General features: G+C 70.1%; 49 protein-coding genes, 4 tRNA genes and 1 pseudogene (2 of these 54 running past the window's edge). 26 read left to right on the plus strand and 28 right to left on the minus strand.

The genetic code is table 11. The features are described from left to right. On the minus strand, positions 1-15 hold the 5' portion of the coding sequence (locus tag ALI22I_RS30760) for a response regulator transcription factor (protein ID WP_077009017.1). 669 nt of this gene lie to the left of the window's left edge; only the first 15 of its 684 coding nucleotides appear in the window; its start codon is at positions 13-15; its stop codon lies off the left edge, out of view. Between the two features lie 93 nt (positions 16-108). Beyond that, on the minus strand, positions 109-1,023 hold the full coding sequence (gene mmuM / locus ALI22I_RS30765; protein WP_238598663.1) for a homocysteine S-methyltransferase: 915 nt from the start codon (positions 1,021-1,023) through the stop codon (positions 109-111). A 146-nt stretch (positions 1,024-1,169) separates the two neighbouring features. Here mmuM and ALI22I_RS55170 point away from each other — a divergent pair, with 146 nt between their 5' ends. The 7 genes and pseudogenes from ALI22I_RS55170 (at position 1,170) to ALI22I_RS30800 (ending at position 6,764) form a co-directional block, all read left to right on the plus strand. Continuing rightward, entirely contained in the window at positions 1,170-1,385 is a 216-nt protein-coding gene (locus ALI22I_RS55170; protein WP_338013518.1) for a nitroreductase/quinone reductase family protein, read from the plus strand. Then, a pseudogene (locus tag ALI22I_RS30775) lies at positions 1,297-2,631 on the plus strand (CocE/NonD family hydrolase); the annotation flags it as partial. The gene ALI22I_RS55170 and the pseudogene ALI22I_RS30775, both read left to right, overlap by 89 nt. A gap of 151 nt (positions 2,632-2,782) precedes the next feature. Next, on the plus strand, positions 2,783-3,031 hold the full coding sequence (locus tag ALI22I_RS30780) for a hypothetical protein (protein ID WP_077009018.1): 249 nt from the start codon (positions 2,783-2,785) through the stop codon (positions 3,029-3,031). Continuing rightward, entirely contained in the window at positions 3,028-3,327 is a 300-nt protein-coding gene (locus ALI22I_RS30785) for a SelT/SelW/SelH family protein (protein WP_077009019.1), read from the plus strand. The genes ALI22I_RS30780 and ALI22I_RS30785 overlap by 4 nt, the downstream gene beginning before the upstream one ends. A gap of 105 nt (positions 3,328-3,432) precedes the next feature. Beyond that, complete coding sequence (locus ALI22I_RS30790; protein ID WP_077009020.1) at positions 3,433-3,888, plus strand: GntR family transcriptional regulator; 456 nt, start codon at positions 3,433-3,435, stop codon at positions 3,886-3,888. Positions 3,889-4,253: 365 nt separating this feature from the next. Next, positions 4,254-6,470: a hypothetical protein gene (locus tag ALI22I_RS30795; RefSeq protein WP_077009021.1), complete on the plus strand. Its 2,217-nt coding sequence runs from the start codon at positions 4,254-4,256 to the stop codon at positions 6,468-6,470. A gap of 9 nt (positions 6,471-6,479) precedes the next feature. Next, positions 6,480-6,764: a hypothetical protein gene (locus tag ALI22I_RS30800; protein ID WP_077009022.1), complete on the plus strand. Its 285-nt coding sequence runs from the start codon at positions 6,480-6,482 to the stop codon at positions 6,762-6,764. 115 nt (positions 6,765-6,879) lie between these two features. Here ALI22I_RS30800 and ALI22I_RS30805 read toward each other — a convergent pair whose 3' ends face one another. Continuing rightward, positions 6,880-8,265 (minus strand): endo-1,4-beta-xylanase, encoded by a 1,386-nt coding sequence (locus ALI22I_RS30805; RefSeq protein WP_077009023.1) that lies wholly within the window; start codon positions 8,263-8,265, stop codon positions 6,880-6,882. 420 nt (positions 8,266-8,685) lie between these two features. On the opposite strand from ALI22I_RS30805, the gene ALI22I_RS30810 reads away from it, so the two are divergent. Together ALI22I_RS30810 and ALI22I_RS30815 are read left to right on the plus strand one after the other, a co-directional pair. Beyond that, on the plus strand, positions 8,686-9,540 hold the full coding sequence (locus tag ALI22I_RS30810; RefSeq protein ID WP_077009024.1) for a helix-turn-helix transcriptional regulator: 855 nt from the start codon (positions 8,686-8,688) through the stop codon (positions 9,538-9,540). 81 nt (positions 9,541-9,621) lie between these two features. After that, entirely contained in the window at positions 9,622-10,392 is a 771-nt protein-coding gene (locus ALI22I_RS30815) for an SDR family NAD(P)-dependent oxidoreductase (RefSeq protein WP_077009025.1), read from the plus strand. Between the two features lie 37 nt (positions 10,393-10,429). On the opposite strand, the gene ALI22I_RS30820 is transcribed toward ALI22I_RS30815, so the two are convergent. Continuing rightward, positions 10,430-11,605: a thiolase family protein gene (locus ALI22I_RS30820; RefSeq protein ID WP_077009026.1), complete on the minus strand. Its 1,176-nt coding sequence runs from the start codon at positions 11,603-11,605 to the stop codon at positions 10,430-10,432. Positions 11,606-11,631: 26 nt separating this feature from the next. Next, a complete protein-coding gene (locus ALI22I_RS30825) occupies positions 11,632-12,807 on the minus strand; it encodes a 4-hydroxybenzoate 3-monooxygenase (protein ID WP_077009027.1) in 1,176 nt (391 codons plus the stop codon). Positions 12,808-12,947: 140 nt separating this feature from the next. Between ALI22I_RS30825 and ALI22I_RS30830 the strand changes: the two genes are divergently transcribed. After that, positions 12,948-13,733, plus strand: coding sequence for an IclR family transcriptional regulator (locus ALI22I_RS30830; protein ID WP_077009028.1), 786 nt, complete (start codon positions 12,948-12,950; stop codon positions 13,731-13,733). 67 nt (positions 13,734-13,800) lie between these two features. On the opposite strand, the gene ALI22I_RS30835 is transcribed toward ALI22I_RS30830, so the two are convergent. The 5 genes from ALI22I_RS30835 to ALI22I_RS30855 are packed head-to-tail and all read right to left on the minus strand — an operon-like array spanning position 13,801 to position 19,010. Continuing rightward, a complete protein-coding gene (locus tag ALI22I_RS30835) occupies positions 13,801-15,411 on the minus strand; it encodes an acyl-CoA synthetase (protein WP_077009029.1) in 1,611 nt (536 codons plus the stop codon). A gap of 13 nt (positions 15,412-15,424) precedes the next feature. Further along, positions 15,425-16,729, minus strand: a complete 1,305-nt coding sequence (locus tag ALI22I_RS30840; RefSeq protein WP_077009030.1) for an MFS transporter — start codon at positions 16,727-16,729, stop codon at positions 15,425-15,427. 13 nt (positions 16,730-16,742) lie between these two features. Then, positions 16,743-17,201, minus strand: a complete 459-nt coding sequence (locus ALI22I_RS30845) for a MaoC family dehydratase (RefSeq protein WP_077009031.1) — start codon at positions 17,199-17,201, stop codon at positions 16,743-16,745. Further along, positions 17,198-18,085, minus strand: coding sequence for an amidohydrolase family protein (locus tag ALI22I_RS30850; protein WP_443216980.1), 888 nt, complete (start codon positions 18,083-18,085; stop codon positions 17,198-17,200). Before ALI22I_RS30850 ends, ALI22I_RS30845 begins: the two co-directional genes overlap by 4 nt. 13 nt (positions 18,086-18,098) lie before the next feature. Next, the gene (locus ALI22I_RS30855) at positions 18,099-19,010 is read right to left on the minus strand and encodes an SDR family NAD(P)-dependent oxidoreductase (protein WP_077009033.1); all 912 of its coding nucleotides are present in this window, start codon (positions 19,008-19,010) and stop codon (positions 18,099-18,101) included. 120 nt (positions 19,011-19,130) lie between these two features. On the opposite strand from ALI22I_RS30855, the gene ALI22I_RS49750 reads away from it, so the two are divergent. Then, positions 19,131-20,003, plus strand: coding sequence for a nitroreductase/quinone reductase family protein (locus ALI22I_RS49750; protein WP_143532516.1), 873 nt, complete (start codon positions 19,131-19,133; stop codon positions 20,001-20,003). Positions 20,004-20,278: 275 nt separating this feature from the next. Here ALI22I_RS49750 and ALI22I_RS30865 read toward each other — a convergent pair whose 3' ends face one another. Next, positions 20,279-21,265, minus strand: coding sequence for a LacI family DNA-binding transcriptional regulator (locus tag ALI22I_RS30865; protein ID WP_083752145.1), 987 nt, complete (start codon positions 21,263-21,265; stop codon positions 20,279-20,281). Positions 21,266-21,535: 270 nt separating this feature from the next. Between ALI22I_RS30865 and ALI22I_RS30870 the strand changes: the two genes are divergently transcribed. From ALI22I_RS30870 to ALI22I_RS30890, 5 genes are all read left to right on the plus strand, one after another. Further along, positions 21,536-22,507: a carbohydrate ABC transporter permease gene (locus tag ALI22I_RS30870; protein ID WP_238598665.1), complete on the plus strand. Its 972-nt coding sequence runs from the start codon at positions 21,536-21,538 to the stop codon at positions 22,505-22,507. Positions 22,508-22,509: 2 nt separating this feature from the next. Continuing rightward, on the plus strand, positions 22,510-23,454 hold the full coding sequence (locus ALI22I_RS30875) for a carbohydrate ABC transporter permease (protein ID WP_077009036.1): 945 nt from the start codon (positions 22,510-22,512) through the stop codon (positions 23,452-23,454). Between the two features lie 58 nt (positions 23,455-23,512). Next, entirely contained in the window at positions 23,513-24,847 is a 1,335-nt protein-coding gene (locus ALI22I_RS30880; protein WP_077009037.1) for an ABC transporter substrate-binding protein, read from the plus strand. 47 nt (positions 24,848-24,894) lie between these two features. Next, a complete protein-coding gene (locus tag ALI22I_RS30885; RefSeq protein ID WP_077009038.1) occupies positions 24,895-26,643 on the plus strand; it encodes a beta-galactosidase in 1,749 nt (582 codons plus the stop codon). 66 nt (positions 26,644-26,709) lie between these two features. Further along, positions 26,710-27,753, plus strand: a complete 1,044-nt coding sequence (locus ALI22I_RS30890; RefSeq protein WP_077009039.1) for a glycoside hydrolase family 5 protein — start codon at positions 26,710-26,712, stop codon at positions 27,751-27,753. A gap of 122 nt (positions 27,754-27,875) precedes the next feature. Here the strand turns inward: ALI22I_RS30890 and ALI22I_RS30895 are convergent, their stop codons facing one another. From ALI22I_RS30895 to htpG, 4 genes are all read right to left on the minus strand, one after another. Further along, positions 27,876-28,151, minus strand: a complete 276-nt coding sequence (locus ALI22I_RS30895) for a YggT family protein (RefSeq protein ID WP_077009336.1) — start codon at positions 28,149-28,151, stop codon at positions 27,876-27,878. A 92-nt stretch (positions 28,152-28,243) separates the two neighbouring features. Continuing rightward, positions 28,244-28,390 (minus strand): hypothetical protein, encoded by a 147-nt coding sequence (locus ALI22I_RS51370; RefSeq protein WP_179118423.1) that lies wholly within the window; start codon positions 28,388-28,390, stop codon positions 28,244-28,246. Between the two features lie 92 nt (positions 28,391-28,482). After that, on the minus strand, positions 28,483-29,103 hold the full coding sequence (locus ALI22I_RS30900; RefSeq protein WP_077009040.1) for an isocitrate lyase/PEP mutase family protein: 621 nt from the start codon (positions 29,101-29,103) through the stop codon (positions 28,483-28,485). A 191-nt stretch (positions 29,104-29,294) separates the two neighbouring features. Beyond that, a complete protein-coding gene (gene htpG, locus ALI22I_RS30905; RefSeq protein ID WP_238598693.1) occupies positions 29,295-31,115 on the minus strand; it encodes a molecular chaperone HtpG in 1,821 nt (606 codons plus the stop codon). Positions 31,116-31,477: 362 nt separating this feature from the next. Here htpG and ALI22I_RS30910 point away from each other — a divergent pair, with 362 nt between their 5' ends. After that, positions 31,478-31,819, plus strand: coding sequence for an RNA ligase family protein (locus tag ALI22I_RS30910; protein ID WP_238598694.1), 342 nt, complete (start codon positions 31,478-31,480; stop codon positions 31,817-31,819). A 40-nt stretch (positions 31,820-31,859) separates the two neighbouring features. Beyond that, complete coding sequence (locus ALI22I_RS30915) at positions 31,860-32,837, plus strand: endonuclease/exonuclease/phosphatase family protein (protein WP_238598666.1); 978 nt, start codon at positions 31,860-31,862, stop codon at positions 32,835-32,837. A gap of 257 nt (positions 32,838-33,094) precedes the next feature. Here ALI22I_RS30915 and rfbB read toward each other — a convergent pair whose 3' ends face one another. The 8 genes from rfbB to ALI22I_RS30955 all read right to left on the minus strand — a co-directional run bounded on the left by rfbB (position 33,095) and on the right by ALI22I_RS30955 (position 38,879). Then, on the minus strand, positions 33,095-34,093 hold the full coding sequence (gene rfbB / locus ALI22I_RS30920; RefSeq protein WP_077009043.1) for a dTDP-glucose 4,6-dehydratase: 999 nt from the start codon (positions 34,091-34,093) through the stop codon (positions 33,095-33,097). A 1-nt stretch (position 34,094) separates the two neighbouring features. Next, a complete protein-coding gene (locus tag ALI22I_RS30925; RefSeq protein ID WP_077009044.1) occupies positions 34,095-34,877 on the minus strand; it encodes a GntR family transcriptional regulator in 783 nt (260 codons plus the stop codon). An 89-nt stretch (positions 34,878-34,966) separates the two neighbouring features. Continuing rightward, positions 34,967-35,039 (minus strand) — tRNA-Gln (locus ALI22I_RS30930). 18 nt (positions 35,040-35,057) lie between these two features. After that, positions 35,058-35,130: transfer RNA gene (locus tag ALI22I_RS30935), tRNA-Gln, on the minus strand. Between the two features lie 6 nt (positions 35,131-35,136). Then, positions 35,137-35,209, minus strand: a tRNA-Leu gene (locus tag ALI22I_RS30940). A 24-nt stretch (positions 35,210-35,233) separates the two neighbouring features. Beyond that, a tRNA-Leu gene (locus tag ALI22I_RS30945) sits at positions 35,234-35,307 on the minus strand. Between the two features lie 267 nt (positions 35,308-35,574). Then, on the minus strand, positions 35,575-37,386 hold the full coding sequence (locus ALI22I_RS30950; protein WP_238598667.1) for an ABC transporter permease subunit: 1,812 nt from the start codon (positions 37,384-37,386) through the stop codon (positions 35,575-35,577). Then, a complete protein-coding gene (locus ALI22I_RS30955) occupies positions 37,383-38,879 on the minus strand; it encodes an ABC transporter substrate-binding protein (RefSeq protein WP_077009045.1) in 1,497 nt (498 codons plus the stop codon). The genes ALI22I_RS30950 and ALI22I_RS30955 overlap by 4 nt, the downstream gene beginning before the upstream one ends. Positions 38,880-39,681: 802 nt before the next feature. On the opposite strand from ALI22I_RS30955, the gene ALI22I_RS30965 reads away from it, so the two are divergent. Beyond that, a complete protein-coding gene (locus ALI22I_RS30965; protein WP_077009047.1) occupies positions 39,682-40,338 on the plus strand; it encodes a pentapeptide repeat-containing protein in 657 nt (218 codons plus the stop codon). A gap of 1 nt (position 40,339) precedes the next feature. Here the strand turns inward: ALI22I_RS30965 and ALI22I_RS30970 are convergent, their stop codons facing one another. Then, positions 40,340-42,076, minus strand: a complete 1,737-nt coding sequence (locus tag ALI22I_RS30970) for a sensor histidine kinase (RefSeq protein ID WP_077009048.1) — start codon at positions 42,074-42,076, stop codon at positions 40,340-40,342. Then, complete coding sequence (locus tag ALI22I_RS30975) at positions 42,073-42,738, minus strand: response regulator transcription factor (RefSeq protein WP_077009338.1); 666 nt, start codon at positions 42,736-42,738, stop codon at positions 42,073-42,075. Before ALI22I_RS30975 ends, ALI22I_RS30970 begins: the two co-directional genes overlap by 4 nt. A 79-nt stretch (positions 42,739-42,817) precedes the next feature. Here ALI22I_RS30975 and ALI22I_RS30980 point away from each other — a divergent pair, with 79 nt between their 5' ends. Further along, positions 42,818-43,630 carry a DUF3152 domain-containing protein gene (locus ALI22I_RS30980; RefSeq protein WP_077009049.1) on the plus strand — a complete coding sequence of 271 codons (813 nt, stop codon included), beginning with the start codon at positions 42,818-42,820 and terminating at the stop codon, positions 43,628-43,630. A 6-nt stretch (positions 43,631-43,636) separates the two neighbouring features. On the opposite strand, the gene ALI22I_RS30985 is transcribed toward ALI22I_RS30980, so the two are convergent. Next, positions 43,637-44,995 (minus strand): serine hydrolase domain-containing protein, encoded by a 1,359-nt coding sequence (locus ALI22I_RS30985; RefSeq protein WP_077009339.1) that lies wholly within the window; start codon positions 44,993-44,995, stop codon positions 43,637-43,639. A gap of 239 nt (positions 44,996-45,234) precedes the next feature. Here ALI22I_RS30985 and ALI22I_RS30990 point away from each other — a divergent pair, with 239 nt between their 5' ends. Then, positions 45,235-45,849 carry a class I SAM-dependent methyltransferase gene (locus ALI22I_RS30990; protein WP_077009050.1) on the plus strand — a complete coding sequence of 205 codons (615 nt, stop codon included), beginning with the start codon at positions 45,235-45,237 and terminating at the stop codon, positions 45,847-45,849. Positions 45,850-45,996: 147 nt separating this feature from the next. Here ALI22I_RS30990 and ALI22I_RS30995 read toward each other — a convergent pair whose 3' ends face one another. After that, a complete protein-coding gene (locus tag ALI22I_RS30995; RefSeq protein WP_077009051.1) occupies positions 45,997-46,716 on the minus strand; it encodes an SDR family NAD(P)-dependent oxidoreductase in 720 nt (239 codons plus the stop codon). Positions 46,717-47,170: 454 nt separating this feature from the next. On the opposite strand from ALI22I_RS30995, the gene ALI22I_RS31000 reads away from it, so the two are divergent. The 4 genes from ALI22I_RS31000 to ALI22I_RS31015 all read left to right on the plus strand — a co-directional run bounded on the left by ALI22I_RS31000 (position 47,171) and on the right by ALI22I_RS31015 (position 56,232). Continuing rightward, entirely contained in the window at positions 47,171-49,258 is a 2,088-nt protein-coding gene (locus tag ALI22I_RS31000; RefSeq protein WP_238598668.1) for a cellulase family glycosylhydrolase, read from the plus strand. Positions 49,259-49,588: 330 nt separating this feature from the next. Beyond that, a complete protein-coding gene (locus tag ALI22I_RS31005) occupies positions 49,589-52,780 on the plus strand; it encodes a hypothetical protein (protein ID WP_077009053.1) in 3,192 nt (1,063 codons plus the stop codon). After that, positions 52,770-55,388, plus strand: a complete 2,619-nt coding sequence (locus ALI22I_RS31010) for a CHAT domain-containing protein (protein ID WP_077009054.1) — start codon at positions 52,770-52,772, stop codon at positions 55,386-55,388. Before ALI22I_RS31005 ends, ALI22I_RS31010 begins: the two co-directional genes overlap by 11 nt. After that, entirely contained in the window at positions 55,372-56,232 is an 861-nt protein-coding gene (locus ALI22I_RS31015; protein ID WP_077009055.1) for a TIR domain-containing protein, read from the plus strand. The genes ALI22I_RS31010 and ALI22I_RS31015 overlap by 17 nt, the downstream gene beginning before the upstream one ends. Here ALI22I_RS31015 and ALI22I_RS31020 read toward each other — a convergent pair. Continuing rightward, a complete protein-coding gene (locus ALI22I_RS31020; protein ID WP_077009056.1) occupies positions 56,207-57,160 on the minus strand; it encodes a hypothetical protein in 954 nt (317 codons plus the stop codon). The genes ALI22I_RS31015 and ALI22I_RS31020 overlap by 26 nt on opposite strands. 284 nt (positions 57,161-57,444) lie before the next feature. Between ALI22I_RS31020 and ALI22I_RS31025 the strand changes: the two genes are divergently transcribed. Next, positions 57,445-57,671, plus strand: partial view of an ATP-binding protein gene (locus tag ALI22I_RS31025; RefSeq protein ID WP_077009057.1) — the 5' portion only. The gene runs 2,011 nt beyond the window's last position; only the first 227 of its 2,238 coding nucleotides appear in the window; the start codon lies at positions 57,445-57,447; its stop codon lies beyond the right edge, outside the window.

The raw sequence follows: 57,671 nt of genomic DNA on the forward strand, positions 1-57,671 counted from the left end.
GAGCAAGACGTTCACACCCGCGATTCCAACACGCCCCCCACCACGCCGGGCATCATCGAATCCCGGAAGTCCCTCCGCACATCGCGAACCGCCCACAGCCGCCGGGGGTCACCCCGACAACGCAGCCGCCAATTCCGCGATCATCCCCGGCCCCACCTGACAACAACCACCCACGAGCCGCGCGCCGCCTTCGACCCAGCCCGCCACCCGCACCGGTTCGAAGGCCGGGACACCGGTCCAACCACGCGCCGTGGCGTCCCAGACCTCACCACTGTTCGGGTACACCACGACCGGTTTGCCGGTGACGCGCCGGGCGATCGCCACCGCCTCCTCGACGTCGGCCGGGTCGCAGCAGTTGACGCCGACGGCCAACACCTCGTCCACTCCCCGCACGACCTCGAAGGCCTCGGCCAGCGGCTGACCGGCACACGTCCGCGTGCCGCGCGCGCTGTAGGACAGCCAGACCGGCACTCCCGACCCGGCGACCACACCGAGGACCGCCTCCGCCTCCTCGACGTCGGGAATCGTCTCGATCGCGAGCAGGTCGGCGCCCGCCTCCGCGAGCACTTCGATCCTCGGCCGGTGGAACGACTCCAACGCCTGCCGGCTCAGCCCGTACCGGCCGCGGTACTCCGAACCGTCGGCCAGCATCGCGCCGTACGGGCCGACCGACGCCGCCACCCACCGCGGTCCGTCCACTTCGGACGCGGCACTCCGGGCGAGGGTCACGCTGTCGCGCAGCAGGCCGACCGTCTCCTCCGCGCTGAGCCCACGGTCGGCGAAGCCCTCGAACGTCGCCTGGTAACTGGACGTGATCACGACCTCCGCCCCGGCGCGGTAGTAGGCGAGGTGGGCGGCCCTGATCGCGTCCGGGTCGGTCAACAGCAGCCGGGCCGACCACAGCGAGTCCGACAGGTCGTGCCCCGCGTCCGTGAGCGCGGTCGACAGACCGCCGTCCAGCACGACGACCCGCCGGGCCAGCACGTCGGCCAGGCGCAAGTTCGGAGTTCCCAGGTCTGCCACCACATCCCGACCGTACCCGTGCCCGGCCGCCCCTCTCAGCGCACCCCAAAGAACGTTGAACTCTCAACCACATACGCGTAGCGTCGATCTCCGGAGCGCGTTCGAACGACTACGACACGTCACGCATCCCGGAAGGACGCGACCACATGACGGATCAGATCTTGGACTTCAACCAGAAGATCATCGCGGAGTTCCGCGCCAACGGAGGCGTGGTCGGCGGCATGTTCGAGGGCCGCAACATCCTCCTGCTCACCACCGTCGGTGCCAAGAGCGGCGGGCGGCCCGTTCGACCCGTTCCGGCACGAGCGCGAGGACGGCCTGGCGACCCTGGAGCGGGTGGTGAAGCAGCCGTGGTTCGGTGACTCCATCGTGCTGGCCGGGCCCAGCTACCTCGGGTACGTGCAGTGGGCCGTGGCCGATCAGCTGCCGCCCGAGGTCAAGGCGATGATCCCCCAGATCACCACCTCGGCGCTGACGCTGGAATTCCTGCGCGAGGACGGGTTCTCCCTGGAGACGCCCTTCGGGTGGGGCACCATGGTCGCGGACCAGGAACGCCCCTTCCCGCTGGTGCGGCGGGTGCTCCAGGGCCGGAAGGACCAACGGGCGTTGACCACGCTCCCGCTCAACCGCGCCGACACGGCCGCCATCGGGCGCTCCTACGACTACGTCCAGGACATCCTGGTCCACCACGGCCCGGACGCCGAGCGCTGGGCCGGGATCGACCACCGACACCGGGTGGCGCAGGTCAACGTGCCGGTCAGCTCGATCGCCGGCTGGTACGACATCTTCCTGCCCGGCCAGCTCGACGACTTCCGCAGCCTCCAGGAAGCGGGCCGGACCGCCCGGCTGACGGTCGGACCGTGGACGCACCTCAAGGGCGACAACACCGCGATGAACGAGGCGCTGGAGTTCGGGCTCGCCCACGCGCGCGGCGAGGAGCCACCGCACCGCGCGCCGGTGCGCCTGTTCGTGATGGGGGAGGAAGCCTGGCGCGACTTCGACTCCTGGCCGCCGGTCGGCTACGCGCCCCGGCGCTTCCACCTCCAGCCCGGCGGCGCGCTGGCCGAGGAGCCGCCCGCCGAGTCGGCGCCCGACACCTACCACTACGACCCCATGAACCCGACGCCCGCGGTCGGCGGGGTGCGCATGGTGAGCGACAGTGGTCGCGTCGACAACGCCAAGCTGGAAGCACGGCCGGACGTCCTGACCTACACCACGCCGACGCTCGACCAGGACGTCGAGGTGATCGGCGAGGTGTCCGCCGAGATCTTCTTCCGCTCCAGCCTGCCCTACGCCGACGTGTTCGTGCGGCTCTGCGACGTGGACCCGAAGGGCCGGTCGGTCAACGTGTGCGACGGCCTGGTCAGCCTGACCGGCGCGAACGAGACGACCCGCGCCACCGTCACGCTGTGGGCGACCGCGCACCGCTTCAAGCGCGGCCACCACATCCGGGTCCAGGTGTCCAGCGGCGCGTTCCCGAGGTACGCCCGCAATCCCGGCACCGGAGAACCCCACGCCACCGCGACCACCCTCGTGGCCGCCGACCAGACCGTCCTCCACGATCCGGAGCACCCGTCGGCGATCATCCTGCCTGTACGCCGGGCGTAACCTCCTCCGACGACCGGACCATCCACTGTGGACGGGCCGGCCATCACGGAGCCGGGTGCCGTCCTTCGTGCCGCACGGTCCACCGGCCGGCCGGAGAACCAGGGCACGGCGGCACGCCCTGCTGCCACAAGGGCGACGGCGGCGGACGTGGGTGAGCACGTTGGTGCGCAACGTCCTGCTCGCCGAACCGCTGGTCGGTGACTTCGGCCGCTGTTTCACCGGGGGTGGTCCCGACGAGGCCGAGGCACTGGCCGTCGATTTCGCTTCACCGCGTGCATGCCGCGGGTGGCGCTGGCCGACGTCCTCCGCGAGCGCCCCGGACACCGGGGAGCGCCCTGACCGGACCGCATTGGTCCCGACTCGCCGTCGCGCGGTCCAGGTCGTGATACTGGACCCGTGACGACGAAAAAGCCCCGCCTGGAGATCGAGTACTGCACGCAGTGCCGGTGGTTGCTGCGCGCCGGCTGGACCGCGCAGGAGTTGCTGACGACGTTCACCACCGAGCTGGGCGAGGTCGCCCTGATCCCGGGCACGGGTGGTGTGTTCGACATCCGCCTCGACGGCGAAACCCTGTGGTCCCGCAAAGCACAGGAGGGCTTCCCCGATCTGGCCGCCCTGAAGCAACTGGTCCGCGACCGAATCGCCCCCGACCGCGACCTCGGCCACACGGACCGGAAGAAAGCACCGCAGCAGTGAACCGGCGGTTCCGGTAGACGACCGCAGTCCGATCAGGGCCGTGGTAAGTAGGCCGGCGAGGGTCTGGTCGAGCGCATCCCCAATCGCGGCGCGCGGGTCCGGGCGGTGTCCCTCGAAGAGGCCATCGAGATCACCGAGGTTCGGATGGCGCTCGAAGGCCTGTGCGCGGCGAAGGCGGCCGAACGCGCCACCGACGACGACCGGCGTGAACTGAGCGAGATCGGTGTGCGGATGCGGGCGGCGGTGGCCGGTGGTGACATGTTCGGTTACTCCGAACTCAACAAGCGGCTGCACGACCTGGTCCTGACGATCAGCGGTCAGGCCACCGCGCGGGCCGTGCTCGCGCGTCTGCGTGGGCAGAACGTCCGCCGTCAGTTCAGGCTCGCCATGCACCCCGGTCGCCCCAACACCTCCCTGCCTCAGCACCTGGAGATCATCGAGGCCGTAGGTGCCGGTGGCCCCGAGGCCGCCGAGGCTGCCATGCGGAAGCACCTGCGCAGCGTCGTCGAGGCACTGCCCGAGGTGGAGAAGTCCCGACCTCGCCGTTTCGACGCACTCTGAACCGGCGGAGGCACCCCGCCTGATCGAAGGTGTGGGGCGAGCTCCGGGAGGCGGCGGTGAAGCCCGACGTGGCGGTGCCCCGACCGGGTGCCGCCGCCGTGCCGTGAGGCCGGCTCTCGACTGACAAATGCTGTTGTTCGACGATTACGGAAATTGAATCCCCTAAAACTCACTCTTTCGAGTGACAAAAGGGAATCCATCGGCCGCAAATGGAGTCGAAAGTCCCTATTCCGGCCCTGGGCCTGCGAGAACACTAGCGGGCGTCATAACTCGTTCGGCGGGAACACCTCCCCCTGCTAGCGCGACGACCCTGCCCCAACGCCGCCCCCGCTGCGAGCCCGGAGCTCGATGAGGAGTGGGCACGCATGACTGCAATCGAACCGAATGCAGCCCTACAAGGAAGCACATCACTCGATCTCGAACCACGCACGTCCCCGGCCGACGCGGAAAGTTCCCTCGGCACCCAGACCGGTCGCGAGGCCGACCCCAGCGGGCCTTCGTTCGGCTCGGCGACGGTCGCCGACCGGTACGCCTCCGACCTGACCACCGCGGACCTCCTCGGCCAGACCGACGGCACCGCGCAACGGGAGGCGTTGGCGCCGGGTGCACCGGCGGCGGCGCCGATCCCCCTGCCGTTCCGCACGACCAGCGGCCGGTACCGGTCGCAGGCGGTCGGGTTCCAGCTGGAACTGCGCATCGACGTCGACGGCCGCCGCCCGCTGCGCAGGCTCAGCGGCGACTACTTCAACATCAGCGGCGGCACGGTGTCCTACTTCGGCTCGTGGACCGTCGACGCGGTGACGGTGACCACGAACGCCACGCACGTCAAGATCGTCGGCACCGCGCGCACCACGTGGACCACGACGTTCACCGTCGCCACCGTGACCGTGCCGCGCACCCCCATCTTCCAGCCCGCGGGACCCGCGACCATCCGGTGGTCGACGCCCAGCGGCGCCATCGGCGCGACCTACGTGTGCGGCTGGGAGGCCGGCGCGTTCCGCACGGTGGAGCTGGAGCAGGACTGCGAGTCCTCGGTCACCCCGTTCGCCCAGTACAACACCGGCGCGCTGCCCAGCGGCGGCCCGGCGCGCACCCTCAGCATCGGCACCGCCTACGCCGAGGCGGGCGTCCAGATGGTCGACACGGGCGGCGCGAACATCATCTCCACGCCGTCCAACCACGTCTGGAACAACGCCAGCCTGCACCACGCGATGGAGGCGCACTTCTCCCGCCGGCAGGAACGGCCGCAGTTCAAGGTGTGGCTGCTGCACGCGCAGCGGCACGAGTTCACCACGGCCACCTCGACGCTGCTCGGCATCATGTTCGACCAGCAGGGCCTGCAACGGCAGGGCTGCGCGACGTTCTACGAGCGCATCGCCGGCAACTCACCCGTCAACCAGCGCAGGCAGCTGTACACGAACGTGCACGAACTGGGCCACTGCCTCAACCTGTTCCACTCGTTCCACAAGAACCGGATGGACCCGCCGATGCCCAACCGGCCCGGCAGCCTGTCCTGGATGAACTACCCCTCGATGTACGACCCCGGGGGCGGCGCGCCCGCCGGTGACGGTCCGTTCTGGGCGGCGTTCCCGTTCCAGTTCGACGACCTGGAACTGGCGCACCTCAGGCACGGCTTCCGCAACAACGTGATCATGGGCGGCAACCCGTTCGGCAAGGGGGCCGCGTCGCAGGAGGGCGAGGAGTTCGCCGCGCTGCTCAGCGACACCACCGGCCTGAAGCTGCGCATCAGCCAGGCGGCGGGCGACATGCCGGTGCTCGGCACGCCCGTGGTGCTGGAGATCGACCTGACCGTCGAGCGGCCGCAGCAGGTCCACACCCGCGAACAGCTGCACCCCAAGTTCGGCTTCGTCCAGGTCGCGATCAACCGGCCGAGGGGCGACGTGGTCGTGCACGAGCCGACGGTGCGGCACTGCGCGGAACCGGACCTGCTGGCGTGCGACAGTGGCACGCGGCTGCCGATCAGCGCCTACATCGGTTACGACGCCACCGTCGGGCAGGTGTTCGAAGACCCGGGCACCTACCGGATCCGGGCGGTGTACGCGGCGCCCAACGGCAGCCTGGTGGTGTCGAACACCGCCACGATCCGCGTCGCCGCGCCGCGTTCGACCCAGGACGACAGGGCCGCCGACCTGCTGCTGAACAACCAGACCGGGATGGCGTTCGCCCTGCAGGGCACGGACTCGCCGTACCTGGTGCAGGGGACCGACGCGCTGCGGACGGTCGCGGACGAATACCGGGAGCACCCCGGCGCCGTCTACGCGCGGTTCGCCCTCGGCATGAATGCCGCCCGGTCGTTCAGCACGGTCGAGCCGGACGGCTCCGTGCACGTCCGCGAACCCGACCTCGGGCGCGCCGACAGCCTGTTGTGGGATGCGATCAACATGTCCCGCGAGGACGGCGGCCTCGACGACCTGACCGTCTACCAGGCCGGGGCGTACCTGGCCGAAGCGCACGCGAAGGCCGGGGACACCGACGGCGCGCACGGCGTGCGCGCCGAGATCCGACAGCTCGCGCAGTCGAAGAACGCGCCCGAGTCCGTGGTTCACTCGCTGGACGAGTGAGGAGGCGCGATGGAGCTGGCCGTCGAACTCGGCGAGGGTTTCGCCGATGACGAAGTGACCGTTCTCGTCGATGGTCAGGAGGAGTGGCACCGCACCGGTGTCACGACCAACTACTCGGTCGGCATCGCCGATGTCGCCAGGATCTCGGGTGAGCCCGGGGCGCTGGTGGAGGTCCGGGTGCGCGACCTGGCCGGCCGCCGTGAGGTGGGCGAGGACGCCCGGCTGCGGGCCGATATCGACGTCTCGGGCAAGAAGCTCGCCCTGGGCGCCGCCTCGCAAGGGGACATCTTCTAGCGGCTCCAACGGTTCAGCGGCTCTGGCGGTTCTGGCCGCCGTTCGCGGCGGGTTCACGGCCGGTGCCTGGTGCGGGGACGACGCGGTGCCCCCCGCACCAGGCGGGTCGGTCCGATCAGCTCGCGGAGCAGGTCGGCGTCATACCGGCGCCGGTGCCGTTGCCCTGGAAGCCGAACTCGGTCGATTGGCCGGCCGCGACGCGGCCGTTGTAGCTCACGTTCTTCCACTGGATGGTTCCGCTGTTACCGCTGCGGTCGGCGTTCCACGCGTTGGTGACCGTCGCGCCGGACGGCAGGGTGAGCGTCACCGTCCAGCCGTTGATGGCCGCCGACCCGGCGGTGACGTTCACCGTGGCGGTGAACCCGCCGGTCCACGAGTTCAGCGTCACCGACGCGGTGCAACCACCCGGACCGGGAACCGAGGTCGTGGTCGTGGTGGTGGGCCCGGTCGTGGTCGTGGTGGTCGACGTGGGCACGGTCGGGCCGGCGCTGTTGAGGGCGTTGAGGGTGGAGGTGTAGGCGGGCTTCTTGTTGCCCGAGCCGTCGAACAGCAGCGGGGTGCCCGAGGCACGCCACGAGTCGGTGTCGCGGATGCCCCACACGGTGATGCCGGTGCAGCGCGCCACCGCGAGGCAGGCCTTGACCACGCGTTCGTAGTTGGCCGCCTGCGCGGAGCCGGAGCCCTCGATGTCGAGTTCGGTGATCTGGACGTCGACGCCGAGGTTGGCGAAGTTCTGCAGGGTGGTCTGGTAGTTGCCCGGCACCGGGGACTGGGGGTTGAAGTGGGACTGGAGGCCGACGCAGTCGATGGGCACGCCGCGCTGCTTGAAGTCCTGGACCAGCCGGTAGACGGCCTGGGTCTTGGCGTGGGTCCAGTCGTCGGTGTTGTAGTCGTTGTAGCAGAGTTTGGCGTTCGGGTCGGCGGCGCGTGCGGCGCGGAACGCGGCCTCGATCCAGTCGTTGCCGGTGCGCTGGAGGTTGGAGTCGCGGCGTGCGCCGGAGCTGCCGTCCTGGAACGCCTCGTTCACCACGTCCCAGGCGTAGATCTTGCCGGCGTAGTAGCCGGCCACCCGCGTGACGTGGTTGAGCATCGCCGAGCGCAGCGCGGAGCCGGACATGTTCTGCATCCAGCCGGGCTGCTGGGAGTGCCAGGCCAGGGTGTGGCCGCGGACCCGCTTGCCCTGGGAGCGGGCCAGGTTGACGATGCGGTCGGCGTTGCCGAAGGTGAACTGGTTCTGGTTCGGCTCGGTCGCGTCGATCTTCATCTCGTTCTCGGCCGTGACCATGTTGAACTCGCGCTGGAGGAGTCCGGCGTAGGTCGAGTCGCCGAGCCTGCCCGCGGCTACGGCCGTGCCGAAGTAGCGACCCGACTCGGCCGCCGCGGTGCCGAGGGTGGTCCCGGCGTTGGCGGACGTCGCCAGGAGCACCGCGGCACCCGTGGTGGCGGTCACCAACGTCGACACGAGCACCGCTCGTAACACTGACCTCGATGTCAGCTTCATGTTTCGCACCTTCTGGGGAGCACCTGCGGGTGTGAAGCAGGTGGGTGGGTTGGTTGGCGGCCCGGACCACCAGGGCGGGGTGGTCCGAATCCCTGCACGCGGTGCGGGAGGGACCGGTGCCGCGGTCCCTCCCCCACCGACCACGGTGGGAAACCGTCGAGGCGTACCGACCGTGTTCAGGCCTGAAACTTTTAGCAGTATCGACCGAAACAGATAGGTCTGGCAAGCGCCGAACCAAACTGATTTTATGGACTCACGTAGACTCGTACGGCTTCACACCCTTACCTACCACGACACACGCGCGCCACAAGTTTCGAAATACTTCGAAAAAAGATTCGCAACTTTCCGATAAATCCAGGGGCGCAAGACATACCGGCACCGGATCCGGCCAGTGCGCGACGGCGGTTGTTACCGTGGCGTGTGACCAGCGAATCTCCTGCGGCGACACGGCGTCGTCGCGAGCAACTCCGCGACTTCCTGCGCACCTGCCGGGCTCGGCTCACACCCTCTGACGTCGGTATGGTGGCGACGGGCAGGCGCCGGACACCGGGGCTGCGGCGTGAGGAGGTCGCAGCGCTGGCCGGGGTCGGTGTGTCCTGGTACACCTGGCTCGAACAGGGCCGCGACATCAAGGTCTCGGGCGAGGTGCTCGACGCGATCAGCGGGGCGCTGCGGCTGACCGGCCCCGAGCGCACGCACCTGTACCTGCTGGCCGGTCTCAACCCGCCGCGAGTCGGCGGGGTGCACGGTGGCGCGGTGACCCCGGAGCTGCGGCACCTGCTCGACGCGTGGAGTCCGCGGCCCGCGATCCTGCGGGACCGGTACCGGAACCTGCTCGCGATCAACGACGCGACGCGGGCGGTGTTCGGCTACGACGACACCGACTACAACTGCATGATCTCGTTCTTCACCAACGCCCGGTACCGCGGCACGTACGCCCACTGGGCATCTGTCGCACCGACCGTCGTCGCCGCCTTCCGCGCCGACGCGGCACACTCTCCCGACGACCCGCGGTTCCGCCGCCTGGTCGACGACCTCAGCGCCGTGAGCCCCGAGTTCGCCGAGCTGTGGGCGCGCCACGAGGTGAGCCCTCCTGTCCAGGCGGTGAAAGCGGTGCGCCACCCCGAGGCAGGCGACCTGTTCTTCGACATGACGACCCTGACCGTGGCCGACCGCCCGGACTGGTACCTGGAGCTGTACAACCCGCGGCCCGACACCGGAACCGGGGACCGGCTCGAACAACTGCTGCGCATCCGGCTCGCCGCCCCTGCCTGACCACCCGCCGAAGGTGGTGGTGCCACTCCCGGGTTGAGTGCGCTCTGGTTGTGTCGCGCGCCGGTCGACACGCTGAGTCCCATGACGCACAACACCTCCCGATTCGACGACAAGATCGCGCTCATCACCGGCGGCACGAGCGGCATGGGACTGGCCACCGCGCGCAGGCTGCTCGCCGAGGGCGCACAGGTGGTCATCACCGGGCGCGACAAGACGCGGCTGGACGCCGCGGTCGAGGACCTGGCCGGCGGGGCCCGGGTCCTCGCGGTGTGCGGCGACGTGGCGAGTCTCGCCGACCTCGATTCGCTGACGACCGCGATCCGGGACCGGCACGGCCGGCTGGACGTGGTCTTCGCCAACGCGGGTGTCGCTTCGTTCCAGCCGAACGGTGACATCACCGAGGCCGAGTTCGACCGGGTGGTGGACATCAACTTCAAGGGGGTGTTCTTCACCATCCAGAAGACCCTCCCGCTGCTGTCCGAACACGCGGCGATCGTGATCAACGCGTCGTGGACGCTGCACCGCGGCTTCGCCGGCGCCTCCCTCTACGCCGCGACCAAAGCGGCGGTGCACAACCTGGCGCACACCCTCGCGGCCGAACTGGGGCCCAAGGGCGTACGGGTCAACTCCGTCAGCCCCGGCTACATCGAGACCCCGATGTTCCACGACAACATCACTGCCGACGCACGACCCGCGGTCGTCGCCGCGGTGGTCGCGGGCCGTCTCGGCACCCCCGAGGATGTCGCCGACGCGGTCGCCTTCCTCGCTTCCGGGGAAGCGTCCTACATCAACGGGCAGGACCTGGTCGTCGACGGTGGCCTGGTCGCGGCCGTCCCCGGCTTCACGGAGTAGCCACGGCCGCGGGGACGGCGTGCGGACGCACGCCGTCCTAGACCTCCAGCACCACGGCCAGCCCTTGGCCGACGCCGATGCACAGCGCGGCCAGGCCCCAGCCACCGCCGCGGCGGCGCAGTTCGTGGGCGAGTTGGATGATGACGCGCCCACCGGACGCGCCTAGCGGGTGGCCGAGGGCGATGGCGCCGCCGTTGACGTTGACGATCTCAGGGTCGAGTTCCGGCCAGTCGGCCAGGCAGGCCAGCGACTGGGCGGCGAAGGCCTCGTTCAGCTCGACCGCCGCCAGGTCCGACCAGCCGATCCCGGCCCGCCGCAACGCGATCTCCGCGGCCTGGACCGGGCCGATGCCGAACACGTGCGGATCGACGCCCGCCGCTCCCCGCCCGGCGATGCGAGCCAGGGGTGTCGCGCCGATCCGGTCGGCGGCGGCCCGGTCGCCGACCAGCAGCGCGGAGGCGCCGTCGTTGAGCGGGGAGGAGTTGCCGGCGGTGACGGTCCCGGCCGGGCGGAACGCCGGCTTGAGCTTGGCCAGCCGGTCCGGGTCGGTCTCGGGGCGGATGGCCTCGTCACGGGTCAGCTCGGTGCCGGGCACCGGCGTCACGTGGTCGTCGTAGAAGCCGTTGTCCCACGCCTTGGCCGCCAGTTGGTGGCTGCGCGCCGCGAACTCGTCCTGCCGCTCACGCGTGATGCCGTACTGCTCGGCCAGGCCCTCGGTGCTCTCGCCCAGCGACACCGTCCACTGCTCGGGCATCTTCGGGTTGACCAGGCGCCACCCCAGCGTGGTCGAGTGCAGCGTCTCGTGCCCGGCGGGGAAGCCCTTCGCCGGTTTGGGCAGCACCCAGGGCGCCCGGCTCATCGACTCCACGCCGCCCGCGACCACCAGCGACGCGTCACCCACGGCGATGGTGCGAGAGGCCTGCATGACCGCGTCCATGCCCGACCCGCACAGCCGGTTGACCGTGCTGCCGGGGATGGCAGTGGGCCAGCCGGCCAGCAGGGTCGCCATCCTGGCCACGTTCCGGTTGTCCTCACCGGCCTGGTTGGCGTCGCCCAGCAGGACCTCGTCGACCAGCGCCGGGTCGAGGTCCCGGCGTTCGGCGAGCGTCCGCAGCACGTGCGCGGCCAGGTCATCGGGTCGGACGCCGGACAGCCCGCCGCCGTAGCGGCCGAACGGGGTGCGCACACCATCGAGCACGAAGACGTCGTTCACGCGGAATCCTCCCTGAGCATCGTCGCTCAGAACTCGATCGGCCAGCCCGTGTAGGCCTCGGCCAGGTGGGTGGCAGCGGACGTGCTTGCGGTGACCAGCTCCAGCTCACCGAGCTGCCGTTTGAGGTCGAACGCCGAACCGGCCGGGTCGGTGTGCAGCATCGAGGTCATCCACCACGAGAAGTGCTGCGCGCGCCACACCCGCCGTGCCGCCGTCGGCCCATAGGCGTCCAGCAGTTCGGCGGACCCGGTGGCGAAGTAGCTGTCCAACGCACGAGCCAGGACTACCACGTCGGCCACCGCCAGGTTGAGCCCCTTCGCGCCGGTGGGCGGCACGGTGTGCGCAGCATCTCCGGCCAGGAACAGCCGACCGTGCCGCATCGGCTCGCAGACGTAGCTGCGCATCGGGATGACGCCCCGGTCGAAGATGCGGCCCTCGGCCAGGATGAAACCGTCGCCGGCGACCCTGGCGTTCAACTCGTCCCAGATCCGGTCGTCGCTCCAGTCCTCGGCGCGCTCGTCCGGGGCGCACTGGAAGTACATCCGCTGCACCTGCGGCGTCCGGGTGCTGATCAGCGCGAACCCGCGTTCGGAGTGGGCGTAGATCAGCTCCTTGGACGACTGCGGCGCCTCGGCCAGGATGCCGAACCAGCCGAACGGGTAGGCCCGGAAGTAGTCGGTGCGCTCGCCGTCGGGGATGGAACGCCGGCTGATGCCCCCGGACCCGTCGCACCCGGCGATCACGTCGCACCGCAGCTCGACCGGGGTGCCGTCGGCGTCGGTGAACGAGATGACCGGCTCGTCGGAGGTCAGCCCGTGCAGCGACACGTCGCTCGCCTCGAACCGGATGTCCGCCCCGGCGTCGAGCCGTGCCGCGATCAGGTCCTTGAGCACTTCGTGCTGCGGGTAGAGCCAGACCGCGCGCCCGGTGAGCCCGGTGAAGTCGATCCGGTGCCCCTGACCGCCGAACCGGAGCTCGATGCCCTCGTGCCGGGCGCCCTCGGCCAACGCCCGCGCGCCGACGCCCATCGCGGTCAGCAACTCCACCGTGCCCTGCTCCAGGACACCGGCGCGGATGGTCTGCTCGATCGCCGCACGGCCGCGCGTCTCGACGACCACGGAGTCGATGCCGCGCTCGGCCAGCAGGTGGGACAGCACCAGGCCCGCGGGACCGGCGCCGACGATTCCGACTCTCGTTCGCATGGGTCAACCCAAGAACGACACGCGCCCGTTCGCCAGGAAGGACTTCCACAGGGTGGAAGTGGTGGCGATCCCGACACCGCCACGCGGTTACGTTCGGCGTCCGGTGTTCGGTGTTCGGGGTGCAGAGAAGGAGAACCGGCATGGCGGTCAACAGCGACGTACCGCGGCGGTCGATGGCCGGGCGGGCGCTGGCACTGCTCGGCACGTTCGACGGCGGCCACCCGCGGCTCAAGCTCACCGAACTCGCCCGGCGCGCGGACCTGCCCCTGCCCACGGTCCACCGGTTGGCCGCCGAACTGGTGTCGTGGGGCGCGCTGGAACGCGACGCCACCGGGTACTACAGCATCGGCCTGCGGTTGTGGGAGGCGGCGACGCTGGCCCCGGTGGCCGGTCGGCTGCGCGAGATCGCCCTCCCGTTCATGCAGGACCTCTACGAGACGACCCGCGAGAACATCCACCTCGCCGTGCACGACGGCTTCGACGCCCTGTACGTGGAGAAGCTGTCCGGTCACCGCTCGGTGCCCGTCGTCTCGCGGATCGGCGCACGGTTGCCGATGCACTCCACGGGGGTGGGCAAGGCCCTGCTGGCCCGCGCCGACGCCGCGTTCGTGCGCGCCTACGCCGAACGCCCCCTGCCCCGCTTCACCCGCTACACGATCACCGAACACGCCCGGCTGCTGCGCGAACTGCGTGCCACCGCCGAACGCGGGTACGCGCTGACCAACGAGGAGATGACGCTCGGCACGTGCTCGGTGGCCGTCGCCATCCCGTCCGACGGCTACACACCCGCCGGCGCGCTGGGCATCGTGGTCCGCTCGGTGCGCACGGACCTGCACCGCCTGGTCCCCGACCTGCGGGCCGCCGCCGAGGCGATCGGGCGGAAGCTGGACGAAGCGGTGGACGACACCCAGCCGGGACGGGCCTGAACGCCGATCGTCGCGGGGCGGACGCCACCCGGTGGTGACGCCCGCCCCGCGACGATCAGGTCCGCACCTACCGCTCGTCTCCTCGCCCGGACGAACCGCCGGTCGCGAGCGCCCGGTCCGGTTCGTCGTCGAGCCGCCGCGGCGGAGGGGCGACCGGACGGCCGGACATGGGCAGTTTCCGCAGTTCGGCCTTGCGCACCTTCCCCGAACCGGTGCGCGGCAGCTGTTCGACCAGGTCGATGTGCACCGGCACCTTGTACTTCGCGAGCCGCGCGAGCAGGAACTCCCGCAGCTCCTCCCGGGTCGGACCGCCGGCCTCCCCGCACCGGACGAACGCCCGGCCGACCTCGCCCCACCTCGGATCCGGCACGCCGATCACGGCGGCCTCGACCACGGCGGGGTGTTCGACGATGGCGTTCTCCACCTCGGCCGGGTACACGTTCTCCCCGCCGGAGATGAACATGTCCTTGAGCCGGTCCACCACGTACAGGTGGCCCTCGGCGTCGAAGCGGGCGATGTCGCCGGTGCGGAACCACCCGCCCGGCAGGAACGCGGCGGCGGTCGAGACGGGGTCGTTCCAGTAGCCGGGGGTGACGTTCGGCCCCCGGACCAGCACCTCCCCCGGCTCGTCCACCCCGGCGTCCACCTCGTCGTCACGCATGACCCGGACGTCGGCGAAGAACACCGGCACCCCGGCCGAGCCGACCTTGCGGGTGCTCTCCCCCGCCTCCAGGAACGTCGCGCCGGGCGCGGTCTCGGTGAGGCCGTAGCCCTGGCAGAACGTCAGCCCGCGTTCCTGGTAGGTGCGGATGAGCGATTCGGGCACCGCCGCGCCGCCGCACAGCAGGTGCCGCAGCGACGACAGGTCGGCGGTGTACCAGCGCGGTGACGCGGCGAAGTCGGCGTACATGGTGGCCACACCGAAGATCAGGGTGATCCGCTCGCGCTCGATGAGCTCGTACACCCGGCCCACGTCCCACGACGCCGTGAGCACCATCTTGCCGCCCTTGATGAACGTGGGCAGCAGGGTCTGGGCGAGCGCCGCGACGTGGAACAGCGGCGCGGACACCAGGGTGCACTCGGTGCTGGTGACGTCCACCCCGACCAGCAGGTTGAACGTGTTCCAGATCAGGTTGGCGTGGGTGAGCATCGCCCCCTTGGGGCGACCGGTGGTGCCGGAGGTGTAGAGGATGACCGCGACGTCGTCGGGGTCCACCGGTTCGTCGATGGGCTCGGCGGACCCTTCGGCCAGCCAGCTCTCGTAGTCGTGCTGCCCGACGTCCGAGCCCTCGACCGCGACGACCACACCCGGCGCGATGCCCACCAGGTCACGCACCACGCCCGCGCACTGCGGCCCGAACACCAGCACCGAGGGCCCCGAGTCCGCCAGCACGTGCCCCACCTCGGGTGCGGTGAGGCGGAAGTTCACCGGCACGAAGGTGCCGCCGAGCACGTGCGTGGCGAACATCGTCTCCACGAACGACGGGTGGTTGGGCCCCAGGTAGGCGACCCGGTCCCCGGAGGACACACCCGCCGCCCGCAACCGGTCCGCCAGGCGCGTGACGCGCGTGGCGAACTCGGCGTAGGTCATCGTTCGTCCGGAGTGGACGATCACGGTGCGGTCCGGCGACATCTGCGCCCGCCGGTACGGCCATCCCCCGAGGCCCGCGTTCTGCATTTCGGTTCTCCTGTCAGGCTACGGCGACTGGTTGGAGTTCACGCGTGCTGGTTTCCTTCAACGCGAGCACGCACACCACGGTGAGCAGGCAGAACCCCGCGATGACCGACGAGATGAGGGTAAGTCCCTGTCCCCCGGTCGCTCGCTGGATCGCGGCGAACAGCAGCGGTGCGACACCCGCGCCGAGCCCGGCGATCTGATAGCCCAACGACGCGCCCGTGTAACGGTTCTCCGTGCTGAACAACTCGCTGTACAGAGCCGCTAGCGGTCCGTACATCATCGGGTGGATGAGGCCCTGCCCCACCACCAGCGCGAGGGTGAGCAACGCCGTGTCACGGCTGTCCACCATGGGGAACAGGACGAAACCGAACACCGCCATCGCGACCGCGCCGGCCACCACGACCGGCCGCCGGCCGAACCGGTCGGACGCGGCGGACCAGCCGAGGATGCCGACCACGGCGAACGCCGAGGACAACGTGAGCGCGTTGAGCACGGTCTGGCGCGCGTGACCGGCCTGCACGCCGTACGCCAGCGTGAAGGTGGTCAGCGTGGACTGCGCGACGAACGCGGCCAGCCCGACCCCGATGCCCAGCAGCAGCACGCGCGGGTGGTTGCGCAGCACGTCCACCAACGGAATCCGGCGCTTGACCCCGGCCTGCTCCACCGCCCGGAACGCCGGTGTCTCCTCGACCTTGTGCCGGACCCACAGACCGATGCCGAGCAGCACGATGCTGATCAGGAACGGAATCCGCCAACCCCACTCCAGGAACGCCCGCTCGCCGACCACCGCGGCGGTCGTGGTGAGCGCCAACGTCGACAGCACCATCCCGCACGGCGCGCCCGCGTTGGTGAAACTGGCCCACAGGCCACGCCTGCGGGTGGCGTGCTCGGCGGACATCAACACCGCGCCGCCCCACTCGCCACCGACCGCGATGCCCTGCACCACGCGCAGGATGACCAGGCCGACCGGCGCGAGGGTGCCCACTTGGGCGTACGTCGGCAGCAACCCGATGAGGAAGCTGGCCACACCCATCAGGGTCATGGTCAGCACGAGCATCCGCTTGCGCCCCAACAAGTCGCCGAAGTGTCCGAACAGGACTCCGCCGAGCGGGCGGGCCAGGTAACCGGTGGCGAACGTGCCGAAACTCGCGATGGTGGCCACGAGCGGGTCGAGGTTGGAGAAGAACACCTTGTTGAACACCACGGCGGACGCGGTGGCGTAGAGCAGGAAGTCGTAGTACTCGATCACGCTGCCGAGGAAACTCGACGCAACGGCGCGACGGAGTTGAACGTTGGGGACGTTCTCGGTGTTCGGCATGGTGACCTCGCGTCTATGCGTAGTGCCGGTACACGGCGCGCGCGACGCACGCCGGCTTGTCCGAACCGTCGATCACGACGGTGAAGTCCAGCACCATCTGGACGCCGTTGCCCTTGACCTCTTCCACCGACGCCACCGTGCCCGACAGCCTGATCTTGCTGCCGACCGGAACGGGGCTGGGGAAGCGCACCTTCTCCAAGCCGTAGTTGACGCTCATCCGGATGCCGTTGATCTCCAGCAGTTCGCCGAACATGGGGATCATCAGCGACAGCGTCAGGTAACCGTGCGCGATGGTGGTGCCGAACGGTCCGGTCGCCGCCCGCTCCGGGTCGGTGTGGATCCACTGGTCGTCGTCGGTGGCGTCGGCGAAGGTGTCAACCCGGCTCTGGGTGATCTCGCGCCAGTCGGTGTGCCCGAGGTCCTGCCCGGCCAGCGCGAGGATCTCGGCGGGCCCGTTCACGGTCGTGGTCATGTGCGCTCCGCGTGGTCGTCGGCGACGGCGAGGCCGAGCAGCCTGGCCGCGTTGTGCTTGAGGATCTTGGGTCGGACCGCGGGCTTGAGGTCGAGCGCTTCGAAGTCGGCCAGCCAGCGGTCCGGTGTGATCACCGGGTAGTCCGAGCCGAACAGCACCTTGTCCTGCAGCAGCGAGTTGGCGTAGCGGATCAGCTGCGGCGGGAAGTACTTGGGCGACCACCCTGACAAGTCGATGTAGACGTGCGGCTTGTGCGTGGCCACCGCCAGCGCCTCGTCCTGCCACGGGAACGACGGGTGCGCGAGGATGATCCGCAACTCCGGGAAGTCGACGGCCACGTCGTCCACCAGCATCGGGTTGGAGTACTTCAGCCTGATCCCGCCACCGCCGGGGACACCGGCGCCGATCCCGGTCTGCCCGGTGTGGAACAGCGCGGGCACGCCCAGTTCCTCGATGGCCTCGTACAGCGGGTACGCCATCGGGTCGTTCGGCGCGAAACCCTGGAGGCTCGGGTGGAACTTGAACCCGCGCACGCCGTGCTGCTCGACCAGCCTGCGCGCCTCCAGCACGCCCGCCCGGCCCTTCCACGGGTCGACGCTGGCGAACGGGATGAGCACGTCGGAGTGCTCGGCGCAGTTCGCCGCGACCTCCTCGTTGGCGATGCGCGGGTGGCCGGTGGCGTGCTCGGCGTCGACGGTGAAGACGACAGCCGCCATCCGCCGTTCCCGGTAGTAGGCGGCCATCTCGTCGATGGTCGGCTGCCGGTGGTTGTGCCCGCCGAAGTACTTCTCCGAGGCTTTGAGCAGTTCCGGGCTCAGGGACGCGTGGCCGTCCTTGGACACCTCGGCGTGGGTGTGGACGTCGATGGCCACGAGTTCGTCCAAGGGGAGGACCACGTCAGGCCGCCGGCGGGTTGGGCGCGGGGATGCCGTAGGTCTCCGGGCTCGCGCCGACGCCGGTCTCCCACGACTCGGCGATGGCGTCCGCGGACCACCCGCCGTCGGCGAAGGCCACGGCCTTCTCCTGCGGGTGCGACCAGAGCGCGAGGCGGTCGCCACCGATGCCGATGGCCTGACCTGTGACGCTCCGCGCGGCGTCCGAGGCGAGGAAGACGATCAGCGAGGCGACGTCCTCGACCGTGCCCAGGCCCTCGTCCTTGCGCAGCCACTCCGGGAACGGCGTGCCGGTGCGCTCCGCCTCCTCGATGACCGGCCCGAACGCCGGGATGGTCTTGGTCATCTCGGTGGCCGCGACCGGGACCACGGCGTTGACCGAGATCTCCGCGCGGGCCAGCTCCATCGCCCACGTGCGGGCCATGGCCACGATGCCGGCCTTCGCCGCGGCGTAGTTGGTCTGCCCGAAGTTGCCGCGCTGGCCGGCGGGCGAGGAGATCAGCACCAGGCTGCCGCCCCGGCCCTGTTCCCGCATCCGCACCGCGGCGGCGCGGGCGCAGGTGAACGTGCCGCGCAGGTGCACGTCGACCACCGCGTCGAAGTCCGCGTCGGACATCTTCCACAGCACCTTGTCGCGCAGGATGCCCGCGTTGGTGACCATCACGTCCAGCCCGCCGAACTCCTCGACGGCGGTCGCGACCAGCCGGTCCGCGGTCTCGGTCGGGCCCACCGGCGCGACCACCGCGACCGCCCGTCCCCCGTCCTCCTCGATGGCCTTCACGACCGTGCTCGCCGCCTCGGCGTCCACGTCGTTGACGACGACCGCGGCGCCGGCTTGTGCCAGTGCCTCCGCGTACGCCCGCCCAAGTCCCCGGCCGCTACCGGTGACCACGGCGACCTTCCCTCGCAAGTCCATGACGGCGTCTCCTCACACGTTGGCTACCGCGTTACGAACATACGGCAGTTTTGTGACGGCCGTCCAGACTGTGCCCAACATCGTTTCTCGACCTACACCCCCGCCGGCTACCCTGACCAAGTGACCGACCGCCGCGACGACCAGCCGCAGAACGCACGACCCCAGTCGCTGATGCTGTCATTCCTCGGCCTCTACCTGCTCGAACGCGGCACCCACGACCTGCGCTCGCAACTGCTGCGGGCCGGCTTCGGCAGGCTCCAAAGTGGACTGTGGATCGCACCGGGCACCCGCGACGCCGCCGGAATCGTCGAACAACTGGGCCTGACCGCCAACGTCACCGTCTTCACCGCCCAGCACACCAAACCGACCGACACCGCCGACCTGATCCACCGGGTCTTCGACACCGAGGCAATCGCCGCCCGCTACCACGACACGGCGTCCACCCTCGCGGCGGACGTCATCGAGGAAATCCCCGCCGCGTCTTCAGTACGTTGTCAGCAGCAACCGGATCGGGGAGGAGTACGGATGAGCACCAAGGCCAGCGACACGGTCCCTTCCGCTGATGCGTCCCGCGAGGAGGTCCACGCCTGGAACGCGGCCGTCCTGAAGGAGTACCAGGCCAACGCAGGCCGTGTCGGCGGTGCGCTGACCGGCATGGACCTCCTGCTGCTGACCACGACCGGCGCCCGGTCGGGCAAGCCCAGGACCATTCTCACCGTCTACTTCCCCGACCACGACCGCTATCTGCTGGTGGCCAGCAATTTCGGCAAGCCGCACCACCCCGGCTGGTACCACAACCTGGTATCCACTCCCGAGGTCACCGTGCAGGTCGGCGGCGAACAGTTCGCCGCCCACGCGGTCGTCCTCGACGGCGCCGAGCGTGATCACGCGTTCGACAGGGTGACCGCCCGGTACCCGTTCTACGCGGCTTACCAGGACGGCGTGACCCGCACGATCCCGGTGGTCGCGCTGACACGTACCGATCAGGCATGAGCGCAGACCAGTCAAGGCGTTCGCCGGTGCCGGCCGCGCCTCGGCCACCGCACCACGCCGTGCCCGCGCCACCGTGCGCACCGCCTGGTGCTCAAGGGCTTCACCGGAGGATGTGCGGGATGACCACGCCGGGACCGGCCGGCACCCGTTTGCCGGGCGGGCTGCACACAACGATCGTGACCTGGCTCATTCCTGGCAGGACGGCTACTACTTCCTCGCCTCGCGCGTCGCGTAAAGACCCCGTCATGCGCCCCGCCGTGGACGGCTGACCAGGGTCAGGCAGGCGGCGCCGAAGTGCTGTCGCGCAGCACCAACCGGGTCGGCACGAGGGTCGTACCCGGCTCGACCGGCTTGTTGCGCACCTGCCGCAGCACGCGTTCCACACACCGCCGGCCGACCTCGGCGAAGTCCTGGTGCACCGTGGTCAGGGGCGGGATGAAGGAGGTCGAGTCGGGGATGTCGTCGAAACCGACCACGCTGACGTCCCGCGGCACGACCTTGCCCTTCTCGTGGAACGCCCGCAGCAGCCCCAACGCCATCTGGTCGTTGGCCGCGAACACCGCCGTGCAGTCCGGCTCGTCGACCAACGCCAGCCCGGCGCGGTACCCGGACTCGGCGGACCAGTCGCCGTGCACGAGCGGCGGGACGGGTCGGCCGGCCTGTTCGAGCGTGGTCTGCCACCCCGTGGCACGACGTTCGGCCACGAACGACTCCTCGGGGCCCGCCACGTGCCAGACCGTGTGGTGGCCCAGCTCCAACAAGTGGCGCACGGCCTGGACAGCGCCGTCGACCTGGTCGGTGTCCACGACGACGTAGCGGTCGTCGGCCTCGGAGGCCACGACGACCACCGGCACACCCACCGGGAGGTTGACCGTGGCGGCGTCGAGGAGGTGCACCTCCATGCTCACGATCACCGCGTCGACCGCGAGTTCGCCGAGGCGGGTGAACGCCCCCAGCACACCGTCCCTCGTGGGCACGGCGACGGGGATCAGCGTGATCGCGTAACCCTCTTCGGCGGCGTGGTCGACTATGGCTTCCAACGTCCGGCTGTTGCCGACCGTGGCCAGCGTGAACAGGATGACGCCGATGGTCCGGAACTGGCCGTACTTCAACGCGCGCGCCGCGCTGTTGGGCCGGTAACCCAGCTCCTGCATGGCGGCCAGGACCTGTTCCCGGGTCGAGTCCACGACACCGGGGTGTCCGTTGGACACGCGGGAGACGGTCTGCGCCGACACACCGGCACGGCGAGCCACGTCCGCCATCGACACCCGTCGGGTCGGTCTCGCGGGCGGGTCCGCTGGTACGCCGGCATCCGACCTGGTCAGGCTCACGCTCCGCCCACTCCCTTCCGCGCCGAGCCTTGACGCCACGGCACCGTGCTGCAACTATAGCGCCGAAATGTTTGCGTAAACATCCACCGGCTCTCACAGCCGCGCCCCCGTGGTCGATTCGAGTCACGGGCAGGTGTGTGGGTTATGTTTGCGCAAACATCACGGCAGCCGCGACGATGCGGCGGGAAGTAGAGGAGCACAGTGGCACCACCTCAACCCGCCACAGTCGTGCCCGACGTCGACGAATCCGCAACCCTTGGGGCCGACAAGCCCGAGGCGCGCAAGACCCGCAAGACCGAGCAGCCGCGTCGGCGGCGCTCGTGGGTCGGCTGGCGGTTCGTCGCCCCGTTCCTGGTGGTCTTCGCGCTGGTCTTCCTGGCGCCGATCGTCTACTCGATCTACCTGAGCTTCTTCCAGAACCGCCTGGTCGGCGGCAACTCGTTCGTCGGGCTGGACAACTACGGGGAAGTGCTCACCGACCCGCAGTTCTGGTCCAGCGTCGGCCGGGTGTCGCTGTTCCTCGTCGTCCAGGTGCCCGTGATGCTGTTCCTGGCGTTGCTGGTGGCGCTGGCCGTCGACAGCGGACGGCTCTACGGCCGCAACTTCTTCCGGCTCGCGGTCTTCCTGCCGTACGCGGTGCCCGCCGTCGTCGCCACCCTGATGTGGGGCTTCATGTACGGCACCCGGTTCGGGCTGGTCGGCAACATCAACGAGGCGTTCGGCATCACCCTGCCGGACCCGTTGTCACCCGAGTGGGTGCTCACGGCCATCGGCAACATCGTGACCTGGGAATTCATCGGTTACAACATGCTGATCTTCTACTCCGCGCTCCAGGTCATCCCCCGATCGCTGTACGAGTCGGCGGAGATCGACGGCGCGAGCCAGCTGCGGATCATCACCTCGATCAAGCTGCCCGCGCTGCGCGGCGCTCTGATGATCGCCACGATCTTCTCGATCATCGGCAGCTTCCAGCTGTTCAACGAGCCGGCCATCCTGCAGAAGATCGCACCGAACGCGATCACCACCGACTTCACGCCGAACCTGTACGCCTACACGCTGTCCTTCTCCGGCCAGCAGTACAACAACTCGGCGACCGTGGCGATCGTCATGGGCGTGATCACCATGATCGTGGCCTACCTCGTGCAGTTGCGCGGCATGCGGAAGGACGGCTGACGATGACCGCACCCACCGGTACCCGGACCACGGGCACCCGACCCGCCCGCCTGCGCACGGTCCGACCGCGAGTCGCCCCCCTGCGCCCCGCCGGCCGGACCAGCAAGCCCCGACGCAGCGTGCTGCTGACCGTGCTGACCGGCATCGTCGTCCTCTACTCCCTGGTCCCGCTGCTGTGGCTGGTCATCAACGCGACCAAGACGCAGCCCAGCCTGCTCTCCTCGTTCGGTCTGTGGTTCGACGGCGACTTCGCGTTGTGGGACAACATCCAGCGCACCCTGACCTACAACGACGGCATCTTCGTGCGGTGGCTGTCCAACACCCTGTTCTACGTCGTGCTCGGCGCGGGCGGCGCCACGTTGTTGTCCGCCGTCGGCGGGTACGGGCTGGCGAAGTTCAACTTCCCCGGCAAACGCGGGGTGTTCGCCGTGGTCATCGGCGCGGTGGCCGTGCCGGGAACGGCGCTGGCGGTGCCGACGTTCCTCATGTTCAGCCAGATGGGGCTGACGAACACGCCGTGGGCGGTCGTCATCCCGAGCCTGATCTCGCCGTTCGGCCTCTACCTGATGTGGACGTTCGCGGCCGAGGCGATCCCCGACGAACTGCTCGAAGCCGCACGCCTCGACGGCGCCGGCGAGTTCCGCATCTTCTTCCGCGTGTGCCTGCCGCTGCTGGCGCCCGGATTGGTCACCGTGCTGCTGTTCACCTCGGTCGCGACGTGGAACAACTACTTCCTGCCGCTGATCATGCTCAAGGACCCGGACTGGTACCCGCTGACCGTCGGCCTGAACGCGTGGAACGCGCAGGCCATCACGGCGGGCGGTGATGTCGTGTTCAACCTCGTGATCACCGGCTCGCTGCTGACCATCGTCCCGCTCATCGCGGCCTTCCTGCTGCTCCAGAGGTACTGGCAGTCCGGTCTGGCCGCAGGCGGTGTGAAGGGATGACCCGTCCCGCAGCACCACATCTCCCCCAGCAAGTCCCCGCATCCGAAAAGGTCGCACCGTGATCAGACAACGCCGTCGCTCTGTGTTCACCGCCCTCGCGGGCGCCCTCGCGCTCGTCCTGGCCGCCTGTGGTTCCGGCGGCTCCGACACCGGAACCCAGGAGCAGTTCTCCGCCGAGGACGTGCAAGCCGCGCTGGACGCCGGCGGCACGATCAAGGTGTGGGCCTGGGAGCCGACGCTCAAGCAGGTCGTCGCCGACTTCCAGCAGAAGTACCCCAAGGTGAAGGTGGAGCTGGTCAACGCCGGCACCGGCGACAAGCAGTACACCGCCCTCCAGAACGCGATCGCGGCCGGTTCGGGCGTGCCCGACGTCGCCCAGATCGAGTACTACGCGCTGCCGCAGTTCGCGCTGGCCAAGTCGATGACCGACCTCAAGTCGTTCGAGGCCGACAAGTTCGAGGGCACCTTCAGCACCGGTCCGTGGACCTCGGTGCACGCGGGCGAGGGCATCTTCGGCCTGCCCATGGACTCCGGCCCGATGGCGTTGTTCTACAACAAGGAAGTGTTCGACAAGCACGGCATCGCGGTGCCGACCACGTGGGACGAGTACGCCACCGCGGCCCGCGCCCTGCACACCGCCGACCCCAAGGTCTACATCACCAGCGACACCGGTGACGCGGGCTTCACCACCAGCATGATCTGGCAGGCGGGCGGCAAGCCGTACAAGGTCGACGGCACCAACGTGAAAATCGACTTCTCCGACGAGGGCTCGCAGCGCTTCACCACCATGTGGCAGCAGCTCATCAGCGAGAAGCTGGTGTCGCCGGTCAACGGGTGGAGCGACCAGTGGTACCAGGGCCTCGGTGACGGGTCCATCGCCACGCTGGTGATCGGCGCGTGGATGCCGGCCAACCTCCAGTCCGGTGTCGCGGCGGGCGCGGGCAAGTGGCGCGTGGCCCCCATGCCGCAGTGGGAGGCCGGTGGCAAGGCCACCGCGGAGAACGGCGGCAGCGGGCTGTCCATCCCCACCGCCGGTGCGAACAAGGCGCTGGCCTACGCGTTCACCAAGTACGCCACCGCCGAGGAAGGCGCGACGACGCGGACCAAGGGCGGCGCGTTCCCGGCGACGACGGCCGAGCTGTCGTCCCAGGAGTTCCTGAACGCGGAGTTCCCCTACTTCGGCGGCCAGAAGGCCAACGAGGTGCTGGCCCAGTCCGCGAAGGACGTCGTCGGCGGCTGGTCCTACCTGCCGTTCCAGGTCTACGCCAACAGCATCTTCAACGACACCGTCGGCAAGGCCTACGTGTCGGACACGAAGCTGAGCGACGGCCTGAAGGCCTGGCAGGAGGCCTCGGCCAAGTACGGCAAGGACCAGGGGTTCGCGGTCAACTGACCCGGCCGCCACACCAGTAGAGAACACCACTGAGGAAAAGGACACCCATGGGCGTGCTGGGCATCACCGACGACGGATTCACCCTCGACGGCGACCCGTTCCGGATGATCTCCGGCGCGTTGCACTACTTCCGCGTGCACCCGGAGCTGTGGGAAGACCGGATGCGCAAGGCGAAGTGGATGGGTCTCAACACGATCGACACCTACATCCCGTGGAACCTGCACGAACCGCAGCGGGGTGCGGTGGGGGCGGAGGCAGGGCTTGATCTGCCTCGCTTCATCGACCTGGCGCAGGAGCACGGCTTGCACGTGCTCCTGCGGCCAGGCCCGTACATCTGCGCCGAGTGGGACGGCGGCGGCCTGCCGCCGTGGCTGCTCACCGAGCCGGACATCCGGTACCGCAGCACCGATCCCCGTTTCCTCGGCGCGGTCGAGTCGTACTTCGCGGCGCTGTGGCCGATGCTGGTGGACAAGCTCGCCACGCGCGGCGGCCCGGTGCTGGCCGTGCAGGTGGAGAACGAGTACGGCGCGTACGGTGACGACACCGAGTACATGCGCCGGCTGGCAGACCTGTTGCGCGCCAACGGTGTGGACGTGCCGCTGTTCACCTGCGACCAGCCCGCCGATCTCGCCCGCGGCGCGTTGCCCGGTGTGCTGCGCACGGTCACGTTCGGCAGCCGGGTCGCGGAGTCGTTGGCCGCGCTGCGCGCGCAGCAGCCCACCGGTCCGCTGATGTGCTCGGAGTTCTGGAACGGCTGGTTCGACGACTGGGGCGCACACCACGTCACCCGGTCGGCAGAGGACGCCGCCGCGACGCTGGACGAGATGCTCACCGCCGGCGCGTCGGTCAACCTCTACATGTTCCACGGCGGGACGAACTTCGGCTTCACCAGCGGTGCCAACGACAAGGGCACCTACCGACCGATCGTCACGTCCTACGACTACGACAGCCCGCTGAGCGAAGCGGGCGACCCGACGCCCAAGTACCTGGCGTTCCGGGACGTCATCGCCAAGCACGCCCCCGTTCCCGATGGGCCGCCGCCCGAGGCCGGTCCGAAGCTGGTCGTGCCTGAGGTGACGCTGACCTCCAGCGCGCTGCTGCTGGACAGCACGGACGTGCTGGGCTTCGCCAAGCAGGACGCGCAGCCGTTGACCATGGAGCAGTTGGGCCAGGCCTCCGGGTTCGTGCTGTACGAGACCGTGGTCGAGCGGGCCGGGCCCGCGCTGCTGGACGTCACGGCGTTCGGTGACCGGGTCCAGGTCTTCATCGCCGGGCAGCCGGTCGGTGTGCTGGAACGGGAACGGCACGAGCACGTGGTGTCGTTGACCGTGCCGCACGCCGGTGCGGTTCTCGCGTTGCTCGTGGAGAACCAGGGCCGGGTCGACTACGGCCAGGCGATCCACGACCGCAAGGGCATCACCGGTCCCGTGCTGCTCGACGGCGTCGTGGTCGAGGACTGGACCAGCCGGGCCCTGCCGCTGGACGACCTCACGGGGCTGCGGTTCGCCCCGACCACCGCCGCTCTCGTCGGTCCGGCGTTCCACCGCGGTGTCATGCACATCGACACCCCGGCCGACACGTTCCTGTCGTTGGCGGGCTGGACCAAGGGCAACGCCTGGGTCAACGGCTTCCACCTCGGCCGCTACTGGTCACGCGGCCCCCAGCAGACCCTGTACGTGCCGGCGCCGGTGCTGAGGCCGGGTGCGAACGAGATCACCGTCCTCGAACTGCACTCCACGCGCAGTCCGGTGGTCGCGCTGCGATCGCAACCGGACCTCGGTCCCACCGAGCGCTGATCTGCCGCTGATCTGCGGAAGCCGCCGCCGCAGCCGGAACACCCGCACCGAATGAGGAAGTCAACGATGAATTCTTCTCCCACCCGCCGACGGCGGACGACGCGCCTCGCGGCCGCGGTCGCCTGCGCAGTGAGCGTGGCCGGCCTGATCACCGCGGTCGCGCCCGCCGCGAACGCCGTCTCCACCGCCCAGTTCAAGGGCGTCAACTGGGCCGACCCGCGCGACAACTACGCCGCCGACGAGGTCGTACCCTCCGGTCTGTCCAAAACGGACAGCTACCGGACCACGTACGCCAAGGCCAGCGCGGTGATCGGCGAGTTCCGGGCCGAGCTGGGTGCGAACACCGTGCGGCTGCCGATCAACCCGGCCACCGTGAACGGCCCGTTCTGGAACTCCTACACCGGCGTCATCGACGCGGCGGCGGCCAAGGGCTTCAAGGTGATCCTGGCCTACTGGGAGTCGCCGGTCCCGTCCAAGGACGGCAAGATCGACGACGCCGCCGCGTTCGACCGGATGTGGAACCGGGTCACGTCGAAGTACGCGCGCAACGGCGCGGTGTACTTCGAGCCGATGAACGAGCCGTTCGGCTACAGCAGCCAGGAGTGGCGCGACATCGCCGCCCAGTGGCTCGCGACCTACCCCCAGGTCAAGCGCAACCGGGTGTTCATCGGCGGCATCAAGTACAGCGAGGACGTCAAGCCGGTGTGCGCGGACGCCCGCCTGAACGGCACCTACCTGGCGCTGCACCAGTACGGCTTCTGGCACCAGGACTGGACCGACCCGCAGCAGTGGGAAGACGACCTGCGCGCCCGAATCGGCACCTGCGCGTCCCGCACCGTCCTGGACGAGTTCGGCGCCTCGATGACCACCGGCCTCAACTACAACGGCCCGGTCAACGGCTCCAACGAGATCGCGTACATCCAGGCCGTCACCGACACCCTGCGCGACCTCGGCATGGGCTCCGTCTACTGGCCCGGCCTGCGCACCGGCGACACCTACTCCCTGACCACCCTCCAGGGCACCGGCACCAACCTGTCCCTCACCGTAACCAACCCCACCGGCCTCAACCGCCTCCGCTGGGGCTGGGGCGGCGGCGTCGGCAACAACTGACCCGCGCTCGGTGTGAGATGGCGGGCCGTTCTCCGGAGCGGCCCGCCTTCTGGCGTTCGTGCCGAGGGTGGACCGGCTGTGCGCGACGAGGCTACAAGCGGTTACAGAACGCTACAAGTGGGCTACAGGCTGAAGGCGATCGAGCGCAGGATCACCACTCCGATGAACACCGCGGTGAACGCCAGGTCGATCGACAGCCCACCGGCTCGCACCGGCCGCAACACCCGCCGCACCGGCCTGATCACCGGCTCCGTCACGACATGCGTCAACGCGCGGGCCCGCCCCACCCACCGCGGGACATCGGCCACCAGCCCGGCCCAATCCAGCACCATCCGGGCGATCAACAGCAGTAGGAACACCGTCAACGCGTATCCGAGCAGAGATCCGATGATGCTCATGGCGAACTCCTCCGTGGCGCCGGCCGTCTTACCCACATCAACGCGGCCGGACAAGCCTGCAGTGCCGCCTTCGCCGTGTTCTCAGCCGACTATCAGCTCAGGCCGGCACGCCGTCGGGTCGTCGGCGGCGAGGGCACCGGCGGCATGTCCCGCAGGATCGCCCGCTCCGCCTGCTGGTGCAGCTCCCGGGCCCGTTCACTGGTCGGTGCGGTGTCCGCGGCGGTGAGCAGCGCGTCCACGGCGGGGTTGTCGGCCGGGCAATCAACCGGGAAACGCCGCGGGTGGTCGCGCCGGTCGTCGAACCCGGCCCGACCACCCGCGAGGAGCGTGTCTAGCGAGCGAAGAAACCGTTCAGGGTGCCGAAGTCGAGCGCGCCGGCGAGTTCGTCGTAGGTGCCCTTGGTCAGCGCCTCGGCCGCCACGCGCTGGGCGAGGGTGTAGGCCGACTGGGTCACGGCGGTGCCGAGGCTGACCCGGCGGACCCCCGCCGCCTCGAACTCGGAGACGGTCGGCGCGCCCGGCCACGCCATCACGTTGACCGGCAGGGACGTGGCCTTCGCCAGCGTGGCCAGGGCGTCCAGGTCGATCAGGCCCGGCACGAACAGGACGTCCGCGCCGGCCTCCGCGTACACGGCGGCGCGGGCGATCACGTCGTCCAGCCGGCCCTCGGCTTCGCCGATGCCGAACAGGAAGACGTCGGTGCGCACGTTGAGCACCAGCTCGGGCAGTCCGGCCCGCTCGGCCGCGGCACGGCCCGCGCGCAGCCGCTCGGCCTGCTCCTGCGCGGTGAACAACGGCCCGCCGGGCGCCTGCGAGTCCTCGATGTTCACGCCCACCCCGCCGGCCTCGACGGTCTTGGCCACGTCCTCCGGCGTCGGGCCGTACCCGCCCTCCACGTCGGCGGTCACCGGGACGTCCACCGCGCCCGCGATGCGCCGGATCTGCTCGACCATATCCGGTCGGTTACCGGGCTCCGGCCGCAGCCCCGATCGCCGTCAGGCAGGACACCACGTCGGCCGTGGTGGCACCGCTGTCCAGCACGACAGTGGCGACTACCGATCTTGTCGGCAGTACTCGGGAATGGTGACGAACCGGATACACGGTGCGGCTCCCGGTCGGGAGCCGCACCGCGGGAATCACGGGGTCACAGAGCCCGCTCCAGGTGTTCGGACATCAGCCTGACGAAACGGGACGGGTCGGGCAGGTCACCGCCCTCGGCGAGCAATGCCATGCCATACAGCAACTCGGCCGATTCGGCCAGCCCGTCGTGGTCCTCCCGTTCGGCGAACGCCTTGTGCAGGACGGTGACCAGCGCGTGGCCGGGGTTGAGTTCGAGAATCCGCTTCACCGGCGGCAATTCCTGACCCATCGCCCGGTACATCTTCTCCAACGTCGGGGTCAGGTCGTGGGCATCGCCGACGACGCACGCCGGCGACGTGGTCAGGCGCGACGACAGTCGCACTTCCTTGACCTTGTCCGTGAGCGTCGTCGTCATCCACGCCAGGAAGTCGGAGAACTCCTTCTGCCGCTCCTCCGCCTGCGCCTTCTCGTCCTCGGTCTCCAGGTCGACCTGCCCCTTGGCGATCGACTGGAACGTCTTGCCCTTGAACCCGGGCACCGCCTCGACCCACATCTCGTCGATGGGATCGGTGAGGATCAGCACCTCGAAGCCCTTGGCCCGCAACGCCTCCAGGTGCGGCGAGTTCTCCACCGTGGCCCGCGAGTCACCGGTCATGTAGTAGATGTGCTGCTGGTCGTCCTTCATCCGCTCGACGTACTGGGCCAGCGTCGTCTGCTTCTCGGCGTCCTGGGTCGACTGGAACGAGGCGATGTCCAGGATCGCGTCACGGTTCTCGGTATCGCTGAGCAGGCCTTCCTTGACCGCCCCACCGAACTCGCGCCAGAACGTCTCGTACGACTCGGGCTTGTCCGCCAGCAGGCTCTTGACCGTGGACAGCACCTTCTTCACCAGCCGGCGGCGCATCAGCTGGATGTGGCGGTCGTGCTGGAGGAGTTCGCGCGACACGTTCAGCGACAGGTCCTGGGCGTCCACCACGCCCTTGACGAACCGGAGGTACTCCGGCATCAGCTCTTCGCAGTCGTCCATGATGAAGACGCGCTTGACGTAGAGCTGCACGCCGCGCTTGCGCTCGCGCATGAACAGGTCCAGCGGCGCCTGCGACGGGATGAACAGCAGCGCCTGGTACTCGAACACCCCCTCGCCGTGCATGCGGATGGTTTCCAGCGGCTTGTTCCAGTCGTGGCTGACGTGCCGGTAGAACTCCGCGTACTCGTCCTCGGTGACCTCGCTCGCCGGACGTGCCCACAGCGCCTTGCGGGAGTTGATCGTGGCCGGCTCGGCGCCGTCCTCCTTCGCCATCCGGATCGGCCAGGTGATGAAGTCGGCGTAGCGCTTGACGATCTCGATGATCTTCGCGGTGGACGTGTAGTCGGCCAGGTGGTCCTCGGCGTCCGCCGGCTTGAGGTGCAGCGTCACGGCGGTGCCCTGCGGCGCGTCGGCGACGTCCTCGATCGTGTAGGTGCCCTCACCGGTGGACTCCCACCGGACGCCCTCCGCCGAACGCGGGTGCTTGGTCACCAGCGTGACCTTGTCGGCGACCATGAACGAGGAGTAGAAGCCGATGCCGAACTGCCCGATGAGGTCCTGCGAGGCGGCGGAGTCCTTGGTCTCCTTCAACTTCTGGAGGAACTCCGCCGTGCCGGACTTCGCGATCGTGCCGATCAGGCCGATCACGTCGTCCCTGGTCATGCCGATGCCGTTGTCCCGGATCGTCAGCGTGCGCCCGTCCCGGTCGACCTCGATGGCGATGTGGAGGTCCGACGTGTCCGCGACCAGGTCCTTGTCGCGGAACGTCTCCAGCCTCAGCTTGTCCAACGCGTCCGAGGCGTTGGACACCAGTTCGCGCAGGAACGTGTCCTTGTTCGAGTAGACCGAGTGGATCATCAGCCGGAGCAGCTGACGTGCTTCTGACTGGAACTCCAGCGTTTCCACGTTCTTCCTTTCCTTCCGAGCTTCGTCAACCCACGATCGTACTGTGTTTGATTGCCGCTGCTCCGCAGACGGCGGGCGAGGTCGCCTGGGGGGTCGCGACCTCGCGGGCGCGGAGGGTGGCGCGTCACAGTGGGTGGTGGGGCGAAATCCGGTCGATCGTGGCGGCGCGTGGTCTCTATGGTTCTCGTGGAATCCAGTGGTGGGAGGGGTCATGCGCACGCAGTACCCGCGCACGCCGCACCTCCCGTGGTCGCCGGGTGTCGGCGGACGACGTGCGGGTCGCGGACCTGGACGGGCTGCGCGGCCGTGAAGTGGTGGTCACCGAGAAGCTCGACGGCGAGAACGTCTACGCGCGTCACTCGATCGTGTATTCGGACTTGGAAAGCTGGTTCTACGGGTTCTCCGTGTGGGATGGCGACCGCTGCCTCGATTGGGACCGCACTGTCCGGTTCCTGCGGGATGTCGGCGTGCCCACTCCCCCGGTGCTGTGGCGCGGGGTGTCGACGAGCGCGTGCTGCGGAAGCTGCGCATCGACACTGCGCGGCAGGAGGGCTTCGTCGTGCGGACCGTCGAGGGGTTCGAGCGCGACGAGTTCGGGCGGCGGGTGGCCAAGTGGGTGCGGGCCCGTCACGTGCGGACCGACACGCACTGGATGACGGCTCCGGTGGTGGAGAACGGGCTCGGGCCAACACCCGGGTGCTGCGGGACGGGCTCGACCGGCTCGACGCCGCGCTGCGCGCCCACCGGACCGTCGTGGCCGAACTGGCCGCGGCCGACGCGGACGTCATCGCGCTCCAGGAAGTCGAGGCCGGCCTCCTTGCCGCGCTCATCGCCCAGCCGTGGGTGCGGGCGAGCTACACGCTGGACGTCGACCCGCTCGGACCGGACGTCGACCGCACGGGTCTGGTGGTGTTGAGCCGCCTGCCGGTGATCGAGGCCGGGCGGTTCGCGCTCAGTGCGCACAAGGCCGTCAGCGCGATCGTGGTGGAGACCGGTGGCGGTCCGCTCGTCGTCGCGGCCACCCACCTGACCAGCGATCACACCGCGAACGGACCGTCGAAGCGGCGGGCCCAGCTGGCGCGCGTCGCGGAGGCGTTCGCCGGGGTGGAGGGCGATGTGGTGCTGGTCGGTGACTTCAACGACGGTGGACGGCGACCGGCCGCCGTGCTCGGGATGCGGGACGCGTGGCTCGAAGCGCGCTCGGACGAGACGCCGACGTTCGATCCCGTCGCCAACCCGCTGGCCTCCGTGTCCTCGCTGTCCGGGCGGGCCTCGCGGCTCGACCGGGTGTTCCTGCGCGGACGGCTCCGGTGCGTCGAGGCGGACCTGTTGGGCACCGGGCCGGCCGACTTGTTCGTCTCCGACCACTACGGCGTGCTGGCGAGGGTGGCACCTGTCGTGCCGTCCGCCGACGTGCTCGAATCGTCGCCGACACCGCGCACTGCGGTCGTGTGGTTGCCGAGGGCTGTGCCGCCGGCGGTCGAGCAGGTCCGCCGTGAGCACGACCCCCGTGCCGACCGCTGGCCGCCGCACGTGACGGTGCTGTTCGGGTTCGTCCCGGAATCGGACTTCGAGCGGGCCGTTCCGCTGCTGTCCCAGGCGGTCGCGGAGGTGCCGGCCTTTCCGGTGCGGGTGGAGACGCGGAGTCGAAGTCGTCCGGGTCGGGAACGGTGACGTACCGACCCTGCGCTGAGCTCGGCGACTCTACGGACCTCGCAGAGGTCGGACTCACGTGGGGGCCGGATCAGGCCGTTGAGGGTCAGGGCGAGCACGTCTGTTCATCGGCGTCGACCCCGGACACGGCCGAACCGGCACCACCCGCTGGCAACCCTTGACCTTCGACAGCGCCCACCTCGCCACCGCCACACCCAGCCCGCTCTAGCGCGGCCTGCGTACGGGTGTGCACTGCGCGGACGTGTGCGGGAGCGTGCTCAGGAGTGGCGTGCCCACGCGCCTTCGGCCACCGGTGAACGATCGCGCAGCGGCTCCCACCAGTCGCGGTTGTCGGCGTACCAGCGGACGGTCTCGCGCACTCCGGTCTCGAACTCCACCAGTGGCTCCCAGCCGAGCTCGCGGCGGATCTTGGCGGAGTCCAGCAGGTAGCGGCGGTCATGACCAGGACGGTCGGGTACCTCCTGCTTCAGCGACGTGGGCAGGCCCAGTTCGTCGAGCACCAGGTTCGCGATCTGCTCGACGCTGGCTTCGACGCCGGTGCCCACGTGGTAGGTCTCCCCGATCCGGCCCCGGTCGAGCACTGCGTCGATGGCGCGCACGTGGTCCAGGGCGTGGATCCACTCGCGGCGGTTGTCCTTGGAGGTGTAGATCGGCAGCGGTCGGCCGTCCAGCGCATGGGTGGTGAACAGCGGCAGCACTTTTTCCGGGAACTGGTGCGAACCGTAGTTGTTGGCGCAGTTGGTGATCGTGACCGGCAGGCCGAACGTCTCGTAGTAGGCGCGTACCGCGTGGTCGCTGCCCGCCTTGCTGGCGTTGTACGGCGTGCGCGGCCGGTACGGCGACTCTTCGGTGAAGGCCTGTTCGGCGTCCAGCGCGAGGTCACCGTAGACCTCGCAGGTGGAGATGTGGTGGAAGCGTTCGACACCGACCTGGCGGGCGGCCTCCAACAGGGCTTGGGTGCCCAGCACGTTGGTGCGGAAGAACCGGCCGGGATCGAGGATCGCGAGGCTGTTGTGCGACTCGGCGGCGAAGTTGACGATCACGTTGACGCTGTGGTCGCGCAGCACCTGCTCGGCGTCGGCGATGTCGGCGTGTACGAAGGTGATCTGCTCGCGCACGTCGGCGAGGTTGGTCTCGGTGCCCGCGTAGGTCAGCGCGTCCAGCGCGACGATGCTGTCGTCCGGGTGCTCGCGCACCCAGTGGCGGACGAAGTGCGAGCCGATGAACCCGGCTGCTCCGGTGACGAGGAGACGCATGTCAGCCTTCCTGTTCGGTGCTGGTGACCGGGGCGACTCCGGGTGGTTCGGCGCCTGCGGTCGCAGGCCAGCCGCGGAATTCCACCTCCAGCCGGAAGCGGTGTCCGAGGTAGCGGTGCTCGGACAGGGCGATCGGTTTGTCGTCCGGTCCCACGGCGAGACGGCGGACCAGCAGCACAGGGGTGGAGACGGGAACCTCGAGCAGGTCCGCAACGCGCTGGGAGGCGGCCGTGGCGGCGATGCTCTGGCGGACCACGGCAACCCGATGCCCATGGCGGCGCAGGGTTTCCCAGGTTCCCGGATCCTCGGCGTCCACGCGGCTGACCGGTGCCGCGAGTGCCAGCGGAACCCACTCGGTGACCACGTCCAGCGGGGTCGTGCCGGCCCGTCGCAACGCCTGGACCCGTAGCGTTTCCGTGCTGCCGGGAACGGCCAGCAGGTGGGCCACGCTGTCGGGTGTGGTGCCGTACCCGTACTCGACCACCGTGCGCGCGAGCGGGACACCGGCCTCGGCGACCGCCGAGCCGGCGTGCTGGAAGCTGCCCAGCGCCAAGGACTGCCCGAACGAAGCGCCGGAAACGACGTACCAGCCCGCTCCCTTGCGGGAGGCCAGCAGCCCTTCCGCGCGGAGTTGTTCCAGGGCCCGCCGCACCGTCACCCGGCTCACTTCGTACCGGCGACCCAGTTCGGCTTCGCTTTCCAGTGACCCGGACGGCCCGTAGTCACCGAGCGCGACCCGTTCCCGCAGCTCAGCGGCGAGCCACTGCGACCGGGAACCTGTCATAACCTGTATCATACAGACTGCGACAAGCAGCTACGAGTCGTTCGCGAACACACCCCGGCCCAGCCTCTGCGGTGGCCACAGGGACCTTGCTGCCCGTCGAGGATTCGAACCTCGGTCTCCGCGGTCAGAACGCGGTGTCCGTGCCAACTGGACCAACGGGCATCGGGTGGTGTTCGGCGGCTCCCGGTCCAGGGTTCGAACCTGGGCTGGACGGATCCAAAATCCGCCGTGCTGCCGACTACACCAACCGGGATCGGGGTGCCCCCACCGGGATTCGAACCTGGACTGGACGCGTTCTGAGCGCGTTGCCTCTTCCGTTGGGCTACAGGGGCTGAAAATTGGTGCCGGGAACTCCGTGCGGTTCCGGGGAGTCGAACCCCGACTGGACTGGCCCTCAACCAGACGCCTCTACCTATTGGGCTAGAACCGCGTCGCTCAGCGCGTGATCAATTCGATTTCAGGGTGCACCAAATAGCGAAGCCGCCCGGATCGGTTCCCCGATGGGCGGCTCCCTCGACATGACCGGACTTACGTCATGTCGGGAGCTCGCGCAGCTCAAGCAGCGGTTGCTGTCGCGATAGGACAGTCTGCGACAGGACGGCCCGCAGGCCTCGCTTCCGCATGTCCGCCATGACTTCCGCCCTTTCGCTGTGGTGTGGAGCAAGGATGCACTTGACCCATTGGGGAATGCAACGCTTTATCGACCCGCCCCGACCCGACGCGAAAACCGGGTACGCCGGACATCGGGCGCGGATGGCGTGAGAGGGCGCAGTTCCCGAGTCCGAGGCGTCGGCAGGGTGGACAGCGAGACCGCCAACGTCGCCAGGAGCAGCAGCATCCCCGTCGGAGCGAGGGCGGCCCACGGGGCGCGTTCCAGGTACGGCAGGGACTCGGCCAGCATCAGGCCCCACTCCGGGGCGGGTGGCTGAGCGCCCAATCCCAGGAAACCCAACGACGCGAGCGCCAACGCGATGCCCGGCAGCCGCAGGACGGCGTGACGGGCGACCGGACCCGCCACCGCCGGGAGGACGTGACGGGTCAGAATCCACGTCGGCCCGGCACCGAGCGCACGCAGGGCGGCGATGTGGGTGGCGGCTCGGATCTCCTGCACCAAGGCCGCCGCGTGGGCGGCGAGCGGTGGCCACGAGACCAGGGCGACCGCGATCGACGCGCCCACGGAACCGGGGCCGACGATCGCCGCGACGAGAATGCCCGCGATCACCGGCGGCACGGCGTTCGCGGTCTCGGCGGCGCCCTCGGCCAAACCCGGCAGGAAGCCGACGACCATGGCCACCAAGAACGACCCCAGGCACACCAGCAACGTGACGGTGAGCGTCGCCGCCGCCCCGTGCCCGACCCTGGCCAGCACGTCCCGCCCCAGCGAGTCGGTGCCCAACGGGTGCGCCCAACTCGGCGACGCGAGCCGGACGATCGGGTTCACCCGCAGCGGCTCCCCCAGCAGCCCCCAGCAGATGACGACCGCCGGCACGACAGCGCTGACCGCCACGACCGCGCGGTGCAGCCGGCTCACCGGAACCGACACCGGCGGCGGTGCGGACAGTGCGGCGTCACGCAGCGCCGGCCCGAGCATCCGACGCCGGACACCGGCCACGAGCACCCCGCCCACCAGACCGAGCAGCACCAGCGCCAGCACGGAACCTTGCAGCAACGGCAGGTCCTGCGCCTCGGCCGCGCCCAAAGCCGTACGACCCAGGCCCGGCACCGCGAACACCACCTCCACCGCGACCGCTCCCCCGGTCAACCCCACCGCGACCAGTCCGAACTGCGGCAGCACGGCAGGCAACGCCCGGCGCACCGCGGCCCGTCCGATGGCACCGGGCGAACACCCCCAGGACCGCCACAACACCACCCAACGTTCCTCGAAGACGGCAGGCAGCGAGTCGTCCACCAACCGTCCCAGGATGCCGCCGGCCGGAAGGCCCAGCGCCAACGCCGGCAGCACCAGGTGCTGCGGCCCCTGCCACCCGTACGGCGGGAGCCAGCCCAACCACACCGACAGCACCACCAGCAACAGCGTGGCCACCAGGAACTCCGGCAACGCCGCCAGCACGGCCGCCGCCGCACCGGTCCGCGTCCGTGACGTCCCCCGCGAACCGCGCACCAACGTCGACGCACACAGCGCACCGACCAACAGCAGCGCGACGGCCAGCGCCGCGCCCATCAGCGTCAGCGACACCCTCAACCCCGCCAGCACGGACGGCAGCACCTCGACACCACCGACCCACGACCGGCCGAGGTCACCGCGCAGCGCACCGCCCAGCCAGTCGCCGAACAACGCCATCGGCCCGGCGTCCAGGCCGAGTTCGCGGCGCACCGAGTCCAGCGCCTCCACCGTCGGCTCCTGCTCGGCGGAACGGGCCCTCAGCACCGACAGCGCCGGGTCGCGCCCGGACAGCCAGGGCAGCAGCCCGATCACCGCGACGACGACAGCGAGCCCACCGGCACGGGAGATCAGCACACCCGCGCGGGTGGACGACAGCGCGGTCACCGCAGGCGGGTGGCGGACGTGATCAGCGTCCTCTCACGCGGGTCCTTGGCCGCGTCGACCACCGAGGTCGCGTCGCCCTGGATGACGCGTTCGTGCAGCATCGGGATCGCGGCGTCGGTCTTCAGCACCGCCGCCTCGGCCGCCAGGACCGCCGCACGGCGCTGGTCGCCGGCTTCGGTGGCGGAGGCTTTCCGCACCGCCGCGTCCACGTCGGCGTCGCACAGCTGGGCGATGTTGAACGAGCCCTCGCAGGTGAAGTCCGACTGCAAGTACGCCACGGGGTCACCCGAGTCGAGCACCGTCGCCCGGGACAGGATGAACGCGTCGAACTTCCCGGCGAGCGCGTCCTCCTCGATGTGCGCGTACTCGCGGACGACCTGCGTCACGGTGAACCCGGCGTCCTCCAGCTGCTGTTGCAGCACGGAGGCGACTTCGGGCAGTTCGGCGCGGTCCGAGAAGGTGGCGAGGGTGATCGCGGTGCCCTTCGCGTCGGCGGCCCACGCCCGTGTCTGCGTGGTACGCCCCTCGGCGGCCCAGGGCAGCGCGGGCCCGAGCAGCCCGGCGGCGACGTCGGCCCGGTTCTCGTACACGCTGCGAACGATCTCCTCCGGCTTGACCGCCTCACGTGCGGCGGCGCGCAAACCGCTGTCCTGGAACGGTCCGGCCTTCGTGTTCAGGTACAGGGTGTTGGTGCGCGGCATCGGCACCTCGGTGATCGTCTCCGGGTCGAGCAGCGCGGCCTGCGAGACCGGCACGGCCTCCGCGATGTGCGCTTCCCCGCTGCGGATCGCGGCGGCCCGGGCGGTGCCGTCGGGCACGAACGAGACGTCGATGCCCGCGGCGTTGGCCTTCGACCCCCAGTAGCCGTCGTAGCGGTCCAGCGTGGCCGTCGTCGTCCCGTTCACCGCGACCAGCTTGAACGGACCGCTGCCGGTGCCGACCGGGTCGACCTTCCCGTCGGGCTTGTAGGCACTTTCGGCGAGGATCGCCAGCTGCGGCGAGGACAGGCGTTGCGGCACCAACGGGTCGGGGTCACCGGTGGTGACGACGACCTTGTCCCCCGACGTGCCCGACGTTTCGGCGGTCAACTTCACGCCGTCGAGGATGCGCGGCTTGGGCGAGGCGGCGGTGGCACGCGTGAGGGTGTTGACGACGGCCCCCGCGGTCAACGCGCTGCTGTCGTGGAAGGTCACCCCCTGGCGGATGGTGAACTCCCAAGCGGTGTCGGACGTCCGCTTCCACTCGGTGGCCAGGCCAGGCTGCGCGTTCCCGTCCGCGTCCAGGGTGACCAGCGTTTCCGCGGTGGACCAGCGCGAGAGCTTGAACGCGTCGTCGCTGAACGGAGTCAAGCCGGAACGCGGGGGTTGCAACATCGCGAGCTTGATCCGCCCACCGGACAGGTCCGCGGTCGCCCCGTTCTGGGCGAAGCACCCGGTCAGCAGGAGGGCACAGGCAGCCGTGACGGCGGCGGACAGGGGAAGGCGGTGGCGCACGGGGTCGTCCAAGCGTTGGGGTGAGGGGGCACCGCCAACCTAACAAGACGATTATCGTTTTCACAAAGCATGTGTGTCAGACCACCCCGGTCGGCACCGGGCGGTACGCCCGGTGCCCGACTCACCTCAGGTCGCCCTCCGCCGGGTGCGCAACACCAGGCCGACACCGGCGAGCAACGTGAGCAGCCTGCCCAGCGCGAGCCAGGTCACGTTCGCGCCCGTCGCTGCGAGTGGGGCCGCCGTGGGCTGCTGCCCCGGCCCGGCACCGGGCGCGGGTGGACTGCCCGGTTGCGATGCGTCGGGGTCCGGCTGGTCCCGTCGGCGACGAACGCGGGCTTGTCGAAGGCTACCGAGATCGTCAGGTCGACCGATCCCTCCGCCGGTTCCGCCGCCGGTTCCGCCGCCGGATCGGCGGGCTTGGCCGGGACTGATGGCTCGACCGGGACCGCGGGCTCGAACGTCGTCGGCTCCGTCGTGCTCGGCTCCGTCGTGCTCGGTTCGGTTGGTTCGGTTGCTGTCGGTTCGGTTGCTGTCGGTTCGGTTGCCGTGGGTGTCGTGGTGGGCTCGGTCGTGGTGGACTCGGCCGGTGCCGAGGTGTCGCCGAACGCGGGTCCCGCCGACGCCCCCGCTCAGACGACGACCGCCAGTAGCAGCGCACCGATGGATCGGTGTAATCGTGACATCATGTGATTCCCCTCCCTTGTATGTCGCCACAGCCCGCTGTTTGCGACACTTCTGGCGGGAGTACGACCATTTGCGCCGGCCACACGGCGCACCAGCTCGGTTCGCTACGATCGGCCTCATGCCGGAACCCCGGGCCCTGGTGGACCTGCCCTTCGCCTCGTACCTCGAAGACCACGACGAAGAGCACCTGGAACCGGGCGGCGACTACAACGTCGTCCGCATCGCCGACCGGGAATTCCCGGCGCAGACGGCGGGCAACGCGCGGTTCAGCGAATCGGTCCTGTCCACGGTCAGGTTCACCGACGGGTCGCTGCGGCGGTCCCGGTTCAACGACGTCTGGCTGCACGGGGTGCAGGTCATCGGCACCGACCTGGCCGAAACCGGTTGGCTCGACGCGGAGATCGCGAACAGCGCGTTCGCCGGGGTGGCCATGTTCGAGGCCGCGATGAGCCGCGTGACGTTCTTCGGCTGCAAGCTGGTCTCGATCAACCTGCGTGGCGCCACGCTGCGCGATGTCACCTTCGTGAACAGCATCCTGCGCGATGTGGACTTCACCGAAGCGGAACTGACCAACGTCTCGTTCCCCGGCTCGACGCTCGAAGACATCCGGTTCGAGCAGGTCAAGCTGAAGAAGGTGGATCTCCGCGACGCCACCGAGGTGGGCATCCGCAACGGTTACGCCTCGCTCCGGGGCGCCACGATCACCTTCACCCAGGCACTCGACCTCGCCCCGATGTTCGCCCAGACCCTCGGTATCACCGTGAAGGACAACTGACTCACGGCACGGGCAGCGTGATGCGGAACGTCGTACCGGCACCGGGTTCGCTGGACACCGACACCGTCCCGCCGTGCGCCTCCACCAGGTGCCGGGTGATCGCCAGACCCAGGCCGCTGCCGCCGGTCGTGCGGCTGCGGGACTTGTCGGCCCGCCAGAACCGGTCGAACAGGTGGGGCAGGTCGTCCGGCGCGATGCCGACCCCGGTGTCGACCACCTCGATCACGACCCCCTGGTCCAACCGGCCCTCGACGGACACCGTGCCGCCCGCCGGCGTGTAGCGGATCGCGTTGGTGACCAGGTTCTCCACCGCCTGGCGCAACCGCACCGGGTCGGCGACCAGGAACAGCTCCCCCTCGATCCGCGCGCTCACGGTGACCTCGCGGTTCGTCGCGTGCGCGGCCACCACCTGCTCGACCACGTCGGCCGCGTCGATCGGCTCCGGGTGCAGGCGCAACGTGCCCGCGTCGGCCTGCGCCAGGTCGTGCAGGTCGTCCACGAGGCGTTGCAGCACCAGCGATTCCTCCAACAGCAGCGCCACCAGCCGCTGATCGGTCGCCGCGACACCGTCCTGGGCCGCCTCCAGCCACCCGGTGACGTTGCTCAACGGCGTGCGCAGCTCGTGCGCGACATCGCCGACCAGCGCCTGGCGTTGCCGCTCGGTGTCGGCGAGCTTGGCCGACATGGTGTTGAACGACCGGGCCAACCCGCCGATCTCGCCCTTCGCCGCCGTCACCCGGACCTCCCGGTCGCCCGCGCCCATCCGCCGGGTCGCGGCGGTGAGCGCGCGGATCGGCCGGACGAGGTGGTTCGCCGTCAGCCAGGAGGCGAGCCCGGCCAGGGCGAGGATGCCGAGCGCCGTCCACGTGATGCGCGTGACGCCCGCGGTGGACAGGTCGATGGTCGGCGGTTCCGCTCCGGTCGGGGCGGTCAGGAACAGCAGGGCGGGCGGTGCGACGTACGGCGCGAGCTGTTCCCGCCGTGCCGAGGCCAGGCACTCCGCTTCCTCGGGCGATGCCTCCGCCCACGGCGAGCGTTGCCAGTCCGGTTTGGTGGTCGCGATCCACGGCAGGAACGGGGGCAACTCCACGTTCGGCGTGCGGCCGAGGCAGTCCCTGAGCAGCTCGATCAGCTCGGCGCTCGCCTTCTGCTCGGTCGGCGTCGGCTCGTACAGCAGTTCGTCGACGGCGCAGTCCATCGACGTCGGCCTCCGGCTCTGGCTCTGCCCGCGCAACACCGGACGTCCGCTCGACTCCACGACGACGGTCCGCCCGTCGCAATCGGCGACCGCCTGCGCCCGTGCGCGCAGTTTGTCGCTCTCCTCCTGGGTGAGCTTGAACGGGCCCACGGCGCGCGGGTCGATCTCGTCCACCTCGACGGGTTTGAGCACCGGGTTCACGTTCAGCGGGTCCACCACCACGGTGGGGTTGACCGGGAGCTGTGGTGAGCCCGCGTCACCGGAGTCCGCGATGGTCTTGCGATCCCACGCGGTCAACGCGATCCGCCGGCCGGTCTCCCGCGCAATGGTGTCCACTGTGGACTCGACGCCCGACCAGTCCGGGTTGGCCGCCGCGTACCCGAGCAGCCGGTCGTAGATCGAGGCGTCGGTGGCCAGGGCCTCGCCCTGCTCCTGCCGGATGCTGCCGGTGGTGGCCTGGGTGGCGAGCCAGGCGGTGACGGCGATGGACGAGCCCGCGATCAGCAGGGACACCGCGAAGAAGCGGAAGAGCAGACTCATACGAGCTTGTAGCCGATCCCGTAGACGGTCAGCAGCCGACGCGGCCGGCGCGGGTCGTGCTCGATCTTGCGGCGCAGCTTCACGATGTGCACGTCCACGGTCCGCTCGGTGGTGAAACCGTCCTGGAGCAGCTGGCCGCGGGTGAACACCCGGTGCGGTTGGGCGGCCAACGTCGACAGCAGCCGGAACTCCATCGGCGTCAGGCCCACCGGCTCGCCCGCCAACGTGACCTCGTGCCGGATCGGGTCCACCACGATGTCCCCGACCTTCAGCACGGCCGCGTTCGTGGTGCGGGCACGTCCGGCGCGGCGCAGGATGGTGCGGACCCGCGCGACGAGTTGGCGCGGCCGGAACGGCTTGGTCACGTAGTCGTCCGCGCCCAGGTCGAACCCGAGCAGCACGTCGTCCTCGGCCGACCGGGCGGTGAGCAGCACGATCGGCACGTCCGAGTCGGCGCGCAGCACGCGGACCACATCCAGGCCGTCCACGACTGGCATCATCACGTCGAGCACCAATAGGTCGGGGTTGCGCCGGCGCGCCTCGTCGATCGCGGAGCGGCCGTCGTGCACGACCACCACCGAGTGCCCGTCGTGCTCCAGGTAGCGGCGGACGAGTTCCGCCTGGTGGGGGTTGTCCTCGGCGACGAGGATGTGGGCGCACACGAGGGGCAGTATGCCGACCTTCACGGCCATCGAGCAGGACGGCAACAGGTTCTTCACAGTTGGTGTCGATCTTGGAGTCATGAACGTCCGCACGCTCCTGCTCGCCTGCGCCGTCACCGCCCTGGTGCTGACCGGCTTCCAGTTCGCGGGCGAACGCACCACCGCCGAGTCCGCTGTCACCGCCACACAGGCGACCACGACCACCACTACGGCGGCCCGGACAACGACGACCACCACCACGACCACTACCACTACCACTACCAAGCGGATCTACGCGTCCAGTTCGGATCTGCCCGACGGCGGCCCGATCCCGACGGACGGCAGCGGGACGTTCCACGCCGTGCCGGGGTCGTCGCCGGTCGTCGGAACGGGGTACGCGCGCACCTACGCGGTGGAGGTCGAGGACGGCGTGGTCTTCGACGAGCAGGCGTTCGGCGCGTTCGTGCAGGAGACGCTGTCCGACCCGCGCGGCTGGACGGCACGCGGTGACGTGGCGTTCCAACGGGTGTCCGGGCCGGCCGCCATCCGGGTCCGGCTGACCTCGCAGAACACCGCCCGCGCGGTGTGCGGCTTCCAGATCCCGGTGGACGTGTCCTGCCGCAACGGCGGTCTGGTGCACCTCAGCGCGGCCCGCTGGGTGCGTGGCGCGGTCGCGTTCGACGGCGACCTGGACTCCTACCGGCGTTACCTGGTCAACCACGAGGTGGGGCACGCGCTGGGCGAAGGCCACCGCCCCTGTCCGGCGCCCGGCGCGCCCGCGCCGGTGATGATGCAGCAGACGTTCAGCACGTCGAACGACGAGGTGGCGGCCATCATCGCGGGCGCGCCGCAGGGCGTGGTGATCCCGGTGGACGGCAAGGTCTGTCGCCCGAACGGGTGGCCGTTCCCCTAGGTCCTCCTAAACCTCGATCGTCTTGGGCGCCGCACGCATGCTGAAGTGCAGGTAGGGCGAGCCGTCGGGCAGCGTGTAGAAGACCACCGGCACCCACGGCTCGTGTTCGTTGCGGCGTCCGGCGAAGAGGCACTCCGTCACCGGCACGAGGTCCAGGTGGATCACCGGGTTGATCTGCGCGAGTTCACCGGTGTTCTCGCCGCGCAGGTGCAGCGCGCCGTCGCGGTTCGTCACCTCGACCTCGTAGCCCTCGCGCAGGTACGTGCCGACGTGCCGGGTGACGTCCACCGCGGGCGGGTCGGCCGGTGGGGCGAACCGCGGCACCGCGACGCCGGCGTGCTCGGTCAGCAGCTCGGTGAACAGGCGTTGTTGCACCTCGGCGGGCACGCCGCCGTTGGTGAGCAGCGCGACCGCGACCCGGGCCTCCGGCACCACCCGCAGGAACGCCTTCTGCCCGATCGTCGCGCCGTCGTGGCCGATGACGCGGCCACCGGGCCAGTCGTAGAGGACCCAGCCCAGGCCCCACTGCATACCGGAACCCTGTCGGATGGGCACGTCCACCTGCGGTTGGCGCATGGCGGCCACGTGTTCGATGCCGAGGACGCGCGTGCCGTCCGGCGTCCGTCCGCCGTCCAGGTGCAGGCGGGCGAAGCGGACGACGTCGGCGGCGGTGGCGTTGATGATCCCGGCCGGGCCCGCGGAGCGGTTGAGACCCCACACGGGCGCGGGCACGGGTTCCTCACCGGGTTCGCCCAGGTGTCCGAGGGCCGAGCGGAATCTCAGCACGTCCTCGGGCAGGGTCACCGTGCTGTGCGCGCCCAGCGGGTCGAGCAGGCGTTCGCGCAGCGCGACGTCCCAGACCTGGCCGGTGAGCACTTCGACGATCCGGCCGAGCACGGTGAACCCGCTGTTGCTGTAGGACATGGTGACGCCCGGCGGGTGGTTCTGGCCGAGCCCGGCGCACGCCGCGACGTACGCGGCCACGCAGTCGTCGCCGCGCCCGGTGTCGAGGAAGAAGTCGCCGTCGATACCGCTGGTGTGCGACAGCAGTTGGCGGGTCGTGACGGTCTTCGTGGCGACCGGGTCGGCGACGGCGAACTCCGGCAGCACGGACACCACCGGCGCGTCGAGGTCCAGCCTGCCCTCGGCGACCAACTGCATGATCAGGGTCGCGGTGTAGAGCTTGGTGATCGAGCCGATCTGGAACAGCGAGTCCGTCGTCGCCTCGACCCCGGTGCCGCGGTGCAGCACGCCGGTCGCGAATTCGTGGATCTCGCCGTCGACCAGCACGGCCAGCGAGGCGCCGGGTACTTGGTGCGCCGCACACAGGTTCGAGAGTCGGTGCTGCCAGTGATCCATGTCCATCGCCGGTTCCCCCCGGATGCGCGACAACGTCGTTTCGACCACGCTACCGATTCCGGTGTCCCACGGCAGGAGATTGTCCTCGGACCAGGTGCAGTCAGGGGTGGACGACCCGCAGAACACGCACACCCGCATGCGTTCACGTGGTACCCCTTGCCGGGCGGCGGGCGACAGCGCGCCGGGTTGGGCAGTTCGTGCCAGGGTTCCGATATTGGGACGTTTGCCGCATTCGGAGGACCTCTGTGGACGAACACCTTCGCGCCAAGTGGGACAAGTACGCGTCCAGGTACGACCGGGACGTCGGCGTGTTCGAACGGGTGCAGTTCGGCGGCGGCAGGCAGTGGGTGTGTTCCCAGGCCGGGGGCGACGTGCTGGAAGTCGCCATCGGCACCGGCCTGAACCTGCCGCACTACCCGCCCGACGTCCGGCTGACCGGCCTCGACTTCAGCCCCGCCATGCTCGACCGGGCCCGTGCCCGTGCCGCCGAACTCGGCCTCGCCGTCACCCTGCGCGAAGGTGACGCCCAGGCCCTCCCGTTCGCCGACGCGTCGTTCGACACCGTCGTGTGCACCCTCGGGCTGTGCGGCTTTCCCGACGACCGCGCCTCGATCGCCGAGATGCACCGGGTACTGCGTCCGGGCGGCAAACTCCTGCTCCTCGACCACGTCGGCAGCCACCACAAACCGATCAACCTCGTCCAGCGCCTGCTCGGCAAGATCACTGTCCGGATGATCGGCGACCACCAGACCCGCCGCCCGTTGCCGCTCGTCCGCGAAGCGGGCTTCACCGTGTGGCGCAGCGAACGCCTCAAGCTCGGCACCGTCGAACGCCTCGCCGCCGTCAAGCCGACCACCTAGCGCGGTCCCGCTGGGGTCGGTCGTCGTTGCTCGCGGTCCTCGGGACGAGGTCGGCGCGGACGTCCGGTGACGCCGGGTCGTCACTGGCCGCCATGGCGCGTGGTGGCGGGAAAGGCGACCACGCGCCATGGCGTCACGGTGGTCCGGTCAGCGGCCCAGGCCCGCGCCGCCGTTGACACCGATGACCTGGCCGGTGATGTGGCCGGCCTCCGGTGAGGTCAGGAACGTGACGGCGGCGGCGACGTCGGCCGGGGTGCCGGTGCGGCCGTTGGCGGGTTGGCCGACGAGTTTCCTGCGCCGTTCCTCGGACAGCGTGCCGCCGAAGAACTCGGTCTCCTCGGTGACGCCCGGCGCGACGACGTTGACCGTGATACCGCGACCGCCCAGCCCGAACGCCAGGTCCGCGGTCCACGCCTCGATCGCCGCCTTCGCCGCCCCGTAACTGGCCGAACCGCGCCGGGCCGCGATGGAGCCGATCGTGACGAGCCGGGCGTCGTCGGCCAGTCGTGGTTCCAGCGCCGTTGTCACCAGCACGGCGCTGAGCACGTTGGACTCGAAGTTCGCCAGCCACAGCTCCCGCACGTCCGCCAACCCCTCCGGCGCGGGACGGCGGCGGGCCATGTTGCCGCCCGCGTTGTTGACCAGCACGTCAACGCGTTCGGGCAACTCGGCCAACGCCGCCTCGACCTGTGCCGGGTCGGCGGCGTCGAACACCACCGGCCGCGCGCCGATCTCCGCCGCGGTGGCGGTGAGGACGTCCGCCCGCCTACCGGTGACCACGACGTCCAGGCCCTGCTTGACCAATTCGGCCGCCACCGCCTTGCCGATACCCGTCCCGCCACCGGTCACGACTGCTGTTCTCGTCATGTCATGGTCATATCAGCGCGATTCACGCCGGTCGATCCGCTTCCCGGCTCAATAATTCCCGCGATTGTTCACATTTGTGACGTCACCAACGGGTGGGCCGATCCCGGCACACCGGTGCAGTCGTGGGACCGCACCGGGACGGCGGCCCGAACCCGGGTGCTGCCGCGCCGCTGATCGCGGTTCGCCGGACACGGACACCGGACGCCTGGTCGATCCGGTCCGACGGCCGGACCGTCGAATGCGTTCGATTGATTTCGTCGAACCGGAACCGGCGCCCCGTCGAACAATTCGACAGCACACCGCGAAGCCCGCATTGACCCACCGTCTCAGCAGTCGAATTCCAGTCGAAACCCTTGCGCCACCCATCTGTTACCGCCAACATCATGCCGAGACAGCGTCGGCACGCGTTCGGTTCCCACCCTTCTCGCTGCCGCATGCGATTACGAGGAGCGCCATGTCCGATATGCGCGGCAAGCTGAGGAAAATTCGTTGGCGGGTCGGCCTGCTGGCCACCGGAATGGTGTCGCTACTCGCGAGCGCGGGTGTTGTCGCCGCGACCAACGCGGAGGCGGCGACGGGCTGCCGCGTCGCGTATTCGGTGCAGAGCCAGTGGCAGGGCGGCTTCAGCGCGAACGTGAGCATCACCAACCTGGGCGATGCGATCAACGGCTGGCAGCTGACGTGGGCCTTCCCGTCGGGCCAGCAGGTCACCCAGGCGTGGAACGCCTCGGTCACCTCGTCGGGCAGCCAGGTCACCGCGGCCAACGTCGGCTACAACCGGCACATCGCCACCAACGGCACGGTCTCGTTCGGCTTCAACGGGTCGTGGACGGGCACGAACACGAACCCGACCTCGTTCGCGCTCAACGGTGTCACCTGCACCGGTGACACGTCGACCACCACGACCACGACCACAACGACGACCACCACGACCGGCGCGCCGCCGGCTGGTGACGCGATGGCGCAGGTCGCGGCGATGCAGCCCGGCTGGAACCTCGGCAACTCGCTCGACGCGGTCGGCAGCGACGAAACGGCCTGGGGCAACCCGCGCATCACCGAGGCGCTGCTCGACAACGTCCGCGCGCAGGGCTTCAACAGCATCCGCATCCCGGTCACGTGGAGCGCGCACCAGGGATCGGCACCCGGCTACACCATCGACGCGGCGTACCTGAACCGCGTCAAGGAAGTCGTGGACTGGGCGTTGGCGGACGGCTTCTACGTGATGATCAACATCCACCACGACTCGTGGCAGTGGATCAACGCCATGCCGACCGACCGCACCAACGTGCTCGCCCGCTACAACGCGCTCTGGACCCAGCTGGCCACCAAGTTCCGGGACTCCTCGAACAAGCTGGTGCTGGAGAGCGTCAACGAGCCGCAGTTCGCCAACAGCTCCGGTGACGCTCAGAACGCGCAGCTGCTGCACGAGCTCAACACCTCGTTCCACAGCATCGTGCGCGGCTCGGGCGGCGGCAACGCCACCCGCCTGCTGGTCCTGCCCACCCTGCACACGTCGTCCGAGCAGGCCCGGCTGGACGAGTTGACCACCACGTTCAACTCGCTCAACGACCCCAACCTCATCGCGACCGTGCACTTCTACGGCTACTGGCCGTTCAGCGTGAACGTCGCGGGCGGCACGCGTTTCGACGCCACCGTCCAGAAGGACCTGACCGACTCGTTCGACCGCGTGTACAACTCGTTCGTCGCGCGCAACATCCCGGTCATCATCGGTGAATACGGGCTGCTGGGTTTCGACCGCCACGTCGGCACCGTCCAGCAGGGCGAAAAGCTGAAGTTCTTCGAATTCCTCGGCCACTACGCCAAGAGTAAGAAGATCACCACGATGTTGTGGGACAACGGTCAGCACTTCGGCCGCACCTCGTTCCAGTGGAGCGACGCGGAGCTGTTCGCCCAGATCAAGTCGAGCTGGACGACGCGGTCGGGCACGGCGTCGTCGGACCAGGTGTTCAGCGCCAAGGCCTCCGCGATCACGAACAAGGCGCTCACGCTCAACCTGAACGGCACGTCGTTCGTCGGACTGCGCCAGGGCAACACCGACCTGGTGCGCGGCACGGACTACACGGTCTCGGGCGACCAGCTCACGATCACGGCAGCGGCGATCACCCGGTTGAGCGGGTCGCGGGCGTACGGCACGAACGCCACGCTGCACGCCCGGTTCTCGGCGGGAGTGCCTTGGCGGATCAACCTGATCACCTACGACACGCCGATCCTCCAGAACGCGACCGGGACGACGAGCGCGTTCGCCATCCCGACCCAGTTCCGCGGTGACCAGCTGGCCACGATGGAGGCCAAGTACGCGGACGGCAGCAACGCCGGCCCGCACAACTGGACCTCCTACAAGGAGTTCGACCAGGCGTTCGCGCCCGACTACACCGCCAACACCACCAAGCTGACGACCGCGTTCTTCACCGACGTCACGGATGGTTCGCGGGTGACGCTCACGTTCCACTACTGGAGCGGCGCCACGGTGACCTACTACGTCACCAAGTCCGGCACGTCGGTCACCGGCACCACCACCTGACCCGACCTGCCCTGACCTGCCCCACGGCCGGCGGCCCGGAGCACCACGCTCCGGGCCGTCGGCCTTTCGCCGTCCCGAAGCACCCGTCACCGCCATGGAGCAACCGCCATGGAGCAACCGCATTTATCGGGGAACCACCCGTACGGCGAATCCCTTGTCCTCATGACCTGAAGTACGCCGGCGGACAACTTCCGGACACAAACCTGACACGAATTCGGTCGGCCCAGTGGTCCTTCCGGCCCCGGCTATGCTGGTGCACCACTATTCCAGTCGCCCTATTCAGCCGTAGGCCGAAGGACCGCCATGCGCAATCGGCTCCACTCGACACCCATGCTGTTACTCACGGCGGTACTGCTCACGAGCTGCACCGGGGACCCGGAGGAACGCGATCCCGCCCCTCCCGAGAGCGCCGATTTCGTGGTGTCCTACGCGGGCGCGGCCGGCCGGCTCAACGGACTGGACCCGGTGGAGACCAAGGCGCAGACGCGGGACTGGGCACGCACCGCGCTCGCCGCGCACCTGGAACTGGACAGCGCGAAGCTGAGGGACACCGCCTACGACACGCTGCCGATGCGTGACGACGGCTTCAGCGACCTGTCCCGCCAGAGCACCGGGCCGGGGCGCTCGCTGTTCGACGGCGAGACGCTGCACCTGCTGGTGGCCACCGACGACCCGCACCGCGCCCGCACCATCGGGCAGTTGCTCGACCAGCACCGCACCGACTCCGGCGGCGACCCGCAGCGGGTCCGCGTGCACCCGTACACGGTGCACCCGGAGACCGGCACGATCGACATCACCGCCGAGGAACCCGCGTCCGCCGCCGACATCCGGGCCGCGAACGGTTACGTGTCGATGCGCGTGGACGACAAGGCCGCGTTGACGGACTTCCTGGCCAAGACCGAGATGCTGTCCACGCTGGAGGCCCGCGACGGCGGGATCTGGGCGGGCGGCTGGAACTGGCCGGACGAGAACGGCGCCGGGCTGACGTTGGAGGAGGTGTCGACGCTCCAGCGCGGCTACCTGGGCCAGTCGTCGACCCCCGGCTTCTCGCTCGACCCCGGACCGCCGGAGACCCCCGAGGACCTGCGGGTCGCGCTGCCCAACATCAGCGGAGAGCTGATCGACCGGGTGCTCGGCGACGTCTGGGTCGGCTCGCCGTTCGCCTCCTCCGACGAACTCGCCGGCTACATCGAACTCGCCCTGTACGACAACAGCGTGCCGGCCGGGGAGCTGGCGCAGTTGGGGCTGACCGACGACCGGGTCCAGCTGTGGGGCCTGCTCGGCGCGATCAACGGCCAGTCGGTCTACAGCCAGGCCCGGTACGACGGCGGCTTGGCCGGCACCACCATCGGCGTCACCCTCTTCTACACCGACTACATCGCCAAGGACTGGTCGATCGGGGTGGGCACCGGCGTGCCCGCGAAAGCCGTGGAGGGCTTCCTGCCCGACCCGGACGCGCGGACGCCGTGGAGCCACTGCGACACCGGCGCGCTCAGCGAGAGCGGCCGACTGTGGCTGGGGCAGAACGACTCCGCGTTCGCGTTCGACGACAAGTCGGTCAGCATCGGCGCGCAGTCCACCCGGTTGTTCTCCCGGTCCGACGGTGGCGACGGCGGCGAGGTCGAGCCGAGTTACGCGTTCGGCCGGGGCCTGAAGTGGTGGGACCGCAACTACCAGGCGGTGGCCGACTACGAGCCCCAGTACCAGCGCCTGGACCAGATCATGCGGTGGAGCGGCGCGCTGGAGTGGCTGGTCGCGAAGACCTCGGCCCGGCTGCCGCAGCTGTCCGACTCGGAGATCCGGTCCGACCTGAGCTTCGCCGAGTGGTACGCGGGCAACGGGGACCTGCGCGAACGCTCGCCGATCCGGTTCATCAGCCCGCCGTCGGCCACCGAGGAGGCCGTCCTCCAGGCGCCGTCCAAGACGTTCGACAGCTGCGGCTACCAGACGATCTACGGCGGCGTGTCGCTCGGCGACGTGATCGCCCGCAAGGGCGCCGAGGCGGACCGCGCAAACCTGCCGGGACCGGTCAACCGGGCCGGCGCGGGCGGCGACTCCAGCTTCGACCCGGCGACCGGCAAGGGTTCGGTCAAGCAGAAGGCGTTGGACGCCGACGGCAAGGTGGTCGACAGCCTGGAGCACCGGATCGACACGTCGGGCGACGTGGTCACGGTCGAGGCGGTGGGCGGTCCGCGCAAGGTGGTGGCCCTCGGCGGCCTGAAGCTCATGGTGGACGGCACCCGTGCGGTGAAGACCCGGATCGACGCCAAGGACGGCCGGGTCTCGCAGCGTGCCGAGTACCTGGGTCACGAGGTCGGCGAGCTGACCGCGGTGAAGGACCGGGGGCTGGTCACGGTCGAGTGGCGGCGCGGTGTGCTGGACCGGGCGCGCATCGCGCTGGAGTCGTTCCAGAGCCGCCTGTCCGCGTCACCCGATGTCCTCCCGCCGGCGAAGGACGGTGTGCTGCACACGTTCCGGGACCCGACGGGCGGGGTGGAGCACCGCGTGGACGGCGAGTGGTCGGTGTCGATCGGCGGTGACCAGCCGCCACCGGGTGACGTGACGTTCCGGCTCGGCGCGCCCAGTCCGGGCGGCGGTGACCCGCGGTTCCTCTACGGCACGCTCAAGCGGAGCACCGAGCCGCCCGCCGACAGTTGGGTGGACGTCACGCCGGCCGCCGCGGACCAGGCCGCCGTCGCGGTGCTCGCGGACCGTCCGGCCGGCGACGCGCGGACCGTGAAGGTGACCACCAAGAACGGCGAGTCCTCGACCGTGCACGTGGTGGGCGATCACGTCCGCTACCCGGCCGACGACCCGGTCCTCGGCGGCACGGCGGAGGGCATGGCGCTGACCGCCGACTTCCCCCGCGTGCTGACGGCGGTGAACGAGGCCGTGGCCGCCAAGGACGGCCTCTACCGGCCGATCCGCCTGCTGGACGACGGTCTGGCGCTGGTCGGCGAGTCGGAGATCCGGTTGGTGTCGGGCAACGACGCGTGGGCCTTCCACGTGCGCAGCGCCGTGCACGGGGACGGGTCGCGGAAGATCCTGGTGCGGTTGGAGGGCGATCACGCGCTGCTGATCGACAAGGGCTCGCTGGACGTCGGGCCGCGTCGGGACATGACGCTCGGCGAGGCCGTCGACCAGCCCGCCACCGACCCGTACGTGCACGAGAGCTTCCGCTCCTCGCTGACGATGGAGAACGGCCGGATCGCGGTGGGCACGATTCCGCGGGACACGAAGGTGCGGGTCCGGGAAGCCGTCGTGGTGGGCCAACCGGTGCTCGACGTCGTCACCCGGCCCGACGTCCGGTCGCACGGCGGCGCCGAGTGGCTGCGGGTGAACCCGCCGCGCAACCTGACCAGCATCGCCAACGGCGGCAACCAACCCACCGTGACCTCGCCCGCGCCGACCACCACGACCGGCACCAGCGGCAGCACCGGCAGCACCACCGGCGCCGGGGCGACCGTCCTGCTGATCTGCCCGGACACCGACGACGAACCGGCCGGGTGCGATGACGAGTGACTTCGAGGTCGACCCGGGCAGCCTGATCGGGCGAGCGCTGGCCGCGGCACGGCAAGCGGTCGACCGGGCCGACGTCGGCAAGGCCGACGCCGCCTACGAAACCGTCTTCGAACTGGCGGACGGCTCGCTCGCCGAGTCCGTCGCCATCGACCACACAGCCACGCTGCTGGCACTGGGCGCGGTGACGCGGGCGGCCCAGCGGTGCGAGGAGTACTTCGAGCCGCTGGGTCGGGACCACGTCGAGCTGTTGTTGCTGCGCGCCGAGATCAGCAGCGCGGCCGGTGATCACGCGCGGGCCGGTGACGACGTGAAGGCGATCCGGGTCGCGCTCGACGGCGGCGCCATGCTCGACCGCCAGGACCAGGCGCGGCTGATGCGGTTGGAGGGCCTGGTCGCCGCCGACCAGGGCGATCTCGTGCTCGCCGAACGGACACTGTCCCAGGCCAGGGACGCGTTCCTGGGGCTGGACCACGAGAACGGCGTGGCCGGTGTCGACGGCGACTTGCTCATGCTCGCCGTGCGGCAGGGCGTGGAGTCGGCGGCGTCGGACGCGGTGTCCGGGCCGCCGCCGCGCACCACCGCCGAATATCTGGTGCGCGCCTTGGCCCTCCGGCGTGAGCTGCGGTACGAGCAGGCCTACCGGACGTTGCTGGAGTGCCTGGAGCGCACCGAGATCGACCCGTCGCTGCGGCTGCCCGTGCTGGCGGAGCTCACCGTGCTGCTGTGGCTGACCCGCCGGCCGGACCTGGCCGAGCGGCTGCGCCCGATGCTGCTCGACGCCGCCGCGCAGTCACCCGATCCGGCGGCGGCACGGCGGGAGGTGGACCGGTTGTCGCCCGAGGGCGTGGCCGATCCGACCAGGTCGCCCCGGTTCGAGCGGCGGATCGAGTACGCCCGCAGGCTCCTCGTCGCCGGGCGGTTGGCGCAGGCGGAGAAGCTGCTCCTCGAACTGCGCGACCGGGCCCGCGGCGAACGTGACGTGGCCGCGTGGCACCTGACCGCCGGTGAGCTGGAACTGGCCAGGCACCACGAGTCCGGTGACGAGGAGTTCCTGCGCGAGGCCGTCGGCCAGCTCACCGCCGCCGCCGACGGGGCCGGCTCGACCGCGCTCACCGAGACGCGGGTGTTCGCGTTGCGGCTGCTCGGCCGGGCGTTGTTCAAGCTCAAGGCCGACGACCGGGCGGACGCGTGCTGGGTGGAGGCGCACCGGCTGGAGGAGCGGGTGGCCGAACGGCAGGACAGCGACGCCGTGCGGGTGCGGATGCTGCTGTCGGCCGCCGACGAGCACGACGAGCGCCTCCGTGCGGCCGACGACGCGGTGACGAACGACAACCGGCAGGCCGTGGCCGGGATCGTGGTCGCCATGGAACACGCGCGTGGCGCGACGATCCTGGACGGCCTGCTGCCCGGCGGCACGGGTTTCGTCCGCGACCTGCCCCGGGTGAGCGACCTGGACGGCGCCTGGCGGTGGGTGGGCGAGGTGACCCGCGACCTGCCGAAGTCCCAGGTGGTGTGGATGCTGCACGCCACGCCGTACCGCGTGCACCACGTGGTGCTCGGTCGCGGCACGCTGCGCCACTGGTCGGTGGCGGTGGACCGGGACCGGCTGGTGGCCGCGGTGACCGGGCTGAAGGCCTGGTGGGGCGAGGAGGTGTTGGACCTGGGCATCGCCACCGGCCAGTTCGAGCGCAGCCTCACCGATATCGCCGAGGTGCTGGACCTGGCCCCGTTGGCGGAGGAACTGCCCGCGCACGTGGACCGGATCGCGGTGGTGGCGGGCGGCGTGCTGTCGGACGTGCCGTTCGCCGCCCTGGTGCTGCCCGGTGACGAGAAGCGGCGGATCGGCGACCGGTTCGCGTTGTCCGACCTGCCGTGCCTGTCCGCGCGGCGTCCGCTGCACCGCCGGTCACGGTCCCGGCGCGGCGACCGGATGCTGCTGGTCAGCCCACCGGACGCCCGGCTCACCGCGGCCGGGGAACGGCCCGGCCGGACCGTGCTCGACGGCGACCGCGCCACCACGGACAGGCTGCGTGCGGAGTTGGAACGCCATCGGCACCACCAGGTGCGCATCGACAGCCACGGCAAGCACGACCGCGACGACTCGGCCCTGTCATGGCTGCAACTCGCCCCGGAAGGGCCGGACGGTCGGCTGCGGTCCGACGACCTGCGGCAGCTGGACCTGAGCGGCTGCGGAACGCTCGTGATGGGCGCGTGCGAGTCCGGCATGGCCAACCGGGTCGGGCGGGACGAGCCGGTCGGGCTGGTGCGGGCCGCGGTGCAGGCGGGCGCGGCGTCGGTCGTCGCGGCCAGGTGGGTGGCGGACGACGCGGTCGCCGCGACCGTGCTGGACCGGTTCGAGGGCTACACCCGCTACCTGCCGCGTGACGTCGCGCTGAAACGGGCTCAGGACGACGTCGTGCGCCGCAACGTCGTGGTGCACGTGCGCGTCGACGGTGACCTGAAACCGTTGCCCGACCAGGACCACCCGGCCCGCTGGGCGTGCTGGACCGTCTACGGCGATCCCGGGTGGCAGACCGCGGCGGGGCCGGTCCGCCGGGTGCTGCGCCGCAACATCGACAACTGGAGGCGTCGTGCCGCACACCCCTGACCACCCGGACGTGTTCCTGTCGTTCGCCGGGAACGACCGCGACTCGGCCAGGCTGCTCGCCAAGGAGTTCGGCGCGCGCGGCTTCACCTCGTTCGTGGACGAGCTGAGCATCGAGCCGGGCGCGGACCTGCTGCTCGCGATCAACCAGGGCATCGAGGAGTCCGACCGCTTCGTGCTGCTGTGGTCGCGGCACACGGTCAACCGCAAGTGGGTGGCGGCCGAGTGGACCGCGGCACTGGCCCGTGACCTGGACCAGCGACGGTGCTTCCTGTTCGTGGTCCGGCTGGACGACACCCCGTTGCCGACTCTCCTCGCGCCGCGCAAGTACCTGGACGCCGGTGGTGACCTGGTGAAGATCGCCGACGCGCTGACCACGGTGTGGCGACGGGACTCCGCCGTGGGTACGCCCGTGCTGCCGCCGCCCGGCCTGCCCACCGCGGGTGGTCCGATGATCACGGTGTACGTGCGGAACAAGGCGTTGGCCGTGGCGCACCCGGTCGAGGTGCCCGCCGCGACCACCGGCCGGAACCTGAAGAACGCGGTGCGGTTGGCGCTCGCGTTACCGGATCAGGAGACGAAGTTCGACGGGGCCGTGGGGCTCAGGTTCGACTACGAGCTCCTCAAGGACGATCAGCCGATCCCGGACGGCATCGCGGCGCTGGCCGGTCTCGCCGATGGCGACACCGTCGATCTGAAGGTGGGGATGGAGTCGTTCGGGCCCGGCGGCGCCTTCGCCAAGACGGAGTTCCGCCAGGGCTCGTCCGGCGGCCTGCCGGCGGAGATGGTGCAGACGCTGGTCAAGTCGGCGTTCGACCACCTCATCCCCCGGCGTCGTGCCAGGTGATGCCGTAGGACAGGTTCGGCTTCAGGTCGGCGAAACTCAGGTGCACCTCACCGGAGGCGTCGGCGGTGACCGGTTCACGGCTCGACTCCGGGTCGTTCAGCTCGATCGGCAGCGTGTCCTGGAGCCGCCAGATCGCGCCGGGCGCCCGGCCGGGGCCGAAGCGGACGTGCAGGCGGAACAGCGCGCACGGGAAACGCGGGGTGCAGACGTAGTAGGGCGCGATGCCGCGTTCCGGCGAGAGCTTGATGCGGAACGAGTACTCGTGTTCGTCGTTGCGCCGCAACGGTTCCGGCAGGCGCAGCGCGAACCCGATCCGGTTGGTGGACTTGCGGGCCCGGTTGGTCAGCACCCCGCCGTACAGCACGTCCAGGCCGACGTCGCCCAGCGGACCCCGGCCGGGGTCGGGTGGCTCCAGCGTGACCGACAGCTCGACCTCGGTCAGCCCGTCCTGTTCGGCGACGATCCGCCGCCGCTCGACCACCTCCGGCACCGGCAGGTCCAGCACGACGACCGCGCTCAGTTCGGCGGTGCGCCACGGCAGGTCGGGGACGGGACGGCGGACGTCCGGGTCGAGCGCGCGTTGGGCGATCCGCAGCAGGGCGTCGTCGATGCGGCGGCGGGCGGTGCGGTCGTCGCGGTCGATCCGCAGCGCCACCGACCGGACCCGTTCCTGGTAGAGCCGGGCGTCGCCGTCGAGCCCGAACGCCAGGCTCGCCGCCGCCTTCAGGTCCTCGGGCAGGCCGCGGGACTGTGCCGTGAGCCAGTCCCGCAGCCGGCGCCTGACCTGCGCGGGCCCGTCGCCGTCCTCGATGCCGACGAGCCGGCGCAGCGGCGGCGCGACCCGCGAATCGACATCGGCGCTCTCGATGCCGCGCCCTTTGCGCAGCGATTTCAGGGCGGCGACGAGTTCGGCGACGCTGATCTCCACCCCGCACCTCCACCCGCGTAACGCTTGCCCGCACAGCGTGCCACGGACCGGTCCACGGCACGTGGAGATCGGCGCCGGCCGTGTGGTGTTTCCGGGTTTCCGATTGTTTCCTGCCCTTGGAAACCACTGTCCGGGCTTGACCGGAATCGGCATCCTTCTGGTTGTCGGGAATTTCGGTCCGGGCCGCGGACGTGGAGGTGAGCCGGTTATGCACACGCACGCCATCCTGGTGTTGATCTGCGGTTTCCCGTTCGGCTGACCATGCGCTGGGCGATAATGCGCCGGTGACCGATCGGGCGACGGAGTTCGGCAGACAACTGCGGCGGCGACGTGAGGCGGCGGGGTTGTCGCTGGCGGCGTTGACGGCGCGGATCCACTACAGCAAGAGCCACCTGAGCAAGGTGGAGAACGGCCACGCCACAGCGAACCGGGAATTCGCTGTGGCGTGCGACTCCGTGCTGGGTGCGGGCGGCGCGCTGGCGGCCCTGGTCGCCGCGCCCGAACCGGTGGG

This window comes from Saccharothrix sp. ALI-22-I (assembly GCF_001984175.1).
GTDB lineage: Bacteria > Actinomycetota > Actinomycetes > Mycobacteriales > Pseudonocardiaceae > Actinosynnema.

Excerpts from the sequence above, each read along its gene's own strand:
- ALI22I_RS55170 (WP_338013518.1), top strand. The coding sequence starts at position 1,170 with ATGACGGATCAGATCTTGGACTTCAACCAGAAGATCATCGCGGAGTTC.
- ALI22I_RS30795 (WP_077009021.1), top strand. The coding sequence starts at position 4,254 with ATGACTGCAATCGAACCGAATGCAGCCCTACAAGGAAGCACATCACTC.
- ALI22I_RS30800 (WP_077009022.1), top strand. The coding sequence starts at position 6,480 with ATGGAGCTGGCCGTCGAACTCGGCGAGGGTTTCGCCGATGACGAAGTG.
- ALI22I_RS30805 (WP_077009023.1), bottom strand. The coding sequence starts at position 8,265 with ATGAAGCTGACATCGAGGTCAGTGTTACGAGCGGTGCTCGTGTCGACG.
- ALI22I_RS30815 (WP_077009025.1), top strand. The coding sequence starts at position 9,622 with ATGACGCACAACACCTCCCGATTCGACGACAAGATCGCGCTCATCACC.
- ALI22I_RS30825 (WP_077009027.1), bottom strand. The coding sequence starts at position 12,807 with ATGCGAACGAGAGTCGGAATCGTCGGCGCCGGTCCCGCGGGCCTGGTG.
- ALI22I_RS30830 (WP_077009028.1), top strand. The coding sequence starts at position 12,948 with ATGGCGGTCAACAGCGACGTACCGCGGCGGTCGATGGCCGGGCGGGCG.
- ALI22I_RS30835 (WP_077009029.1), bottom strand. The coding sequence starts at position 15,411 with ATGCAGAACGCGGGCCTCGGGGGATGGCCGTACCGGCGGGCGCAGATG.
- ALI22I_RS30840 (WP_077009030.1), bottom strand. The coding sequence starts at position 16,729 with ATGCCGAACACCGAGAACGTCCCCAACGTTCAACTCCGTCGCGCCGTT.
- ALI22I_RS30845 (WP_077009031.1), bottom strand. The coding sequence starts at position 17,201 with ATGACCACGACCGTGAACGGGCCCGCCGAGATCCTCGCGCTGGCCGGG.
- ALI22I_RS30855 (WP_077009033.1), bottom strand. The coding sequence starts at position 19,010 with ATGGACTTGCGAGGGAAGGTCGCCGTGGTCACCGGTAGCGGCCGGGGA.
- ALI22I_RS30865 (WP_083752145.1), bottom strand. The coding sequence starts at position 21,265 with ATGGCGGACGTGGCTCGCCGTGCCGGTGTGTCGGCGCAGACCGTCTCC.
- ALI22I_RS30875 (WP_077009036.1), top strand. The coding sequence starts at position 22,510 with ATGACCGCACCCACCGGTACCCGGACCACGGGCACCCGACCCGCCCGC.
- ALI22I_RS30885 (WP_077009038.1), top strand. The coding sequence starts at position 24,895 with ATGGGCGTGCTGGGCATCACCGACGACGGATTCACCCTCGACGGCGAC.
- ALI22I_RS30890 (WP_077009039.1), top strand. The coding sequence starts at position 26,710 with ATGAATTCTTCTCCCACCCGCCGACGGCGGACGACGCGCCTCGCGGCC.
- ALI22I_RS30895 (WP_077009336.1), bottom strand. The coding sequence starts at position 28,151 with ATGAGCATCATCGGATCTCTGCTCGGATACGCGTTGACGGTGTTCCTA.
- ALI22I_RS30900 (WP_077009040.1), bottom strand. The coding sequence starts at position 29,103 with ATGGTCGAGCAGATCCGGCGCATCGCGGGCGCGGTGGACGTCCCGGTG.
- htpG (WP_238598693.1), bottom strand. The coding sequence starts at position 31,115 with ATGATCCACTCGGTCTACTCGAACAAGGACACGTTCCTGCGCGAACTG.
- rfbB (WP_077009043.1), bottom strand. The coding sequence starts at position 34,093 with ATGCGTCTCCTCGTCACCGGAGCAGCCGGGTTCATCGGCTCGCACTTC.
- ALI22I_RS30925 (WP_077009044.1), bottom strand. The coding sequence starts at position 34,877 with ATGACAGGTTCCCGGTCGCAGTGGCTCGCCGCTGAGCTGCGGGAACGG.
- ALI22I_RS30965 (WP_077009047.1), top strand. The coding sequence starts at position 39,682 with ATGCCGGAACCCCGGGCCCTGGTGGACCTGCCCTTCGCCTCGTACCTC.
- ALI22I_RS30970 (WP_077009048.1), bottom strand. The coding sequence starts at position 42,076 with ATGAGTCTGCTCTTCCGCTTCTTCGCGGTGTCCCTGCTGATCGCGGGC.
- ALI22I_RS30980 (WP_077009049.1), top strand. The coding sequence starts at position 42,818 with ATGAACGTCCGCACGCTCCTGCTCGCCTGCGCCGTCACCGCCCTGGTG.
- ALI22I_RS30985 (WP_077009339.1), bottom strand. The coding sequence starts at position 44,995 with ATGGACATGGATCACTGGCAGCACCGACTCTCGAACCTGTGTGCGGCG.
- ALI22I_RS30995 (WP_077009051.1), bottom strand. The coding sequence starts at position 46,716 with ATGACGAGAACAGCAGTCGTGACCGGTGGCGGGACGGGTATCGGCAAG.
- ALI22I_RS31000 (WP_238598668.1), top strand. The coding sequence starts at position 47,171 with ATGTCCGATATGCGCGGCAAGCTGAGGAAAATTCGTTGGCGGGTCGGC.
- ALI22I_RS31005 (WP_077009053.1), top strand. The coding sequence starts at position 49,589 with ATGCTGTTACTCACGGCGGTACTGCTCACGAGCTGCACCGGGGACCCG.
- ALI22I_RS31010 (WP_077009054.1), top strand. The coding sequence starts at position 52,770 with ATGACGAGTGACTTCGAGGTCGACCCGGGCAGCCTGATCGGGCGAGCG.